Here is a 51314-nt window from a genome sequence, read left to right on the forward strand (position 1 = left end):
CGGCCCGACGCCCGCTCCCGGCACGCGGCTGCAGCTTCGTTTCGTGCTGCGCACCGCTGGCACCGACAGCGAGATCACGGTCGACGCCTGGGCGCGCAATCCGGCGCGCGACGACGGCGATGCCGAGTTTCCGGCGTTCGGCGTGGCGTTCGATCTGCTGGGGGAGAGGGAGGCCGCGCTACTGCACTGCTATATCTACGAACAGCTGCTGGCCGCGGCCAGCATGACGGTGTAGGCGGGGAGGGATTTGCTCCCCTCTCCCGCGTGGCGGGAGAGGGGCTGGGGGAGAGGGCAGCAGCGTTCGATGAACGAGGGGCGTTCGCGATGGCGCACGCCGCTTGCCCTCTCCCCGACCCCTCTCCCACGTGTGGGAGAGGGGAGAACAGCAAGGCGGTGAGCCGCCTTACATCCCCACGTAGTTCGGACCGCCGCCGCCTTCCGGCGTCACCCAGACGATGTTCTGGGTCGGGTCCTTGATATCGCAGGTCTTGCAGTGGACGCAGTTCTGCGCGTTGATCTGCAGGCGCTGCCCGCCGCGTTCCTCGTCGGCGACGAACTCGTAGACGCCCGCCGGGCAATAGCGGCTTTCCGGGCCGGCGAACTTGTCCAGGTTGATCTGCACCGGCACGCTGGCGTCCTTCAGCGTCAGGTGGGCGGGCTGGTTTTCCTCGTGGTTGGTGTTGCTGATGAACACCGAGCTGAGGCGATCGAACGTCAGCTTGCCGTCCGGCTTCGGATAGACGATCTGCTGGCATTCGGCGGCCGGCTTCAGGTAGACGTGATCCGGCTTCTCGCGGTGCAGCGTCCACGGCGGATTGCGGATGCCGAGCTTGGGCAGCAGCCACTGCTCGATGCCGGTCATCAGCGTCGCCGTGGTGCGGCCCTTCTTGAACCACTGCTTGAAGTTCTTGGCCTGCAGCAGTTCCTTATACAGCCAGCTGTTCTCGAATGCGGCCGGATAGGCGGTCAGCTCGTCGTGCTGGCGGCCTGCCTGCAGCGCCTCGAAGGCGGCCTCGGCGGCCAGCATGCCGGTCTTGATCGCGGCGTGGCTACCCTTGATGCGCGAGGCATTCAGATAGCCGGCGTCGCAGCCGACCAGCGCACCGCCCGGGAAGATGGTCTTGGGCAGCGACAGCAGGCCGCCCGCGGTGATCGCGCGCGCGCCGTAGCCGATCCGCTTGCCGCCCTCGAAGTACTGTCGGATCTGCGGATGGGTCTTGAAGCGCTGGAATTCCTCGAACGGCGACAGCCACGGGTTGGTGTAGTCGAGTCCGACGACAAAGCCGACCGCGACCTTGTTGTCCTCCATGTGATAGAGGAACGAGCCGCCATAGGTGGCCGGGTCCAGTGGCCAGCCCGCGGTGTGAACCACCAGGCCGGGCTTGTGCTTGCTCGGGTCGATCTCCCACAGCTCCTTCAGGCCGATGCCGTAGCTCTGCGGGTCCTTGCCGGCATCGAGGCGGAACCGTTCGATCAGCTGCTTGCCCAGATGGCCGCGCGAGCCTTCGGCGAAGATCGTGTACTTCGCGTGCAGCTCCATGCCGAGCTGGAAGTTGTCGGTCGGCTCGCCGTCCTTGCCGATGCCGAGGTTGCCGGTGGCCACGCCCTTGACCGAGCCGTCCTCGTTGTACAGCACCTCGGCGGCCGGGAAGCCCGGGAAGATCTCCACGCCCAGCGCCTCGGCCTGCTGGCCGAGCCAGCGCACGAAGTTCGACAGGCTGACGATGTAGTTGCCTTCGTTATGGAAGCACTCCGGCAGCAGCGCCGGCGGCGTGCCGCGCGAGCCGGTCTCGTTCAGGAACAGGAACTGGTCCTCGGTGACCGGCTGGTTCAGCGGCGCGCCCAGTTCCTTCCAGTTCGGCAGCAGTTCGTTCAGCGCGCGCGGGTCCATGATCGCGCCCGACAGGATGTGGGCGCCGGGCTCCGAGCCCTTTTCCAGCACGCAGACATTGACTTCGCTGCCATTGTCCTGCGCCAGCTGTTTCAGGCGGATGGCCGTCGCCAGGCCGGCGGGACCGCCGCCGACGATGACGACGTCGTATTCCATGGATTCGCGGGGGCCGAACTGCTCCACGAGCTGCTGCTGGTCCATTGTCTCTAACCCTCTTTTGTTGCTGCGTACTTGTGTTGGGGGAAGCGGTGATCCGGGGTGGCCTGTGCTGCCGGAACCGGGCGACGGCAAGGTCGGCAAGGATGGCATGGGGCCGGCAAGGCGGGGTCGGCGTGCTGCGCGTTGGCGCGTGGTCCGGCTGCTTGGGGTCGGCTCTTCTGCTGGATCGCGACGGATCGGCGCGCGGTTTTTTGCCCGCCCGCTTCTGCCTCGCTGTTTCCTTTTTGTGCCCGAGTTCTTAGAATCTCCGGCATTGTCCGGGACTCGACACCCACAGGCAAGCAATTTTTTGGAACGATCGTTCGTTTTTTAATATACTGCCCGCGTTCCCGTCAAACGAGGGCAGCCATCGAACGCGATCGCCGGCAAGGCCGGGACGCGTTCCACTGCAGAGGTCCATATGGGTTTGTCGATCAATCTGGAAGGCAAGGTCGCGATGGTGACCGGTGCGTCGAGCGGGCTGGGCATGCGCTTCGCGCAGGTGCTGTCGGCCGCGGGCGCCAAGGTCGTGCTGGCCTCCCGCCGCGCCGAGCGGCTCAAGGAACTGCGGGCGGCAATCGAGGCCGATGGCGGCAGCGCCCATGTGGTGCGGCTCGACGTGACCGATCCGGACAGCATTCGCGCCGCGGTGGCGCATGCCGAGACCGAGGCGGGCGCGATCGACATCGTCGTCAACAACTCGGGCGTGTCGACCACGCAGCGGCTGACCGATGTCACCGCCGAGGACTTCGACTTCGTCTTCGACACCAATACCCGTGGCGCCTTCTTTGTCGCGCAGGAGGTTGCCAAGCGGATGATCGCGCGGTCCAAGGGCGCCGAGCGCAACGGCACCCCGCTGCCGCAGTCGCGCATCATCAATATCGCCTCGGTGGCCGGCCTGAAGGTGCTGTCGCAGATCGGTGTCTACTGCATGAGCAAGGCCGCGGTGGTCCACATGACCAAGGCGATGGCGCTGGAGTGGGCCCGCTATGGCATCAACGTCAATGCGATCTGCCCCGGCTATATCGACACCGATATCAACCACCATCATTGGGACACCGATGCCGGCCAGAAGCTGATCCAGCTGCTGCCGCGCAAGCGGCTGGGCAAGCCCGAAGACCTCGACGGCCTGTTGCTGCTGCTGGCTTCGGACCAGTCGCAGTTCATCAACGGCGCCGTGATCACCGCCGACGACGGTATGGTATAAAGCCGGCCACGCGCGCCGCCGATATCGGCTTCATCAGCGAGTCGGCGCGCGATCCACGGCGATCGCCTGTGCCCGCCGCCCGCCAGAAGCGGGGCGGGCCTTCCAGCCCGGGGCTTATCCGGTCCCCTCGGGCGCCACGGCCGACGCCTGGCCACCTGCATGCCGCTGCCATTGCCTAGGGTATTGGAGGTGTCCCGCCCATCGCCAGTGTGGGCATAATTCGCTGGTGCCGATTCCGTAAGCCTTTAATTAGCCGCGCCCCGCGGCCACGCGGCAGCGGCGTCGGCCAGAAAAGAACGCATTCACAAAAGTACGCCGCCAAGGCGTCATGCAGCAGCTGCCGCGGTCCAGCAGGGCACGGCAGACCGGACCGGAGGCCGGGGAGATGGAGCAGCAAGAGCAGGCACGGCGCGACGCCGCGCCACAGCACGCGGTCGATTCGGCCTTGATCACCGAACCCGTGGACCAGGCAGCGGATGCCGAATTCCGCATCAGCCCCCGCATCGAAGACTGGATCGGCATCGTCGTGATGATGCTGCTGGTGGTCATCACCTTCGCCAACGTTGTGGTGCGCTATCTGACCGACGAATCGTTCGCCTGGACCGAGGAGTTCTCGGTGTTCCTGATGATCGTGCTGGCGCTGGTCGGCGGCAGCGCCGCGGTCGCGCGGGACCGGCACATCCGCATCGAATTCTTCTTCGAGCGCGGCAGCGCGGCGCGGCAGCATCGGCTGGCCGTGGTGTCGGCACTGGCGGTGGCGATCATGTTCGTCGCGCTGGCGGTGCTCGGCGCGCGTATCACCTGGGATGAATACACGTACGGCGAGACCTCGCCCGGCATCGGGGTGCCCAGCTGGTGGTACTCGGTCTGGCTGCCGTTGCTGTCTGCCTGCATCGCGCTGCGTGCGCTGGCGCTGGCCGGCCGCAATCTGCGCGCATTGAAGGCGCTGCACGCGCAGCGCCGACAGGACGGCGGGGAGCGCCAGCCATGACGCTGATCGCCATCGTGCTGTTTGCCGTCTTCATCGTGCTGATGCTGCTCGGCGTGCCGATCGGCGTCGCGCTGGGCCTGGGTGGCCTCGCGGCGATCGGGCTGTCCAATCTCGATACGCAGATGTTCGGCCTGCTGGCGGTGCCGCAGAACTTCTATGCGGGCCTGGCCAAGTATCCGCTGCTGGCGATTCCGATGTTCGTGCTGGTCGGCTCGATCTTCGACCGCTCCGGCGTCGCGCAGCGGCTGGTCACGCTGGCGATCGCGGTGGTCGGGCGCGGCCCTGGCATGCTGCCGCTGGTGGCGATCCTGGTGGCGATGTTCCTCGGCGGTATTTCGGGCTCGGGTCCGGCCAACGCCGCGGCGGTGGGCGGCGTGATGATCGCCGCGATGTCGCGTGCCGGCTATCCGGGCTCGTTCAGCGCCGCCGTGGTCGGCGCGGCCGCCGCCACCGACATCCTGATTCCGCCGTCGGTCGCCTTCATCGTCTACAGCGTGCTGGTGCCCGGCGCGTCGGTGCCGGCGCTGTTCGCCGCGGGCATGATTCCCGGCGTGCTGGCCGGCATCGCGCTGATCGTGCCGGCGGTCTGGCTGGCCCGCAAGCACCGGATGGGCGCGGCCGAGGCCTCGCTGCCGCGGCCGCCGTTCTGGCGCAGCCTGCGCGAGGCGGCCTGGGGCCTGTTCGCCCCGGTGCTGATCCTCGGCGGCATGCGCGCGGGCTGGTTCACGCCGACCGAGGCCGCGGTGGTGGCGGTGGTCTACGGCCTGTTCGTCGGCATGGTGGTCTACCGCTCGATCGGCCTGCGCGACCTGTACGTGATCTTCCGCGAGGCCGCCGAGACGTCGTCGGTGATCCTGCTGGTGGTGGCGCTGGCCGGCATCTTCGCCTATGCGCTGTCGACGCTGGGCGTGATCGACCCGCTCGCGCAGGCGATCGCCAATTCGGGCGTTGGCGAATACGGCGTGCTGGCGCTGATCGTGCTGCTGCTGATCACGGTCGGCATGTTCCTCGACGGCATCTCGATCTTCCTGATCTTCGTGCCGCTGCTGCTGCCGATCGCCAATGCGTTCAACTGGGACCCGGTGTGGTTCGGCGTGGTGCTGACGCTGAAGGTGGCGCTGGGCCAGTTCACGCCGCCGCTCGCGGTGAACCTGATGGTATCTTGCCGGATCGCCCGCGTGCCGATGGAGGAGACCGTGCCCTGGGTGGTGTGGATGCTGCTGGCGATGTTCGGCGCGATGCTGCTGGTGCTGGCGTTCCCACCGCTGGCGACCTGGCTGCCGGCGCGGCTTGGCTATTGAGGTCCGGGGTGCGTGTGCCCCGGCCCCGTATTTCTGCTTGATCTTCAGTCCAAATAACGATTCCCGAGAGGAGAACTGACTCATGAAACGCCGTGTCCTGATGCTGTCGATGGCCGCCACTATCGCCGCCGCCGCGCTCGCGCCCGCCGGTGCGATGGCGCAGACCTACAAGTCCGAATACAAGATGTCGCTGGTGCTTGGCCCGGCCTTCCCGTGGGGCAAGGGCGGCGAGATCTGGGCCGACCTGGTCCGCCAGCGCACCAACGGCCGCATCAATATCAAGCTGTATCCGGGCACCTCGCTGGTGGCCGGCGACCAGACCCGCGAGTTCTCGGCGATCCGTCAGGGCGTGATCGACATGGCGATCGGCTCGACCATCAACTGGTCGCCGCAGGTGCGCGAGCTGAACCTGTTCTCGCTGCCGTTCCTGATGCCCGACTACAAGGCGCTCGACGCGCTGACGCAGGGCGAGGTCGGCAAGCACCTGTTCACCACGCTCGAGAAGGCCGGCGTGGTGCCGCTGGCCTGGGGCGAGAACGGCTTCCGCGAGGTGTCGAACTCCAAGCGCGAAATCCGCAAGCCCGAGGACCTGAAGGGCCTGAAGCTGCGGGTCGTCGGCTCGCCGCTGTATATCGACACGTTCAACGCGCTGGGCGCCAACCCGACCCAGATGAGCTGGGCCGACGCGCAGCCGGCGATGGCCTCGGGCGCGGTCGACGGCCAGGAGAACCCGCAGTCGGTGTTCGCCGCCGCCAAGCTGTACACGGTCGGCCAGAAATTCGTGACGACCTGGGGCTATGTCGCCGACCCGCTGATCTTCGTCGTCAACAAGCAGATCTGGGAAAGCTGGACGCCGGCCGACCGCGAGATCGTCAGGCAGGCCGCGATCGATGCCGGCAAGCAGGAAGTCGCGCTGGCCCGCAAGGGCCTGGCCGAGCCGGGCGCGCCGGCCTGGAAGGAGATGGAGGCGCACGGCGTCAAGGTCACGCACCTGAGCCCCGCCGAGCACGATGCCTTCCGCAAGGCGACCGCCAAGGTCTACGACAAGTGGAAAAAGCAGATCGGCGCCGACCTGGTCGGCAAGGCCGAGGCGGCCATCGCCAAGCGCTGATCTGTGCGAGAACCGGGCGGCAGCCGTTCCCGCGCCTGCGCGCGCGAACGTCCGTCCGGCCTGATCCCGAACCACACGGCAATCCCGAACCACACGCGATGAAACACGTCTTCACGCTGCGCATGCCGATCCGCTGGGGCGACATGGACGCGATGGGCCATGTCAACAACACCGTCTATTTCCGCTACCTGGAGCAGGCGCGCATCTCGTGGTTCGAATCGTTGGGCTGCAACGGCCGCGACGAGAACGGCCAGGGCCCGGTGATCGTCAACGCCCATATGAATTTCCGGCGCCAGCTGCGCTATCCGGGCGACATCGAATGCCGCGTCTACGCCGGCGAACTCGGACGCAGCAGCTTCGAGACGCGGGCGGAGATCCGCCGCTGCGACGACGCGGACACGGTGTTCGCCGATGGCGGCGCCAAGGTGGTCTGGTGCGACTACGAGGCGGAGAAATCGGTGCCGCTGCCGGCGGCGATCCGGGCTTTGCTGGAGGGCTGAGGGTTTGCCGGAAGGCTGAGGGTTTGCTGGAAGGCTGAGGGTTTTCTCCCCTCTCCCACTTGTGGGAGAGGGGGGGGGGAGAGGGGTGGGGGAGAGGGCAAGAGGCGTTCGCCATGCTCCTACCGTGTCGGTATGGCGGCTGCCGTTCTCCCTCTCCCCCAACCCCTCTCCCGCGGCGCGGGAGAGGGGAGCAAACAAGCGGTACGCAACGCCTCGTCAGGTCAATGATTGACCAGCCGCTGCACCAGGTCCACCGCGGTATGCGCCCCGTATTTCTTCATCAGCCGCGCCCGGTAGATATCGACGGTGCGCGGGCTGATCGATAGCGACTTGCCGATCTGCTTGCTGGTCTTGCCCTCGACCAGCTGGGCCGCGATATCGCGCTCGCGCGCCGTCAGCTGCGCGGTCACAGGACGCTTCTGCGACAGGTCCTCGAAGCTCCAGATGCCGGCCCCCAGCGGCTGCTGCCGGTCCAGCGCGCGGCCGGTGACATGGCACCAGAACAATTCCCCGTTGGCCCGCTTCATGATCCGTTCGTCGGAATAGAGCCCGCGCGCGTTCATGATCGGCACGATGCGGGCGCCGGTGCGCTCGAACTCGTCGGCGGTCGGATACAGTACCTGGAACGACTGGCCGATCAGCGCCTCCCGCGTCGTGCCGAAGATGCGGCAGACCTCGTCGTTGCAGTCCTCGATCCTGCGCTCGCGCGACAGCACGAGGCCGACCGGCGCCAGCTGGAAGGCGGTCTGATAGTCGATGGCAGGCATTGTCCTTATGTATTTCTACGTACTGGCGTCCGCTGCGGGGCTTGCGTATCCTTTGGAGCGCTGTCGACGGCCGGCGCGCGGGTCCCGCCCGGCGCGGCCGTAGCGATTGTAACGTTACCCGCGAGCGGCGTCGCCGCCTCGTCCGGGAACATCATCGAGGAAGGAGAGACGATATGAACAAGGTCTACGCCAGCGCCGCCGAGGCGCTTGCCGGCGTGGTCCGCGATGGACAGACCATCGCGGTCGGCGGCTTCGGCCTGTGCGGCATCCCGGAAGCCCTGATCGCGGCATTGCGCGACAGCGGCGCGAAAGGGCTGACCTGCATCTCGAACAATGCCGGCGTCGACGGCTTCGGCCTGGGCCTGCTGCTGGCCACGCGGCAGATCCGCAAGATGATCTCGTCGTATGTCGGCGAGAACAAGGAATTCGAGCGCCAGTACCTGGCCGGCGAACTCGAGCTCGAATTCACGCCGCAGGGCACGCTGGCCGAGAAGCTGCGCGCCGGCGGCGCCGGCATCCCGGCCTTCTTCACGAAGACCGGCGTCGGCACCATCGTCGCCGAGGGCAAGGAGATCCGCGAATTCGACGGCGAGCAATACGTGATGGAGCGCTCCCTGACCGCCGACGTCGCGCTGGTCAAGGCGTACAAGGCCGACAAGGCCGGCAACCTGATCTATCGCCGCACCGCGCGCAACTTCAATCCGATGTGCGCGATGGCGGGCAAGGTCACCGTCGCCGAGGTCGAGCAGATCGTCGAGATCGGCGAGCTCGATCCGGACGAGGTCCACACCCCGGGCATCTTCGTGCAGCGCATCGTGCTGAACGCCCATCCCGAAAAACGCATCGAGCAGCGCACCGTGCGTGCCGCGGCCTGACGATCAAGGAGACAGATCATGGCATGGACCCGTGACGAAATGGCGGCGCGCGCCGCGCGCGAGCTGCAGGACGGCTTCTATGTGAACCTCGGCATTGGCCTGCCGACGCTGGTGGCCAACCATGTGCCGCCGGGCGTCGAGGTCTGGCTGCAGTCCGAGAACGGCCTGCTGGGCATCGGCCCGTTCCCGACCGAGGAAGAGGTCGACGCCGACATGATCAATGCCGGCAAGCAGACCGTGACCACGCTGCCGGGCTCGTCGATCTTCTCGTCGGCCGACTCGTTCGCGATGATCCGCGGCGGCCATATCAACCTGGCCATCCTGGGCGCGATGCAGGTCAGCCAGAAGGGCGACCTGGCCAACTGGATGATCCCCGGCAAGATGGTCAAGGGCATGGGCGGCGCGATGGACCTGGTGGCCGGCGTAGGCCGCGTGGTGGTGCTGATGGAACATACCGCCAAGAAGAAGGACGGCAGCGAGGACCTGAAGATCCTGGAGGCCTGCACGCTGCCGCTGACCGGCGTGGGCGTGGTCGACCAGATCATCACCGACCTGGGCGTGATGGATGTCACGCCGCAAGGTCTGAAGCTGGTCGAGACCGCACCGGGCGTCAGCCGCGAGGAGATCCAGAGCAAGACCGGCGTGCCGCTGCTGTAAGGCGGGCGCGGTCGCCTGGCGCAACGTAAAACCCCCGCCTCGATGGAGGCGGGGTTTTTTATTGACCAGGGCGCCGGTCAGCGCCGCTCACCGCCGGTCAGCGCCGCTCACCGCCGGTCAGCGCCGGTCAGCGCCGTTCAGCGCCGTTCAGCGCGCCACGGCGGAAGCGGGATAGCGCGCGAAAACCGACGCGCCGCCGTCGGCCCGCACCAGCAGCACCGAATACGGATCGACACGCGATCCCTGCTCCATGCCGGGCGAGCCGACCGGCATGCCGGGCACGGCAAGTCCGACCGCCTTCGGTTTGCCTGCCAGCAGCTTGCGGATCTCGGCGGCCGGCACATGGCCCTCGATCGCATAGCCGCCGACGACGCCGGTATGGCAGGAACCGAAGCGCTCCGGCATGCCCAGGCGCGCGCGGTGCACGCCGGTGTCCTCGACGTCGTGCACCTTGACCTCGAAGCCATGCTCGCGCAGATGCGCGACCCAGCCATCGCAGCAACCGCACAGCGGGCTCTTGTAGACCTCGATCGGGGTGCCGGTGGCCGAGGCCTTCGCCGCCGGGGTTGCGGCCCCGGCGAGCGGCAGCAGGCCGGCCGACAGCGTAGCGCCTGCAAGCAGGCCCTTCAGGACTTCTCTTCGCTTCATCGTCTTTGCTGAGCGCGCCATCACTGCGCGACCCAGCCTCCATCCATGTTCCAGATTGCGCCGCGCACCTGGCGCGCGGCGTCGCTTGCCAGGAAGACCGCCAGCGCGCCGAGCTCGTCGGGCGTGACGAACTGCCCCGAGGGCTGCTTCTCCAGCACCAGCTCGCGCTTGGCCTGCTCGACGGGAATGCCCTCGCGCTCGGCGCGGGCCTCGACCTGCTTCTGCACCAGCGGCGTCAGCACCCAGCCCGGGCAGATCGCATTCGCGGTGACGCCGGTCTGCGCGGTTTCCAGCGCGGTGACCTTGGTCAGGCCGACGATGCCGTGCTTGGCGGCGACATAGGCCGACTTCTGCGCCGAGGCGACCAGCCCGTGCGTCGACGCGACATTGATCACGCGGCCCCAGTCCTTGCGCTTCATGCCGGGCAGCGCCAGCCGCGTGGTGTGGAAGGCCGAGGTCAGGTTGATCGCGATGATCGCGTCCCAGCGCTCGATCGGGAAATCCTCGATATTGGCCACATGCTGGATGCCGGCGTTATTGACCAGGATATCGACGCCGCCGAATTCGCTGTCGGCATAGCGCATCATGTCCTCGATCTCGGCGGCCTTGCTCATGTCCGCGCCGTGATAGCCCACGCGGATGCCGCTGCCCGCCTGCTCGATCTGGCGCTTGGCGCCGTCCACATCGCCGAAACCGTTGACGATCAGATGCGCGCCCTGCGCGGCCAGCGCCTGGGCGATGCCCAGACCGATTCCGCTGGTCGAACCGGTCACCAGCGCCGTCTTGCCCTTCAGCATATGAGCCTCCGTGGAGAAATGGGGTGGCAATGCGCCGTGCCGCCGCGGCACGGCCGTCGTTGCTGTCGCATTGTAGCGCTGGCGTACAATCGGGCTTTGCCCAGCCGGCGCCGCCCCGCGGCGCCATGCGCGACGCTTACGTGTCGCGGTGTTCGACGCGCGCCATTGCCGCGCCTTATTCGCGTTCCTCGCGCAGGGAGTCAAGATGTCAGCCAGTCCGCGCCTCGGCTTCGTGCAGTGCATCAGCCCCGCTGGCCTGCACCGCATGGCGTACCACGAGTGGGGTGACCCAAGCAATCCGCGCGTGCTGATGTGCGTGCACGGCCTGACCCGCACCGGCCGCGATTTCGACGAGACCGCGCGCGCGTTCAGCGGCGAATATCGCGTGGTCTGTCCCGACGTGGTCGGCCGCGGGCGTTCCGACTGGCTCGCCGATCCGCGCCGCTACATCGTGCCGCAGTACGTCTCCGACATGGTGACGCTGATCGCGCGGCTGAACGTCGAGCAGGTGGACTGGTTCGGTACCTCGATGGGCGGGTTGATCGGCATGGGGCTGGCCGCGTTGCCGAAGAGCCCGGTGCGCAAGCTGCTGCTGAACGACGTCGGCCCGCGCATCGCCGCCTCGGCGCTCGAGCGTATCGGCTCGTATCTGGGACTGCCGGTCCGCTTCAAGACCTTCGAGGAGGGCCTCGCGTATCTGCAGACGATCAGCGCGTCGTTCGGCCGCCATACGCCGGAGCAGTGGCGCGAATTGAACGGCGCGATCCTCAAGCCGGTGCAGGGCGCGGAAGGGCTGGAATGGGGCCTGCACTACGATCCCGCGCTCGCGGTACCGTTCCGCGAGACCACGCCCGAGATGGCCGCGGCCGGCGAGGCGACGATGTGGCGCATGTTCGAGGCGATTCCAGTGCCGGTGCTGGTGGTGCGCGGCGCGCAGTCGGACCTGCTGACGCGCGAGACCGTCGCCGAGATGGTCGCGCGCGGCAAGCAGGTGCGCTCGGTCGAGGTGCCGGACGTGGGCCATGCGCCGACCTTCGTCGATCCGGCACAGATCGCGATCGCGCGAGAATTCTTCATCGGCGCGGCAGGGGCCTGAGCCCCTTGCCGCGCCAGTCAACCCAGAGCAGCGCAGGCTGCCTTCATAGAACGATGAGCACGACCGAACTGAAACGCGCCCATGTGGGCAAACGCCTTTCCGAATATGCCGTCTACAACGGCGTGGTCTACGTGGCCGGCCAGGTGCCCGAGGTCGATCCCGACGCCGATATCCGCGGTCAGACCCGCGAGGTGCTTGGCCATATCGACCGTCTGCTGGCCGAGGCCGGCAGCGACAAGACGCGCATCCTGTCGTGCCAGATCTTCCTGACCGACATCGCCGATATCGGCGCGATGAACGAGGTCTGGGACGAATGGGTGCCGCAGGGCAATACGCCGCCGCGCGCGACGGTCGAAGCGAAGCTGGCCAATCCGAAGTATCGGATCGAAGTGGTGGTCACCGCGGCGCTGAATTGAGCCGGAACGCGTATTGGTTCGAATGGCGTTGAAGGTGGGTTGAAGGTGCGTTGAGCGTGCATTGAAGGTAGGTTGAAAGGTGCAGCAGGGGAAGTGGTGACATGGTGACGTCCACCGACGCGGCCGGGCAGATCGCCGGTACGCCGGACGCGGGCCTGGTCGAGCAGGCGCTGGCGTACGCGCGCGAGCACGGCGAGGCGGTAGCGCTGCCCACCGGCGAGAGCGTGCTGTCGCATGCCGAGGGGATGCTGCGCATTCTCGACGGCCTGCGCATCGACGACGCCGCGCGCGCCGCGGCCTGCCTGTTCCCCGTGGCGGCATTCGTGCCGGAGACCGAAGCGGAGATCCCCGAGCGCTTCGGCGACGAGGTCGCCCGCCTGGTCAAGGACGTGCGTCAGCTGCTGCGCATCGGCGCGATCGCGGTCAATCGCGGCGATACCGTCGAGGCGCCGTCCTCGCGCAACGAGGCGCAGGCGCGCCACGAGCAGGTCGAGGCGCTGCGCAAGATGCTGCTGGCCTTCGCGCAGGACATCCGCGTCGTGCTGGTGCGACTGGCCTCGCGGCTGCAGACGCTGCGTTGGCTGGCGCAGACCAAGAACGCGCCGCTGCCCGGCGTCGCGCGCGAAACGCTGGACATCTACGCGCCGCTGGCCAACCGGCTCGGCATCTGGCAGATGAAGTGGGAGCTGGAAGACCTGGCCTTCCGCTTCGAGCAGCCGGACACCTACAAGCGCATCGCGCGCCTTCTTGATGAAAAGCGCATCGAGCGCGAGGGCTACATCGCGCAGGCGATCGAGCGGCTGCAGCGCGAGCTGGCCGCGGCCGGCATCCGCGCCGAGGTCAGCGGCCGGCCCAAGCACATCTACAGCATCTGGAAGAAGATGCGCGGCAAGGATCTCGACTTCGCCGATCTGTACGATGTGCGCGCCTTCCGCGTGATCGTCGACGACATCAAGGACTGCTACGCGGTGCTCGGCATCGTGCACCACGTCTGGCAGCCGATTCCGCGCGAGTTCGACGACTACATCTCGCGTCCCAAGGCCAACGGCTACAAGTCGCTGCATACGGTGGTGATCGGCGACGACGGGCGCGCCTTCGAGGTGCAGATCCGCACCCACGAGATGCACCACTTCGCCGAGTACGGCGTGGCCGCGCACTGGCGCTACAAGGAGGCCGGCGGCAAGGGCTACAGCGGTCAGTTCGCCGCCAACGAGAGCTACGACGAGAAGATCGCCTGGCTGCGGCAGCTGCTGGCGTGGAAGGACGATGCCGACCACACCGTCGCGCACGACGAGTCGCCGTGGGAGCAGCTCAAGCATGCGGCGATCGACGACCACATCTACGTGCTGACGCCGCAGGCGCGGGTGGTCGCGCTGCCGCAGGGCGCGACGCCGGTCGACTTCGCCTACTACCTGCATACCGACCTCGGCCATCGCTGCCGCGGCGCGCGCGTGGACGGCGCGATGGTGCCGCTGAACACGCCGCTGAAGAACGGCCAGACGGTCGAGATCGTCGCGGTCAAGCAGGGCGGGCCGTCGCGCGACTGGCTCAATGCGGACCTCGGCTACCTGGCCAGCTCGCGGGCGCGCGCCAAGGTGCGCGCGTGGTTCAACGCGCTCGATTCGCAGGAAACCATCGCGCAGGGCCGCGTGCTGATCGACAAGACGCTGCAGCGCGAGGGCAAGACCGCGGTCAATCTGGACGTGCTGGCGACGCGGCTGGGCTTCAAGACGCCGGATGAGCTGTATGCGGCGGTGGCCAAGGAGGAATTCAGCCTGCGCCACGTCGAGCAGGCGCTGCGCCATCCCGAGGGCGAGGGCGCGCCGCAGGTCAGCGAGGAAGAGGCGGTCACCAAGAAGAGCCGCGCCACCAGCGTGGCGCGCGGCGCCAAGAGCGGCGTGCTGGTGGTCGGCGTCGATTCGCTGATGACGCAGATGTCGCGCTGCTGCAAGCCGGCGCCGCCCGACGATATCGTCGGATTCGTCACGCGCGGACGCGGCGTGTCGATCCACCGGCGCCAGTGCCATACGTTCCAGCAGCTGGCCGCGCGCGCGCCAGAGCGGATCATCCAGACCGAGTGGGGCAAGAAGAGCGACGCGGTCTATCCGGTCACGATCCACGTCGAGGCGATCGACCGCCAGGGGCTGCTGCGCGACATCTCCGAGGTGCTGTCGCGCGAGAAGATCAACGTCACCGGGGTCAAGACGCTGAGCAGCAAGGGCGTGGCCCGGATGCAGTTCACCGCCGAGGTGGCGGAGGCCACCCAGCTGCAGCGCGCGCTCGGTCTGATCGAAGAGGTGTCCGGGGTGTTGCAGGCTCAAAGAAAGTGATGCTATACTTGCGGCTTCGCTAGGCTCGTAGCTCAGCTGGTTAGAGCACCACCTTGACATGGTGGGGGTCGTTGGTTCGAGTCCAATCGAGCCTACCAACGAATTGCAGTACCGAAGACAGCAGTACCCAGTACATTTCACCGAAGGACATCCAGACGCCATGGTTATGACATCGCGAACTACTACCGCTGACAAGCGACAGTAGGTCGAGGTGCGTCTTCGTCCCAGGTCGCCCGGTACATCGGGCCGATCGATTGGGTGAAATTATGAAAAACGCGGCCTTGGCCGCGTTTTTTTTCGCCTGTCGCCTGCCAGCACCCTGATAAGCTGCCGGTCGCCCGGTCCCATGCGGGGCGGCCAGTCGAGAACTATTCATCCGCCCCGAAGCGACGATCGCGTTGCCGGCGGATTCCCTGTAAGAGGTCAAAGATGATCGCAATCACGCTGCCGGATGGCTCCCGCCGCGAGTTCCCCGAACCCGTCACGGTCGCCCAGGTCGCGCAGAGCATCGGTGCCGGCCTGGCCAAGGCCGCGCTGGCCGGCAAGGTCGACGGCAACCTGGTCGATACCAGCTACCTGATCGATCGCGATGCCTCGCTGGCCATCGTCACGGACAAGGATCCGGAGGGCGTCGAGGTCATTCGCCACTCGACGGCCCACCTGCTGGCCTATGCGGTCAAGTCGCTGTATCCCGACGCGCAGGTCACGATCGGTCCGGTGATCGAGAACGGCTTCTACTACGACTTCGCCTACAAGCGCCCCTTCACGCCGGAGGATCTGGCAGCCATCGAGAAAAAGATGGTGGAGCTGGCGAAGAAGGACGAGAAGGTGTCGCGCGAGGTTTGGAGCCGCGACGAGGCGGTCAAGCTGTTCGAATCGATGGGCGAGAAGTACAAGGCCGAGATCATCGCGTCGATTCCGGCCGGCGAGGAAATCGGCCTGTACCGCGAGGGAGAGTTCGTCGACCTGTGCCGCGGCCCGCACGTGCCGTCCACGGGCAAGCTGAGGGTCTTCAAGCTGATGAAGGTGGCCGGCGCCTACTGGCGCGGCGATGCCAACAACGAGATGCTGCAGCGGATCTACGGCACGGCCTGGGCCCGCAAGGAAGACCAGGACGCCTACCTGCACATGCTCGAGGAAGCCGAGAAGCGGGACCACCGCAAGCTGGGCAAGCTGCTGGACCTGTTCCACCTGCAGGAAGAGGCGCCCGGCATGGTGTTCTGGCATCCGAAGGGCTGGCAGATCTGGCAGGCGGTCGAGCAATACATGCGCGGCCGGCTGACGGAGGCCGGCTACAGCGAAGTACGCACGCCGCAGGTGATGGACCGTTCGCTGTGGGAGAAGTCCGGCCACTGGCAGAACTACAAGGAAAACATGTTTGTCACGGAGTCGGAGAAGCGCGACTACGCGATCAAGCCGATGAACTGTCCCGGCCATGTGCAGATCTTCAACCACGGCCTGCGTTCGTACCGCGACCTGCCGCTGCGGCTGGCCGAATTCGGCTCCTGCCACCGCAACGAGCCGTCCGGCGCGCTGCACGGCCTGATGCGCGTGCGCGGCTTCGTGCAGGACGACGCCCACATCTTCTGCACGGAAGAGCAGATCGTCGCCGAGGCCAAGGCCTTCAACGACCTGGCGTTCTCGGTCTACGACGACTTCGGCTTCAAGGACGTCGCCGTCAAGCTGTCGCTTCGTCCCGAGCAGCGTGCCGGTTCGGACGCGGTCTGGGATCACGCCGAAGAGGGGCTGCGGATGGCGCTGCGCGCCTGCGGTGTGCAGTGGGAGGAACTGCCGGGCGAGGGCGCCTTCTACGGCCCGAAGGTCGAATACCACATCAAGGACGCGATCGGCCGTTCGTGGCAGTGCGGCACGCTGCAGCTGGATCTGGTGCTGCCGGAGCGGCTGGATGCCGAGTTCGTCTCGGAGGACAACTCGCGCAAGCGGCCGGTGATGCTGCACCGGGCGATCCTGGGCTCGTTCGAGCGCTTCCTGGGCATCCTGCTGGAGAACCACGCCGGCGCGCTGCCGGCCTGGCTGGCCCCGGAGCAGGTCGTGGTGATGAATATTGCGGATTCGCAGGCGGAATATGCGGAAAACGTCGTGCAACTGCTGCAAAAACAAGGGTTTAGGGCCAAGGCGGATTTGCGTAACGAGAAAATTACGTATAAAATCCGCGAGCACTCGCTCCAGAAGGTGCCGTACCTGATCGTGGTCGGCGACAAGGAGCGGGACGCCAATCAAGTGGCCGTGCGTGCCCGTGGCAACGTGGATCTGGGTGTGATGCCCGTCTCCGCGTTCGTGGAGCGTCTGAACAACGACGTCGCCACCAAAGCCTGATGGGAGCACGGCTTGTTTTTTTCTTCTTGAGGTAACGGAACATCGCTACGGACAAAGGTCATCGCATCAACCGCGAGATCAGCGCGCCCGAAGTGCGCCTGGTAGGGGTTGATAACGAGCAGCTGGGCATCGTCAAATTCATGGACGCACTGCGCCAGGCGGAAGACAAGGACTTGGATCTGGTGGAGATCGCGCCCAACGCGTCTCCTCCCGTGGTTCGCATCATGGACTACGGCAAGTTCAAGTACGAGGAAGCCAAGCGCGCCCACGAGGCCAAGCTGAAGCAGAAGATCATCCAGGTCAAGGAAGTCAAATTCCGCCCGGGCACGGATGATGGCGACTACAACGTCAAGCTGCGCAATCTGAAGCGATTCCTGGAAGACGGCGACAAGACCAAGATCACGTTGCGTTTCCGTGGTCGCGAGATGGCCCACCAGGAAATCGGCGCGCGCATGCTCGAGCGGCTCAAGAGCGATCTGGAGGAGTTCGGCCAGGTCGAGCAGATGCCGAAGATGGAAGGCCGCCAGATGGTCATGGTGCTGGCGCCCAAGAAGAAAAAGTAAGCGGGTTTTGCGTGGCGTGCGGGCGCCGGTTGTGCGTCCGGACGACACGCGAACACAGCGCGGGCCGCTCGCGGCGCCGTGCAAAACAAGTGGATGCGGGTCTTGCAAGCGTCGGCGTCAGCCGTCCACCTGCATGCATGTCATAGAGCTGGAGTTTTTCATGCCGAAGATGAAGACCAAGAAAAGCGCTTCCAAGCGCTTTACTGCGCGTCCGAACGGTTCGTTCAAGCGTGGCCAGGCCTTCAAGCGTCACATCCTGACGAAGAAGACCACCAAGAACAAGCGTCAACTGCGTGGCACTCAGGACGTCCATGAGACGAACCTGAAGTCCGTTCGCGCGATGATGCCCTACGCCTAACCCCTGACGAAAACGAAAGGAGAGTTTCATGCCTCGAGTCAAACGTGGGGTCACCGCACGGGCCCGCCACAAGAAAGTCATTGACGCTGCCAAGGGTTACCGCGGCCGTCGCAATAATGTCTATCGCATCGCCAAGCAGGCGGTCATGCGTGCTGGCCAGTACGCATACCGCGATCGTCGCAACAAGAAGCGCGTGTTCCGCGCCCTCTGGATTGCACGTATCAACGCGGCGACGCGTGAGCATGGCATGACCTACAGCGTGTTCATGAACGGTCTGAAGAAGGCCTCGATTGAGCTGGACCGCAAGGTGCTGTCGGACATGGCGATTCACGACAAGCCTGCCTTTGCCGCCATCGTCAACCAGGTGAAAGCCGCCGTTGCCTGATGCCGGTTCCGGTCGCGCAAGCGACCGGGCGCATGCACCGACCGCAAGGTCGAAAGCGGCCTCCGCCAAGGGGCCGCCGAAACGGGGCTCCGAATCGAGTCCCGTTTTTTTTTTGCCGGTCCCGCCGCGTGCGGGACCCAGAGCCATACACCATTCATCGCCGACCACCGCCATGTCACTGGATCCGGACCAAATCGTCGCCGACGCGCAGGCCGCCTTCGCCGCCGCCAACGACAACGCCACGCTGGAAAACGAGAAAGCGCGCTTTCTCGGCAAGACCGGCGCGCTGACCGAGCTGCTCAAGGGCCTCGGCAAACTGGACCCGGAGGCCCGCAAGGAGCAGGGCGCCCGCATCAACCAGGCCAAGCAGCAGGTCGAGGCCGCGCTGCAAGCGCGCCGCCAAGCGCTGGCCGACGCGCTGATGAACGCGCGGCTGGCGGCCGAGGCGATCGATGTCACGCTGCCCGGACGCGCCGTCGCGCGCGGCAGCCTGCATCCGGTGATGCGCACCTGGGAGCGCGTCGAGCAGATCTTCGGATCGATCGGCTTCGATGTCGCCGACGGTCCCGAGATCGAGACCGACTGGATGAATTTCACGGCATTGAACAACCCGGACAACCACCCGGCGCGTTCGATGCAGGACACGTTCTACGTCGACGGCCGCGACAGCGAAGACAAGCTGCTGCTGTTGCGCACGCATACCAGCCCGATGCAGGTCCGCTATGCGCGCATGCACGTCGAGAAGTACCGCGGCAAGGCGATGCCGCCGATCAAGGTGATCTGCCCGGGCCGCACCTATCGCGTCGACAGCGACGCGACCCATTCGCCGATGTTCAACCAGGTCGAAGGCCTGTGGATCGGCGAGAACGTCAGCTTCGCCGACCTGAAGGGCGTCTATACCGATTTCCTGCGCAAGTTCTTCGAGCGCGACGATATCCAGGTGCGCTTCCGTCCGTCGTACTTTCCGTTCACCGAGCCGTCGGCCGAGATCGACATGGCCTTCGAGGAGGGCAAGAATGCGGGCCGCTGGCTGGAGATCTCCGGCTCGGGCCAGGTGCACCCGAACGTCATGCGCAACATGGGGCTGGACCCCGAACGCTATATCGGCTTCGCGTTCGGCTCGGGGCTGGAGCGGCTGACGATGCTGCGCTATGGCATCAATGACCTGCGCCTGTTCTTCGAAGGCGACGTGCGTTTCCTGCGCCAGTTTGCGTGAAGGCCCGGGCGCGTGATTTCACCGCGCCTTGCCTGCCAGCCCGAACGGCCGTAGCGTCATCGTCGAACCCTGGCGGCGCCGTGCCGCCGCCCACAGCATACCCACCGGATCAGTAGCGCCATGCAATTCTCGGAATCCTGGCTTCGTACCTTCGTCAATCCCGACAACCTGACCACCGACGCGCTTTCGCACCGCCTGACCATGGCCGGGCTGGAAGTCGAGGAGGTCGGGCCGGTCGCGCCGCCGTTCGACAAGATCGTGGTCGCCCGCGTGCTCGCCACCGAGCGCCATCCGAACGCCGACCGCCTCAACGTCTGCCAGGTCGACGCCGGCACCGGCGAGACCCTGCAGATCGTCTGCGGCGCGCCCAACGTCAAGCCCGGCATCCTGGTGCCGTGCGCACTGGTGGGCGCCGTGCTGCCGCCGACCGAAGCCGGCGGCAAGCCGTTCGAGATCAAGGTCGGCAAGCTGCGTGGCGTCGAAAGCTACGGCATGCTGTGCTCGGCGCGCGAACTGAAGCTGTCCGAGGACCACGAAGGGCTGCTGATCCTGCCCGACGATGCGCCGGTCGGCGAGAACATCCGCCGCTACCTGGACCTCGACGACCAGGTCTTCGTGATCAAGCTGACGCCGAACAAGGCCGATTGCCTGTCGATCCACGGCGTCGCGCGCGAGGTCGCCGCACTGACCGGCGCGCCGCTGACGCTGCCGGCGATGGAACCGGTGGCGGTCACCATCGATGACCGGCTGCCGGTCAAGATTTCCGCGCCCGACCTGTGCGGCCGCTTCAGCGGCCGCGTGATCCGCGGCGTCAACGCGAGGGCCGCGACGCCGGCATGGATGGTGCAGCGGCTCGAACGCGCCGGCCAGCGCAGCATCTCGGCGCTGGTCGACATCTCGAACTACGTGATGCTCGAACTTGGCCGTCCGTCGCACGTGTTCGATCTCGACAAGATCCACGGTGGCCTTGACGTGCGTTGGGGCCGCAAGGGCGAGCAGTTGAAGCTGCTGAACGGCAATACCGTCGAGGTCGACGAGACCGTCGGCGTGATCGCCGACGACAAGGAAATCGAGAGCCTGGCCGGCATCATGGGCGGCGACAGCACCGCCGTGACGCTGGACACGACCAACATCTATCTGGAAGCCGCGTTCTGGTGGCCGCAGGCGATCCAGGGCCGCGCGCGCCGCTACAACTTCTCGACCGATGCCGCGCATCGCTTCGAGCGCGGCGTCGACTATGCGACCACGGTCGAGCATATCGAGCGCATCACCGCACTGATCCTGCAAATCTGCGGCGGCCAGGCCGGCCCGGTCGACGATCAGGCGGTCAACCTGCCGCAGCGTCCGCCGGTTCGGCTGCGCGTCGCGCGCGCCGAACGCGTGCTCGGCATCGCGCTGAACCCCGCAGACATCGCCGACGTGTTTCAGCGGCTGGGCCTGCCGTTCGGGCAGAACGAGGGCGCCGAAGGCACCGTGTTCGAGGTCACGCCGCCGAGCTATCGCTTCGATCTGGAAATCGAAGAGGATCTGATCGAGGAAGTCGCTCGCATCTACGGCTTCGAGCGGATTCCGGCCCGGCCGCCGGTCGCCGAGAGCGAGATGCGCCCGACCGGCGAGGCACGCCGCTCGTCCCATGCGGTGCGCCATGCCGTCGCCGCCCGCGACTATCACGAGGTGATCAACTTCGCCTTCGTCGAGGAGAAGTGGGAGCGCGATTTCGCCGCCAACGGCAACCCGATCCGCCTGCTGAACCCGATCGCCAGCCAGCTCGCCGTGATGCGCTCGACGCTGATCGGCGGCCTGCTCGACAAGGTTCGCTACAACCTGAACCGCAAGGCCGCACGCGTGCGCCTGTTCGAAGTTGGCCGCGTGTTCCTGCGCAACGCCGCTACCACCGATGGCGGCCTGACGGTCGCAGGCTACGATCAGCCGATGCGCGTGGCCGGCATCGCCTACGGCCCGGCCTTCGAAGAACAGTGGGGCGTGCCGACGCGGCCGGTCGATTTCTTCGACATCAAGGGCGATGTCGAAGCGCTGCTGCATCCGCGCCAGGCGCGGTTCGAACCGGTCTCGCATCCCGCGCTGCATCCGGGCCGCGCCGCCACGGTGCTGCTCGACGGCAAGCCGGTCGGCGTCATCGGCGAGCTGCATCCGCAGTGGCTGCAGGCATACGAGCTGAACAACGCGCCGGTGCTGTTCGAACTGGACCTGGACGCGGTGCGCGACATCGGCTTGCCCGGCTATGCCGAGATCTCGAAGTTCCCGGCCGCCGTGCGTGACCTGGCGCTGGTAGTCAAGCAGACGGTGCGTGTGCAGGATCTCACGGATGCGATGCGCGCCGCCCTCGACAAGCAGGGTTTCGGACGCTATCTGCAGAGCCTCGTGCTGTTCGACGAGTTCCGCCCGAAGACCGCTTCCGCGGCCATCGGCGCGGACGAGAAAAGCCTTGCCTTCCGCTTGACCTTGCAAGATACTGGGGCGACCCTCCAGGACGAGACCGTCGACAGCGCCGTGCGCTGCATGGTCGAAGCCGCCACCGCCGCCTTCGGCGCCCGGCTGCGCGGCTAGCCACAGCCCGAACCCTGAATGGGCCGCCCGGGCACCCGCATCCGGGCGGCAGACTGACGAGATGAACGACCAACACGCGACTCTGATGACCGCAGCAGCATTGGGCGAAGCTGACGACCGGCGCGCGGCTACGCAGCCGGAAGAAGCACCGGAACCGCGCGTCACCGAGGTGCCTACCCTGACCAAGGCCGAACTTGCCGAGATGCTGTTCGACCAGGTCGGTCTCAACAAGCGGGAATCGAAGGACATGGTCGAAGCGTTCTTCGACGTGATCCGCGAAGCGTTGGAGCAGGGCGACAGCGTCAAGCTGTCCGGGTTCGGCAACTTCCAGTTGCGCGACAAGCCGCAACGCCCCGGCCGCAATCCGAAGACCGGCGAAATCATCCCGATCACCGCACGCCGCGTGGTGACCTTCCACGCCAGCCAGAAGCTCAAGAGCCTGGTCGAGGAACGCGCCGGGCTGGCGTCCAGCGACTGACCAACTGACGACAGTCGACGGCCGTAGCGACGCGGTCCATTGCCGCTCCCGCGGCCAGTCTGTATGCTGCTGCTGCGCGCCGAGTCGGCGCGCCATCCCACTCCAACCACCGCCGGCCCGGCCTGAAACCCGTCCGTCCACTGCATGTCGGATAAATCGAGCGAGCGCATCACGTTGCCGCCTATTCCCGCCAAGCGCTATTTCACCATCGGTGAAGTGAGCGAACTGTGCGCCGTCAAGCCGCACGTGCTGCGCTATTGGGAACAGGAATTCACGCAACTCAAGCCCGTCAAGCGACGCGGAAATCGGCGCTACTACCAGCACCACGAAGTGCTGCTGATTCGCCGCATCCGCGAACTGCTGTACGAGCAAGGCTTCACCATCAACGGCGCGCGCAACCGGCTCGACGAAGGGCGGCATCACGCCGAACCTGCCATGCCCGAAGAGGCCGCGCCGCTGCCTCCGGCGAGCACCGGCATCGCGCCGTCCGCGTCCGTCTTGACCGTCGATGTCCCCGCGCTGCGTGCCGACCTGATCCAGGTGCAGCACGTGCTCGCGCAACTGAAGCAGATCGCCGAGAAGGGCTAAAAAATGCGCCCAACCGCCTATTCATTTCGGTGGGGCTTCTGATATACTCTTGTGCTTTCGGGGCGTAGCGCAGCCTGGTAGCGTACCTGCATGGGGTGCAGGTGGTCGGAGGTTCAAATCCTCTCGCCCCGACCAAATTGAAGCCCGCGTAATCGCAAGATTGCGCGGGCTTTTGCTTTTTCTACTGTGGCGCGCTAGAGGCAGGTTCTTGGATGGCATCCAATATCAAGTCGCCGGCAACAGCAGTCGGACAGTGACACTGGAACCTCGCGCTGCTTGATGTAGCCCTGCGTCGTCGAGCCCTCAGCGTGAGCGCCGGCGACCTGCAGTTCGTCCAGATCGTAGCCGGCCTTGCTCGCATCGGTCATGGCCTTCGCGCGAATATCCTTGATGGTGTAGTCCTTCTTAGCCAGGCCAGCGCGCTCCATAGCTTCGCGCCACGCGAACGCTGGGCTGCCGCTGGACGGTTTTCCGAGGCCGGACTAGCGCTTACGGTTTCGGCCGGTACACGGCGAAGACAAAATCAGGGCCGACTAGGCCGTTCCGCTCGAGCCATTCCTCCATCCCTTGCAGCAAGTGAATGAGCGCAAGGTCCTCGCTGGCGGACTCGTCGAAATTAGTGGCGATGCCTTTGAAGACATGGTTCAGGACAGAGCCGCCCAGCGAATGGAACTCGATACGCTCGAACCGTTGGTCGAGGACCGGGACGATGTCCTGCGAGCGGATGGCTTCCGATGGATCTTCCGCAATAACTTCGTGTACAGCTTGGCGCGACGCGGCGTTCTTTGTCGTGGTGCCATCCTTGGAAAGCCGATATCGCGCCGGCAGAAGATGCAAAAGCGTTGTGGCGTAGCGAAGCTGGTCGTCGGAATACTGCAGCCTGTTCGGGCCGACATAGTCGACGATCAGCAGAACGCCACCCGGCTTTAGGCAGGCTCGCACGGCATCGAGGCAGTGTTCCAGGTTTTCGACGTGATGGAGCGAGTGGAAGAAGATCGCGACGTCATAGGACGCCGCAGGAATCTGAAGAGCATTGAGATCCGCGACCTGGTAGCGCAGGTGGGTCGCTCCCATCTCTGCCGCCTTGGTGTTCGATACCCCCGTTAGTTTGGGATTGAGCTCGTAGCCATCAATGGCGGCGCACTCATACCCGAAATTGCCGATCAGGCTCCGCTCAAGGTGCCCGCTCCCCGAGCCAAAGCTCGCCATCCTAATATCGGGCCGGCCCGTGACGTATCTGTCCTTGAAGTACTGGAGGAAATGCAGATTCGGGTCGCCTGTCACGAGCCTGTTGTAGTAGGCATGCATGGAGGCGAGCGAGGCCGCGTTGCCTGCCGTAAAGCGGCGGATGTCCACATCCTCGGCTAGATGGTCCCATGCATTCTCAGCAGTGTTCCGCGCCTTGGCGAAAGCCCTGCGCAGCATGCTGGCAATGCCGCGAGCAGGCGAGGTGGCCTGCTGATCTAGGAAAGTCGCCATTCGTTCCAGCTCCATTCTTGTTGTTGGGGCGACGATGCGTCCCATTGGCCGGAGGATTCTATCAGGCGTCACAATATGTACCCGAGCGTCACCATGTGCGCGCCCTTGTAGCAGAGCGGAATGTTCTTGTTCGTCATGTCGCGCGGCGGCGTGTGGATGTAGGTGTATCGCAGCGTGACGTTCCGATAGGCTACCGACGCGCCGGCGACCCAAGTCCAGTCCCACTTCGGGCTGTGGCTCAGGGCTCGACCGACCCTTCGGGCCCCTAGGGACTGGTATAGGGCCCCACGGTCATGTGCGCTTTCCGGGTGCCGGTGCGTTCACCATCCGAATCGGATACCCTCCGCTGTTTGGCAATCGTGCCATTGTTACTGGACGATTAGCCAAGCAGAGGCCTTGTGACCTCCGGCGGCGCTTCCGCTCGTTAATCCGGGCCCGCGCCTCGCGGTGCATCGTCTCGAACTGCTGCAGTTCTTCGTCGGTCGGGATCTCGCCGCGCCATTTGGGGGGGCTGGCGTGCCGTTGCTGTAGTAAGGCTTCGATGTCCTCGACCAATGTCCTCGACCATGCATGGCTCGCCCGCAAACTTGGCTAGATAAGTGTGCGCCATCAACGTTGCGCCGGGCTGGTCGGCCTCGACCAGCGCTATGAAATGGTGTGCACAGGCGACGCGCTGACGCAGCCGCGCGATTTCCCACAGCAGATCGCGCACCTCAGGCAGCCGGTTCCTCTCCCAGGTGTCGCGTAGCTCTTCGGCCGTCATGGCTGGCGGGTTGGCCGGGCAGTACCACTTGGGCATGGGTCATGTCGCCGCGGCGCCTCAGAGAAGGGGGAACTGCGCAACTTCCCGAGCCAGCACGATCGGCCGACCTACCGGGAAGCGGTGGTGACGGTCGTAGGCGTGGAAGGAAAGAGCGTCCGGTATCCAGCGAAGGGCGTTCGGGTGCCGCGTCTCGATGCCCCGCACCAGGATGGCCGCCTTGGCCCTGCAGTGGATGCCGGTGGCTGTCTGTAGCCAACCGCCATCCGCACCGCATGGGTCGGCGAAGACCCTGACACCAGCCTCATGTCACTGCGGCGCCTCATCGATCGACGAGCTGAAAAGCCGCGCACCGCAAACCTTCGATTTCCGTTCCGGTATCGAAGATTCCCATCATCAACTGCTTCTTTGTTCCGGTTCGGCTTGGCACCATGACAGCTCCTCAACCCCTGAAGGGAGGAAGTATGGACGAAAGCCATTCGCAAGAGCTCGTCAAGCATGTGAGAGAGATCGTCGAACGTCTCGACGACCTGTCCTTCTACGCCGCTTCGTCGACAAGCCAACGACTGCATCTTGCCGCGATGGCGATGCAAGGATTGGTCACCAGTATGTCGGGCGAACTCGAAGTGGAGGCCACCGCGAAGCGGGCCGTTCAGTACGCGGACGCCCTGATCGCAGTGTTGGAAGACGAGTAGAAACGCAGTCGAGTCGAAGAAGAAGCCCGCGTAGTTAGCGCCACGCGGGCTTTTTTGTTGTCTGCGGGCGGTGCTTCGCCGGGCGATCGGACCATCATGGCTTGGTGCTTGGCCCGGGCTTCGTCGGTTGTCTATAGAACCGAGCCCGTTTTCAGTATGAGGAGTGGCATGCTGGAACTAAGGTATCACCGGGCGACGACGAGGTGCGTAGGCCGGTAACAGAGCCGCTGCCCCCATCGGCGGCAATGCGCCGGTCGCCGCGTCTCGTCCGAGCCCATTTCCTGATCGGTTGTTTTTGCCCGATACCTTTGGTGGTATCGGGCTTTTTTTTGCCCGTCAGCCGTACCGGGCAAGGCTCCAATGCAAAACGCCCGACGAGCTTCATCGGGCGTTTCGGGTACCGGCCTGACGGGTCAACCCATTGCGGGCATCGGGATTACGGGTGGGTCGTTCTGGCGATCAGCCGCCAGCGAATGTGTCCCTGCAGGGCCCCATGAACATGGTGGTTCGGCGGGGGCAATGGTTGTTCACGAGGCGAGATGGCGCTGGAACCGCAGCCCTCACATCGATAGATGCCCGAGTACGGTGCCTGGGCACCAGGGGCGAGGACGAGCTCGTAAGCGGGATCTTCCTCTTGCGTGAAATAGCGGGTGTCGTTGCAGAACGGCATATCTCGTCCATGGAAAGGGCCGGGCAGCCATTACGCCACCAGTCGGAGAAGCTTCTGTCGGATTCGGGTTTCCTTCTTTCACATTCCATGATCAACGCTCGTGCTTCCGAAAGGGCCGCTCCGGCAAGGCCGTCCCGCATTGGGCGCTCCGTCAGCCAGTCCGGATTGCTGTGTTCGAAGGCGACGCCAGGCCGCGCAGGTCAACAAGGGCGTTTCCCGCCTTGAGGCGATAGAGGATGCCCTTTTCGCGATGATGGCGACCGTCTTCGCTTCGCGTTGGGCCAGCGCCGTCGGTTCTCTACAGAACCGAGCCTGTTTTCAGTATGAGACACGGCACGCTGGAACTAAGGTATCAGCGGGCGAGGACGAGATGCGTAGGGCGGTAACAGAGCCGCTGCCCCCATCAGCGGTACTGCGCCGGTCGCCGTGTCTCGTCAGCGCCTATTTCCTAGTCGGTTGTATTTGCCCGATGCCTTCACCGGCATCGGGCTTTTTTATGCCCGCGCCGTTGCGAAGCGGAGCCATCTTGCTTAGAGGTGGCACAGGATGTTCACCAGCCTGCCAAACGGATCGCGGACGAAGAAGCGGCGCACGCCCCAGGGTTCCTCGGCGATGCCGTATTCGATCGAGAAGCCCGCCTGTACGGCCTTGGCATGGACCTCGTCGAGGTTGTCGACTTCGATCGACAGGTCGGGCACCGGGGTACCGGAGCCTCCTTCGGTCGCGATGCTGATCTGCGGCGTGGTGTGCTGTCCGGTCGCATAAGTCCGGATCCAGCCGTGATCCATCACGACGTCCATGCCCAGCAGGTCGCCATAGAACGCTTGGGCTTGCTCGATGTTCGGGGCTGCGATATTGGCGACGATGCGCTTGACGGTCATGGTGGTTCTCCGGCGATCAGATCTGGCGATTCTACGGTCCATCGCTCGATTCGAGCGGTCGGCGGCGGCCCGATTCGTACATCGGACGGTTACACAGTCTTTCGTTCCGATGCCGTCAAGGAATGCCCGGGCACGCCGTTGATAGCGGGGCGGCGCACATGCCGCGATCGCATGAAAAGACCGGGGAGCTCGAATGTTTCGCAACACCACCATTGGCGCCAGATTGTGGGGCCTGATTGTCGTTACCAATTTGATCCTGCTGATCGTCGGCGCCTTTGGCTGGCTTGGCATGTCCCGCAGCAACGATGCCACGCGGCAGATCTATCAGCATCAGCTGACCGCTGCAATGCACCTGTCCGAGGCGCGCGCGAACCAGTTGCTGGTGCGCGTGCTGCTCGATCAGGCCACGTTCGCCACCGATTCGGCCGATGCGCTGGCGCGCGCCGATACCGCGGCCGGATTCGCGCGCGCGTCGGAGACGGCGTGGAAGGCCTATCTGGCACTGCCGCGCGGGAGGGAGGAGGACCGTGCCGCGGAGCTGGTGTCGGCGCGCCGGGAGGCGCTGCACAAGCAAGGGGTCGAGCCGATGATTGCCGCGCTGAAGGCGGGCGATCGCGAGCGTGTGATGGCGCTGGTGCTCGACACCATTCCGAAGCTCGATATCGCGTTCACATCGGCCAATGCGGAATTGAACAAGCTGCAGACCGCCGCGGCCGAGGCCGTCTATCAGGATTCGCAGCAGCGCTATGCGAAGCTGCGCGCGTGGTCGCTGGCGCTGCTGGTGCTGGGTCTGGCATTCAGCACGGTCTTTGCCTGGCGGCTGCGCGGCTCGATCGTCGGTCCGCTCGATATTGCGATCGGGCGTTTCGAACGGATCGCCCGCGGGGACTTGAGCGCGGCCCGGACTCTCGATACGCCGCCACAGCGGGATAGTCGTGCCGGAGCCCGTGACGGCGGCTTGGCCGGAGAGGAGAGCCGCAATGAAACCAGCCGCATGCTGGCCATGTTGGCGCGCATGGAGGCAAGTCTGGCCCGCATGGTGGGCGAGGTGCGCAATGGCGCCGATGCGATTGCTGCGGCGAGCCGGCAGATCGCGATGGGCAACGCCGATCTGTCGCAACGCACCGAGGAGCAGGCGGCCTCGCTGGAACAGACTGCGTCGAGCATGGAGCAGTTGACCGGCACGGTGCGTCAGACGGCCGACAATGCGCGCGAAGCGGATGCGCTGGCCGGCGACGCCAGCGGGCTGGCGGAGCGGGGCGGGGAGGCGGTCACGCGCGTGGTCGACACCATGCAGGCGATCGACGCCAGCGCGAACAAGATCGTCGACATCATCGACGTGATCGAGAAGATCGCGTTCCAGACCAATATCCTGGCGCTGAACGCGGCGGTCGAGGCGGCGCGCGCCGGCGAGCATGGCCGTGGCTTCGCCGTGGTGGCGGGCGACGTGCGGGATCTGGCGCAGCGTTGCGCGACCGCGTCCAAGGAAATCCGGGGGTTGATCAATGAGTCGGTGCGCAACGTCCGCGCCGGCAGCGATATCGTCGCCGATGCCGGCCGCGCGATGGAAGACATCGTCGGCGCGGTGCGCCGCGTCAGCGCGATCGTCGGCGGCATCAGCGCCGCCTCGATGGAGCAGTCGCAGGGCATCGAGCAGGTGAACCAGGCGGTGACCCAGATGGACGGCATGACGCAGCAGAATGCGGCGCTCGTCGAGCAGGCGGCCGCCGCGGCGACCTCGCTGGAAGACCAGGCGCAGCGGCTGACCGGCCTGATGGGGCGCTTCCGCCTCGCGTAGATTCCGCATCAATCCCGCATCAATCCCGCTTCAATCCCGCCATCCGGCCGCTGGTACGGATAGCGGGCCGGCATGGCTGGTGTACAGTGGCGGCCTGCATTTCGTCACCACAGGAACAGGAGACATGACCGAGTTTGTTGCAACCGAAGTCGTCGGCGGTGTCGTCTATCTGACGCTGACTCGCCCTCAGGCCCTGAACGCCCTGTCTCTCGACATGGTGCGCGCCTTGACGCAAGCGCTGGACCAGTGGGCGGCCGACCCCGGCGTCGTCGCCGTGGTGGTCGCGGGCGCCGGCGGCAAGGCCTTCTGCGCGGGCGGCGACATCCGCTTCTTCCATCAGGCCGCGCTGGCCGGCGACCCGACGCTGGACCGTTTCTTCGTCGAGGAATACGCGCTCAATCACAAGATCCACCGCTATCCGAAGCCCTATATCGCGCTGATGGATGGCGTGGTGATGGGCGGCGGCATGGGCATCTCGCAAGGCGCGCGGCGGCGCCTCGTCACCGAGCGGACCAAGATGGCGATGCCGGAGACGAATATCGGCCTGTTTCCCGACGTGGGCGGCGGCTGGTTCCTGGCGCGCACACCGGGCCGCCTGGGTGAATTTCTGGGGCTGACCGGCAACGTGATTCACGCCGCCGACGCGCTGTACGCCGGCCTGGCAGATGCCTTCGTGCCGAGCAACGCGCTGGCCGAGCTGGTGGCGTCGCTACGTGCCGGTAGCTTTACCAGCGGCGATGAGGTGCTGGCCGCGATCGACGCCAGCAGCGCGGTGCATCGAGCCGCTTGCGATCCGGCGGCGAGCCTGCTGGCGCGCCAGCGCGACGCGATCGACGCGGCTTTCGGCGCGGCCACGGTGCAGGACATCGTCGCCATCGTCAGCGATGCCGGCGACGACTGGTCGGCGCAAACGGCCGCCGCCTTGCGTACGCGCTCCCCGCTGATGCTTTGTGTGACGCTGGAGCAGATCCGTCGCGCGCGGACGATGGCGCTCGAGGACGAACTTCGCATGGAGCTCGACATGATGCACGACGTGTTCCGCTACGGAGACGGCGTCGAGGGCATCCGTGCGCTGGCGATCGACAAGGACCATGCGCCGAAGTGGCGGCCGGCCCGGCTCGACGAGGTCGAGCGCAACAAGGTGCTCGCCTTCTTCGACAGTCCGTGGCGCGCCGACGAGCATCCGCTCGCTGGCTTGCGGTCGTAATCCACCACGCGCTTCGGTGTACAGGGGCTCTCTGCGCACGGCTGAAACGACATCGGGTTAGAGTGTGGTCTGGGCGCGGGCCGGCGATCGCTGCTCCCGCGGCCTTTCGGCAGTCTTTCCTTTCCCCGTCTCTTTCAGAAAAGGAAGCACGATGAGCACTCCACGCGACGTCGCGGTACTGGTGGGCAGTCTCCGCAAGGATTCCTTCAATCGCAAGCTGGCGTTGGCGCTGGCGCAGTTGGCCCCGCCCGAGCTCAAGCTCGAGATCGTCGAGATCGGCCAGCTGTCGCTGTACAACCAGGACCAAGACGAGAACCCGCCGGCGTCCTGGACCGCGTTTCGTGACCGGATTCGCCGCGCCGACGCGGTGCTGTTCGTCACCCCGGAATACAACCGTTCGGTTCCCGCGCCGCTGAAGAATGCCATCGACGTGGGTTCCCGCCCGTACGGGCAGAGTGCTTGGGATCGCAAGCCGGGGGCCGTGATCAGCGCCTCGCCGGGCGCGATCGGCGGGTTTGGCGCCAATCACCATCTGCGCCAGTCGCTGGTGTTTCTCAACGTGCCGGTGCTCCAGATGCCGGAGGCCTATATCGGTGGTGTCGACAAGCTGTTCGATGAACAGGGCAATATTGGCAACGAATCGACACGTGCCTTTCTAGGCAAATTCCTGACGACCTTTGCGGCCTGGGTGGAGCGCAACGCCGCAAGCTGACCGTGACGGCGCGGCCGCCTGGAGACCCCCCTCTCGTAGGGGGAGTCTAAAGATGGCGAAATCAGCGCCGACAATGCTGATATGGATGCAAGCGACAATTCCTCCGATTTCCCGGAAGGGGCGGCCAACGCCGAACTGGTCGGGTGCTGGGCCACTGCCTCGCCGCAGTTGCTGGCCACCGTGCTGAACAACGCCATCGATGCCGAGGATCTGTCCGGCTTCGCGGCGCTGCTGTCCGATATCGCCCGCGACCGCGGGCTCAAGGGCAATCGCGGCGCGCACCAGTCGATCTACGACATGCCGTACGCGAGTCTGCTGCCGCGCCAGCAGCACCTGCTGGCCGACGCCTTCGACCTGTTCGTCAAGCTGGGGCTGGAACTGCAGCCTCGGCAGCAGCGGCTGAACGACTGAGGCGCCGGGCGGGCAAGGTTGCGGGCTGGCTGGTAAACTCGCGGGTTTTCCTCGTTCCCGTCGATGGACGGGATAACCGACCGAAGTCATGTCCGAATCGCTTGCCGCTGGCGCGGCCCCAGCCCCAGCCGGTCCCGAGAAGGCCAATCCGAGGCGCATTTCGGTGGCGCCAATGATGGACTGGACTGACCGTCATTGCCGCACGTTTCATCGCCACCTGAGCCGCCACACCTGGTTGTACACCGAGATGGTGACGACCGGTGCGCTGCTGCATGGCGATGTCGCCCGCCATCTGGACTTCGACCCGGCCGAGCAGCCGGTCGCGCTGCAACTGGGCGGCAGCGAGCCGGCCGATCTGGCGGCCTCCGCCAAGCTGGGCGAGCGCTGGGGCTACGCCGAAATCAATCTGAACTGCGGTTGTCCGTCTGAACGTGTCCAGCGCGGTGCGTTCGGCGCCTGCCTGATGGCCGAGCCGCAACTGGTCGCGGACTGCGTGCGCGCGATGCGCGACGCGGTGTCGGTGCCGGTCACCGTCAAGCATCGCATCGGTATCGATACGATCGAGCATTACGACTTTGTTCGCGATTTCGTCGGGACGATCGCCGAAGCTGGCTGCCAGACCTTTATCGTCCATGCGCGCAACGCGATCCTGAAGGGGTTGAGCCCCAAGGAGAACCGCGAGATTCCCCCGTTGCGCTACGAGGTCGCCTACCAGCTGAAGCGGGAATTTCCCCAGCTCGAAATCCTGATCAATGGCGGCATCACGCGCTACGACGAGATCGACGCGCACCTGCGCCATGTCGACGGCGTGATGATTGGCCGCGAAGCCTATCATCAGCCGTTCCTGCTCGCGGAGGTCGATCGTCGCTACTACGGCGATACGGGGCCGTCGCCGTCGCGCCTCGATGCCGAACTGGCGATGCAGCGCTATATCGGCGACCTGGTGGAGCGGGGCGGGTATATGGGCGCGGCGACGCGGCACATGCTCGGCCTGTACCGCGGCGTGGCCGGTGGGCGAGGATGGCGGCGCGTGCTGTCGGACGCGCGCCGGATGCACGCCATCCGCACGCGGGACGGCGTCGACGCACTGTTCGAGGAGGCCCGCAGCCATCTGCATGCCGAGCGCTCGCTGCAGGCGGCCTGACCGAAGGACGGGTCGCCGCGTAGTTGTTGCGAAAGGATGGCGCCCGCCGATTGGAGGCCAGACTCTAATTTCGAATCCGGCATGGTGCCCGAAGCTCCGTACCGCCGTGTTCGAGGCACTTTCGGCGCCGGTTGGGGCGATTCCAGGCACCAGGAAAGGGATTCCCCTAGATAGCCAAGCCGATTCCGATTTTCTTAAACTGTCTGTGCCCTCGAATACAGGGCTTTCTTCAACTGATTTTGGAGCCCGCCTCGCGCGGGCTTTTTTTGTCTCGGGCCTCGGCGGTCGCGGCCCTTTCGTTTACCCGAATAGTGCTTGGCGGCGATGCCAGTTACATTGCAATTGCCTTCAGGGCATTGAGATCGCAAGAGTTTAAGAGTCCGCCGTGTGCGGACTTTTTTTTGCCTGGCGCTCCCCGCAGCGGTCCTCCTTCCCGCTCTCTGTCTGCCGCTCCGCTCGGTCCGCGGCTCGCGTTCTCCCGTTCTGCATGATGCCCCGGAGCAACGTCGCCGCTAACAGTTCTCGTTTACCTCATCCAAAGAGATGACCCCCCAACCGGGTGATGGCAAGATGTAGCCAAAAACGACAAGAAGATCTGGCCTCGGAGGGTGGAATGGAAGAAGAAGACGGCTTGTTTGGTGTCGCGTTCGAAGGCTTCCGCGTCGTCTGGGTGGTCGAGCGGTTGCAGAACGGTACCTGGACCGCGCGCTACTGCTGGCATCGCGGCACCGATGCGGCCGCCGCCGCCTCACTGCAGACCGATGTGCTGAACGGCAGGAGCCGAAGACTGCCGGGCACCTATCAGACCGAGCAGGAGACGCTCGATGCGATCCACGAGGCAATTCGGCTCGAAGCCCGCTGGTCTTGATGGCGATCCGCCCGCGCGAAAATTTTTGTGCGTAGTACTAGCCATCGCCAAACGAAGTTTGTATAATCTTGGTTTCCGTCGAGCAGTACTGACGACGGCGCTACGGTGGCTGTAGCTCAGTTGGTAGAGTCCAGGATTGTGATTCCTGTCGTCGTGGGTTCGAGTCCCATCAGCCACCCCAATGAATTCCCTTAAGAAACAGCCGCTTACGAAAGCGGCTGTTTTGCTTTCTGGACATCCATACAGTGGTTTGTTCCCGCCATATTCCCACGGTGGGAATACTCGCCCTCAGAGAGCCTTCCGTTTGACCACCTTGTTTCGGTCGTAGACGCGCGCGGTGATGGCCGGGTTTGCGTGCAGATCGGGCAGGGCGCCGCGCTCGGCCTTATGGGTGGTCGCGTAATACGCCCGCAGGTCGTGGAACGTGAAACGGTCCGTGATCACTTTCTCCTCGAGGGCGGCATTCATGATCTTGCCCCACATGGCCTTGAACCCGGCCGCGGTGTACGCGGTACCGTGCCGATTCGGGAACAGGTACAGGCAGTCCCGATTGCGGGCGGCGTGGACTGCTTCGATCCGGTCCAGCAGATCAGCCAGTTTCGGCGTGATCTCGATCTCCTCGATGATCTCGCCGCGCTTGATGCCGCGCTGCTTCGCGCGCTTGGTGCGGATGACGCCAGCGGCGCGGTCAACCTGCGGCCGGACCAGGTCGAGGAACTCCACCTTTCGATTCCCCGCGACTGCGGCGTATTCGGCAGCGAGGCCGATAACCCTTCGCTGAGGACTCTGCTTGCTGAGCCAATCCAGGAATGCGGTAAGCGCCGCCGTCGCTGGCGCCTTGGTGCGCGGCTGCTCGGTGTTGCGGCGGACTTGCCGGCAGGGGTTTGCCTCGGATTCTCCGCGCTCGATCGCCAGATTGCATAGATTGGACAGCAACGCGACCTCTCGATTCGCGCGGACGGGCGCATCAGCGCGCTCGACCCGCATGTACCTGGCGACATGGGATGCCCGAAGGTGGCCAGCATGGACCTCCGCGAACCGGGGCTCGAGCTGCAGCCAGCACTGCTCATAGTCGCGGCGCGTCGCCGCGGCCAGCTTTTTCCAGTCAGGGGTGTCCCGGTACTGGAGCCAGAGCCGGCCGAACGTGCCAGCGTCGTCCCCCTCGCCGGTGAGGTCCAGCACCCTCCGGATCGCCTCTGTGCGATCGGTGCCCAGGTTGATCGGCTTGCCACCGACAGGGTGGTACCGATAGGTGACCAGGCCATCGCGGCGCGGCCGCGCTTCCATTCTCGGCAACAAGCCCTTGCCGGCCTTGACGGTGCGGGGACGGTTCATGCCGCGACGCTCCAACGCGGTTCGGTGCGGCCTTGGTTCCCCTTCACGGGCCCGCGGTTCACCTGCTCCCAAGTGATGACGGGGTGTCCGTCGACCTTGACCGGCGCGTCGATGCCGAGCTGCTTCTTGATCCAGCGCCGCTGCGCCGCGCCCTGAACCAGCCCGCCCGTCAGTTCTTTCAGCTCATTGTTGGTCAGTACCGCCATTTCTCTCTCCCAGATGCTCCGGGTCATTCCGATGATTCGTGCTGCTGCCTCTTTCATACCCTGCGGAATTCAACTACCCACACCCAAGGGTTTGCGTCCCAGGCGCGTCTGCGTCTTGCTGCGGTCGAGAGTGGCGCGCACCATGGCGCCGGATAAGAGGATGAGGCGTTTTTTCGTCATGCTAGGATTGGCAAAACTAACGGAGGGACTATGTTCGATTTCCCGGCGTGGGCGGACGCATACATCAGGCCACTCTTCGGCGGCGATGCCGAAATGCGTTTTCCTGAAGGTGGTGAGGAAAGCGGGGTTGCGTTCTTTTCTTGGCCTCTCCCCATTGACGGAAGGGAGAAACGAAGGGGCTCCATGGTTATCGCGCTCGAAGGATACGTCCTTCATGAACTGCGATCCGGGGAGGAAGATCGCCGCGCCGAAATCGGCATGAACATGAGCCGATTCCTCATGCCCATCTTGATGCGCTACGATCCGGACAAACATCCCGGTGGCGCACCTCGTATCGAAATCACGAGCGAGGTCACGGATCGCAGGTAACTCTCCCCACGCGCCGCTTGTCGGTGCGTTCATCGTCGGACCTCCCGGCCGAGCGGGGCATCCTTCCACCACTGCGCGGGCTTGCCACCGGGCCCGTACTCGAACTCGGTGAAGACCTGGCCGAGCTGACCCTTATTGCGCAGGAAGCCCCAGGGTTTGACGTCGCGCGCGGGCACGATGAAGATGGTCCAGACCTCGGCCGGCGTGCGCATCGCCTCGGTTGCTGCGTCCGGCGTCAGCACGACACGATGGAAGGTGTCTCCGGTCAGGAAGTTGAACCAGCGGACGCGTCGGAAGCCGCTGTAGTGCCGCGTTGCCTCCCAGTACCAGCCGAGCAGCACCAACGAAATCGCCCAGCGCCAAGGATGGTCATGCAGGCCACGATCGGGATCGGAGCCGACGAAGCGGTGGAGGTAGACACGGATGCCGAAGAGGGAGCAGACGAAGTAGCGCTCCAGGTAGGGGCGGTCCTTCTCCGAGATGATCTTGCAGGGCCGGCGGGCAGAGTAGGCGAGTAGTAGTCGGCGAAGCATCAGGTGTTCTCCTTGTTGGTCTTGGTGACGGCATCGATCGCTGCGTCGAGTGCCGACTTGTCCTGGTACTCGGTACCGAGGAAGCAGACGGGCCAACCGGCGGCGCAGAAGATGCGATAGCGCTCCGCGTCCTCCCGATTCCACTCGACCGTCTGGCGCAGCCGCTTGTTGTCCGCCTCAACCATGCGAATGTGGTCTTGAAGCATGGCGACCTTCTGCACGTAGTGCTGTGGATCGAAAGCATGGAGCCGGTGGATGTAGTCGCGCAGCGGCCGGGGCAGAGCCTTGAGATTCCGCGCCGATGGCACCCAGTCCGGCGTGATGCGCAGCTTCTCGGTGACCAGGCGATTCCGCTGCTGAGCGAGTTCGCGCAGGCGTTTAACCTTCATGGTCGGCTCCTTTGATTTCCGCGCGGATGTATCTGGCGGCCTCTTGCGGCGTCATGTTGCTGTACATGTCGTCGCAAATCTCCGCCGCCCGCTCCATACCAGCCGCGCAAGCAAAGGCACACGCCGCCTTCCACGTCGTCCAAGCGGAGTACGCTGAGGCCAACGCATAACCGTCCCCAAGCCGATGGACGCGATCCTTGGGGTAATCCTCACCGAAGAAGTCAGCCTCGAACGCCTCGCGCACCTGGTCATTGGTCATCGACCTTCTCCCCCTTGCTGGCTGCGGGCTGGCACCAGGAGCACCGCGAGCACATTTCCATCTGCCCGATGATGGTGCCGACCTCGCTCGTCGGCTCTCCACACTGCGGGCATGTGCCAATTTGCTGCCCCGCATCGCTGGCTGGCGGCGTGGGCGCGGCTGGTATGCGATGTTTCGCGCAAAAACCACATGGGCACGTGGCGCGGGGAAGCCCGCTGCCGATGTGAATGCCGTCCTTGTATTGGCGTTCAATGTCATCGGCCGCCGACGGCACTCCCGCCCGCTGCCCGTCCGTGGCGCGGCGGTTCCAGGTTTCGAGAAGGTCGGCCCTTCCGGCGTCGTTGGCCGGAAACCGGAAGTCGGAATCCACCAGCAGGCAGCCATCGTCATGCTGGCCGACGGCGTAGTGCCACTCACGATTGGAGTGGACACGCATCGCACACCCGCAGAACGGGCACGGTTGCAGTTCAGCCATGTCCTTTCTCCTTGCGTGCCGCGTCGATGGCGGCGTCGAATGTGGGGCCGCGCAGTTCCATCCCTCCGAATAGCCAGTTCGGGTTGCCCATCTTGTACGACTGGACTTGGATGGCGGTGTCCCGCAGGAACCGATACCGCGCCGCGTCCTGCTCCAGCTCGCGGATGCGCTTCTCCGCCGCCTCGGCCCGCTGGCGCATATCGTCCCAGTCCTTGAGTCTGTCGGCGGCTTGGTTGCACCACGAATCACGGTCTGAGGTCAGCTCGCGGATGTGGGCGACGAGTTCCATCGCTTCGTCGATGTTCAGGCCGCCATACACGCCGATGCGGCGCTCAAGGTCGTTGAGGTCGTTCAGGTTCAGCTCAGCCATGGTTGCGCTCCCCCTCTGCCGCTTGCGAGGCGATGCGTCTCTTTGGGGCGATCCACACGCAAAGAAGAGCTACGCCTTGGAAATACGTGCGCTCGACTGCGTCCCACCAATTGCGATCGTTCAGTGCCGCATATGCGAAGTTTCCTGCCGCCACCATGATGAAAATGAAGCGTAGTCGCATCACGCCTCCTTCGACGCGGCGAGGGCGGCATCGCCTCTCTGCAAGCTCTCTGCATTCTCTTTGACGCTCTCTGCGTGCAAAGAGGCGGGGGCGGCTTGGGCGAGGATGGCGCGGACCAGCGCCGGCAGGTTCGCCGCCGCGTTGGAATTGCAGACGATCCACTGCCCGGCGTCGCCCTTGCGGGTCCATCCGTACTGTTCGGCGATCTCGAAGACGCGCTCATCCGTCAGCCCCTGCGCCCCGGTGGCGGCTTGCGGCGCGGTGTCGCCCATCTGGTTGTGCAGATCGGTGATAGCGGCTTCCAATCGGTGCGCCAGCGCGTCGCCCTTACCGGTAGTGGTGGCGACATGCTCGGCCCATTCCCCATCCTCCAGCATGCGTACCATCGCCTCGACGGCATCGCGCAGCGGGTCGTCCTGCCCCGTCCCTGCGGCGGGCGCGGCGAGTAGGGCGTAGAACGTCGAGCGCAGCTCCATAGCTTTGCGGCCCAAGCGGTTGCCGAGCGCCTTCGATTGTTTGCCGTGCGATACAAGCCCTGCAGCGGTCATTACGTCGGTCAGGAACCGGCTAACCTCCGTCCACGCATCCACCCCGCGCGCTTCCTCGGCGGGCGCGACGCTAAACGGATGACCGCAGTTCGGACAACGCGCCATAACCTCGTCAGCGCGCTCGCCTGCCGACACCACCTTCCATGCTTCACCGCCAGCCGGCGCGGCGGCCTGCTGCGCGCACGGCTGCGGGGCGGCGAAGAGGCGCGTCCCTGCGGGCAGCTCGACATACAGCTTGGCATGGTATGTCGGGGGTTCTCCGGGGACCATCGCCATGGTGAATACGTGTCCGACGGCCTGGTCGGTGGGTGCCGCACGGGACAGAACCTTGCGCTCAATGGCCCGGGCGAAGTTGATGTGCTCGTAAGCGATTCCGTCGTAATCGACACCTACCGTGTCGACCGCGGTTTCGCGGATGTCCTGCTCCGTCAGCCACACCGCCTCGGCTGTCGCCTGATGCGCGACGGCTGCGCGTGCCAGCCAGGCGCGCCGCGCTGACTCCTTGTGCGCCCATGCACTGGGCGCGACGTCGGTGGGCCACTGGCCGGTGCCCCACCAGGACTCGAAAGCTTCTTGCTCACCGACAGGCTGGGTTTGCTCAGTCATGGGTTTGATCCTTGAGGCAGTCGTCCACCACGCGCTTGATGGCCTGGTGGTGGAGGTAGGCGCCGAGCGCCATAAAAGCTGCGCACATCGCGAACGTGGCCACGATCACAATCTCAGCGCGCATCCCGACCTCCATTGGCCTTTGCGTACGGCTTCCAGCCGAGGGCCGGCAGCCCGGTGCGCTTGTCCTTCACCGCATTGCCTTTCTTGTCTACCTTGGGGGCGCGAACCATGACGCGCGGCGCATGAACGCGGGAGGTGCGTTCGGCCACCTCGATCCAGTCCTGAGCGAACTGGGGAGCATCGAAGGTCGGGCTCACTTGTGTAGGTTTGGCGCTGAGCAGGATCTGTTCGGCAGCGTCGTGAACCTGTTTGCGCCAATCCTCCATCGAGAGGCCCACCGCTGACACCTTCTTCTCAGCGCGCTTCAGCGCGAGGGTGAAGCTCATGCCGTACACACAGAATGCGGACATAGATTTCTCCGGATCTATCGTGACCGCCGTCAGGCGGGAATGACCTTGACCTTGCGGGCGCCGCGGCAGATGGCGTCGATCACCGCATCGATGCTGCAGGGGTAGACACCCGGGTAGGCGTACCGCCCGTCGATGTAGACGTGGAAGATCATGCGGACCTCCAGACAGGGGTAGTGGTCGCATCGGCGTCTAGGTAGGCGTGCAAGCCGAGGAGGGCGAGGGCGCCGACGGCGACAGCGAACCAGAAGAGAAGGGCGCGGAGGATGGTCACCGGACCGTCCCTCCGGCGCGCGCGATGGTGTCGGCCCGCTCGTCGGCGCGGGAGAGGCATTGGCCAGCCACGCCGTCCCGCGCATTGCGCTCGGTCCACACCATCAGCTGGCAGGGCGACATGAGCAGCAAGGCGTTGCGGATAATGACGTGCGCGCGCTCAAGCTCGTGCAGCAGCTCGGTGTGCGCGTCCTCGACGCTGGCCTTGCGGGCGGCGGCTTGATCGGCGGTCATGCTTGCCGTCCTGCGAAGTCGAAGGCCGTCAACACGTACTCGCGCACGTTCTTGACCTCGTAAAAGCGCGGCGGCATCAAATATTTCTCGATCCAGCCCTCGATCAGCGCCTCCAATTCGGCCTTTGCTTCAGGCGTCGAATCTGCGAAGTCCGCGGCGTAGTCGCCGCCGATCTCGTAGGCGTACTCCCCGATCATGTCGAGGACATTGTCGACGCGGAACAGGTCAGCTGCTTTGGGGCGATGCGCCTCTCCGACGTACACGACATCGCCGGCACTCAGCGTATCGCCGTAGGTGTCCAGCAGATCGTCCACGCTGTCGCAGTTGAAGGTCTCGTTGTCGCGCGACCAGCACTGCTCGACTGGTGCGCAGGCATTCGTGGCGTCAGCCATGGCTCAGCCCTCCGCGCCACCGCGAACAACACCAACAGCGATCACCACGATCGCCAGCCACACCGCACCGATGAAAAGCATGAATTGCCCCATCCCGCATCTCCGAAATTGTCGATCCGGGTTGTAGTAAAGCATGCTTTATTTAAATGCGCAAGTATGCTTTAGGTCAGTCCTCCAGTACTCGAGCCAAAACCTTGGTCATCACCACGGCGGAAAGCCGCCGGGAAGTGGTGAAGACCCCGCTAAGTTCGTACGCGAGTTCTCCAGTCGGTAGACGTTCGATAACGATCGTGTCTCTGCTTGCGCTGTCGAGTGTTGCCTTCTGTGAGTGACCCCGTCCGGCTCTGAAGGCGTGCAAGTCCACAACATCCGCCATGAAGCTCTCCGGTGCCCGCCGTGTGTCCGGCGGTATTTCCTGAGCTATCGACATAGCGGCCGCGCAATTGCCGTTGGACCCCACTTCAGAGGGGTGCAGATTTGTCTGCAAATGCCGTCGAGGCTGCGCGCCGGAAACGAAAAAGCCCGCCAAGTGGCGGGCTTCTGTGTTCGGTGGCGAGCGTTAGGACGCCTTTCGCCGGCGATGCGGGCTCTCGGCGGCCTCTATCACGCCGCGGGGGGCGGGGCGCCCCCAGTCGTCCTGGCGCTCAAGGCTCGCAGCCAGGAACGCCGCAACTACCGCGTCCAGTCCTTCCTTTTGCTTGGGGGTAAGGCGTTCGTACTCAGCGCGGCTGGCACGGAACGGCCATGCCTGCGGCACTTCCGCTTGCGCCTGGGGCGAGCCGGCTCCGGTGGCCAGCCAGTACGCATCGACTCCAAGGAAGCGCGCCGCCTTCACCGAATTCTCGGCAGTCAGCGCCTTCGTCTTTCCGAGCAACACCTGCGACACAGCCTGAACGCTGATGCTGAGGTCATCGGCCAGGTCTTGCCGATCCTTCCCGGAGAGGTCGAGAGCTTGGGCGAGTCGTTCGCCATAGGTGCTTGCCATGGCGAAAGCATACTTACATGCCACTAAAGCATGGTTGCTATCTTCGCTAAAGAATGCTTTAATTCCCGGCATGGAAAAGTCCAAGGCAACAGCCCTTCTAGGTGGAACGACGTCGGCAGCCGCCGAGGCGATCGGCATCTCGCCGCAGGCCTACTCGCAGTGGCCTGACCAGTTGCCCAAGCGCCTCGCGGACCGCGTCGTCGCGGCCATTGCTCGTCGGCACCTTCCTGCGTCGCTCATTGGTGTCGAGGAGACGCATGCCGCGACTTCTGGTGGCCGTGCCGGGGGCTGAGGTCTTCCTCGAGAACAAAGACCAGCAGTTCGAGCTGCGAGAGCAGGCGGCGCGCCAGCTGCAGACACGCGAGCGCGGCCTGTCTCTGGTCCATCGAGGAGGCCACCGGCCCGTATGGCCTTCCTTCACCTGTTGCGAGCCACTTGGCTGAAACACCGAGGACACGGGCAATCGCATCGGTATGGCGGCTTCCACGGGCATTGCGGTTCGGGTTGCAGAGGTAGTTGACGGACTGATGGCGCATGCCGACGCGCTCGGCAAGAGCGGCTTGCGATAGGGGTGGATTGACCTGGGCCATCGCCCAGCGCAGTCGATCACTGTAGGTCTGCATGCGGGGCAGTGTGTCATCGGTCGCATGCAGATGTGTCTGCAGATTCCCGGCAGAAATTTCTGCAGGGCAGGGCGGTGAAGGACATGAGGCGGCTCGTTTTTGTTGTTGAGGCGAGTCTAGAAGGCAACGGGGAAAGAGGCATGCGAAACGGATCGCAGAAAACACTGATTGGCCTGGTGCGTGAGCACGTGAACGCGTGCCGGAAGGCTTTGCAATGGAGCCGCGAGGCGGTGGCGGATGTCATTGTCGAGGCGCACGAGCGGATCGACGGCCCGGCGACGACGGGCATTCGCTTCGAGCCGAAGACGACCGACACCTTCACGCGAGCGAAGGTCAACGCGGACCGGATCTTCCGCTGGCTGGATGACGACTCGAAGGACAACAACCTTCTGCCGGCCAACTTCCTGCCTTCGGTGTTGGCCGGTCTGCCGGTGGAAGAGCGCATCGCGCTTCTGAACGACATCCTCGCGCCGCTGGGTTTGACGGTGCGTCGCCTGGACGGCGACACGCACGAGACGCAGAGCGCGACGAAACACCTCGTCGCGATCGCGAGGGAGGTTGCTGAGGCGCAGTCCGCGGTGGCGAACCTAATTGATGGCGCCACGCTGCCCGAACTGCAGCGCGCCGAGCGCGAGCTGGCGGAGGCAGAGCGCGCGATCACGCAGGCGCGGGAGGACGTCGCCGCGCAACTGAACAGCAGCCTGCGGGTGGTCGCATGAACCTGCGCCATTTGAGCGAAGGCCTCGTCTACCGCCTGCCGAGCGGCAAGCGCACCAAGTTCGCGCGCTACGTCGCCAAGACCGCCACTTACTTGTTCGTCTACGAGGACGACGGCAGCGACATCCAGGACCGCAAGGTTCCGCTGACCGAGCGCATTGCGGCCCTCGCCGTACCGGAGCTGGGCCAATGATCCACGAGCTGATGCCGCGCCAGGCGGTCCGGGAGCAGGGCGCCGAAGCGTTCCGCCGCGGCGCTACCGAGCACGACAACCCGCACTGGCCGCCGGGCACCGACGCCTATCTGGAATGGCTCTCCGGCTTCAAGACCGAGCAATACAAGGCCGCAAAGGCCGCGTAGGGGGAACGCATGCACACCGCCGTCGCGCAAACGAGCATCCGCAACTACCAGCGGATGAAGACCACAGGGGAACTGGGCCGCGTCCAGCAGGAAATCATGGACGTGATCGGCGCCTTCCCGCACGACTACTCGCTGCAGGAGATTGCCCAGGCGAGCGGCCTGGCGATCAACACGGTCAGCGGCCGGGTGAACGAGCTGCGGGCGAAGGGCCAGCTGGAGCAGGGGCCGAGCCGCCCGTGCAAGGTGACCGGCCGGACGATCCGCCCGGTGCGCCGGCCGAGCCCGCAGAGGAGCCTGTTCTGATGCAGTCCAGCAACCCCACGTCGTCAAGGTGCAGCTCGTTGCGGACTGTTGGTCGCGGGATGCGCGGACCGGCCGACCTTGAGTCTTTCCGCACAGTCCGTGTACACGGCGTTCAGCGCGTCGTGAATGAACGTTATGACGCCTATCCAACGATTCAGTTCGGTTTGCCTTTGATCGTCGGTAAGAAGGGGGCCGGCGAAATCGTCTTTTATAAGCGCCAAGGAACGCTTCAGTTGACCGAGTCTGGCGATGGCGTGAGCGAACGTAATTGCCGCGTCCTTCGAAACTTCAGTCAAGGCAGTTGCCTGAGCCGGATGGAGAACCTGCATCTGCTCGATGATGTCGGCAAGGTTGGATGCTGTCGTCGCGGTTACCGGCTGGCCAAGACGGTCGCGCACGAACGTGCGTGCCGCATCGAGCCCCGCGAGGATGTATTCGATCTCAGGAAGCAAGGAACCTACCGCTATGCGCGCGTGGACTTCGCCTTCTCTGTGTCTCCTGATTTGATCAGAGACAGCAATCGTTACGGCTGCGGCTGTCGCGCCCACGGTTCCAAGAGCGGAAAGAACTGTCCAACCGTCCGTCTGCGGGGCGAACTGCCACGTCGTAGCCAGAGCAACCCCTCCCACGAAGCCAGCGAGGATGGAACCGAGAATCGCCTTGCGCGAATGAATATCCAATGTTTCGCCCCCCACGTTCATTGCGCGGGGATCGTAGCATGAGCGCACTCGCAACCGTCATCGCCAACGGCAAGGCCGTTCGCATCAATCCGTTGCTGCATCCCGACATGCTTTGTCACGGACAGCAATGCTACCTCCGCATTCCAGGGGTCTGCCGGAATGATCCGGCCACCGTGGTGCCGGCGCACTCCAATCAACTGAGGGACGGGAAGGGCAAAGGCCTGAAGGCGAACGACCGGATGACGGTACCGGGTTGCTTCTGGTGTCACGCCGAGCTCGACCAGGGAAAGCGGCTCACCAAGGAGCAGCGACGGGAGCTCTGGGATCGTGCTTACGACCGGTGGGCCGCGTACCGCCAGAAGCAATACGGCGTGCCGGCAGCGCGCCAAGAGGAGGCAGCATGAGCACCACCATCATGTCCGTGCGCATTCAGTTTGGCGAACAGTCGGCCGGCCTCCGTCGTTGTCGATTAGCCCCGCAGTTGGGGACTGTATTGCAGGAGCTTGCGGCCGTGTTCAAACGCGGCGTGCTGAAGCTGCTCAAGCGTTCTCCCCTCGCGACACATCACAAAGGAAATGGTCAGCTTACACGCGTGGTCGGGGCTCGATCCCCGGTCCCGGACGAGTTCCATTGTGACCCGAATGAGGTCATCGCCCAAAGGGCCCGGGGTGGACTCTTCAATGGTGAGCCTGCTAACCCGCCCGGCGTAAGCGAGCGCTTCGGGATCTTCGTAGTTCGCAGTCGGCATCGTGGATCCATTTCTGTTGATGGGCGGCCATTGTCGCACGCTGGCCGGAGGTGCCTTGCATGAGCTGGGAGGCAGTCACCTGGGCCGGCAAACAGCGTACCGGCCGTTCCACATCGAAGAGCGTCCTGACGTGGATGGCGAACTGCGCGGCGATGCCGCAGCTGCGCGCCTTCACGTCGATGGCCTACCTGGTGGAGATGACCGAGCTCAATGAGAAGACCGTCACCGCGGCGATCAAGCATCTCGAGGAGCTGGGTTTGATCACCGACACTGGCGAGCGCACCGGCGCCACGCGCCAGATCCGCGTCTACCAGCTGAACGTCGATGTCGACGCCGATGCGGGTGAAGGATCGGAAGGCCACCAAAAACGGAACCCTTCCAAGAACGGAAGCCTTCCGAAAACGGAGTCGAAGCCCACCAAAAACGGAGGCAAAGCCCCCCAAAAACGGAGCGAAAGCCCCCCAAAAACGGTGGCCGTAACAGGAGGAACAAAAGAGGAACAGGAAGAAACCAAAGCGCGCGCGGGGCGCGCGAGTGGATCGGTTCAACTTCCTGACTGGCTTCCCGAGGATCTGTGGGCTCACTGGCAAGCCCACCGCAAGGCAAAGAAAGCGCCGCTGACCCCATACGCCGCCGAGCTATCGATCCGCGTGCTGGATCGCCTGCGGGGCGAGGGGCATGACCCGGTGGCCGTGATCAACGAAAGCATCCTGCGCGGGTGGACGGGGTTGTTCCCGCTCAAGGCGCCGGGCCAAGCCACGCCGGCCGGCGCTTCGTCGGTGCCACCGACCTGGTGGGAGAGCGCGGAAGGTGTCCGCCAGATGGGCGCGAGCATCGGCCTGCCGTACGACGGCAAGGAAAACGCCCGCCGGTACATGTTCCGGGTGTTCAAGGCGGCGGGCCCCGGCCCGTGGGTCGAGCGCGAACTGACCGCGGCGGCCCGGATGAACGAGTTCGAGTACGAAAGGGTTTTCGCCTACTTCATGGGCGAGAAGCCGGCCACCGCGCAGCAGATGGCGCAGCGCGCGGCGGAACAGCAGCAAGGCGCCACGGCATGACCAGCATGTGGGGAAAGTGGGGAAATGCGAACGGACGAAGAGTATCGGCACGAGTGCGAGGCAAGGCGGCTGGCGGTGATGCCGGATTGGCGGGTGACGGACGAGCTTCGAGCAGTGGAGAAGGCCAGGGGTTTGGTGGAGGCGCAGCGGCTGGCGGCAACCATCCGGGAGCTGCGTCGAAAGGGAAGAGCAAGTATCGAAACACCCGTGTATCGCTGAATGGCATGAAGTTCGACAGCCGGCGGGAGATGGAGCGGTACATCCACCTGGCGGAGATGGAGCGAGAGGGCAGGATCAGCGGCCTGCGGCGGCAGGTGGTGTACGAGCTGGCGCCCGGGGTGGTGATCCAGGGCCGGAAGCGGCCGGCGCTGCGGTACGTCGCGGACTTCGTCTACCGGGACGGCGAGGGGCGTGAGGTCACCGAGGACGTGAAAGGGAAGATCACCGAGGGATACCGGATCAAGCGGCATCTGATGGCGGTGATGGGCATCGAAATCAAGGAGATCAAGTGAGCGCAATCGAAATCAACCGATCGGAAGTGAACGAGGTCCAGTACTCCGCCACCCTGGGCCAGGTGCAGATCGAAGGGCTGATCGCGGAGGCGGTCGCGAAGGCTGCCGGCGTGGACCTGGCAAGCGCCGGTGTGCGCGTGAAGAAAGTCGAGCTGATCACCAGCGACAAGGTGATCGGATTCGAGACCAGCGCGGCTTGCGAGATCGTGGTCGACCGTCTGCCCGCCGCGCCGGAGGAGACCGCATCGTGAAGGTCAACGGTGTGGTGGTACCTGTTGAGGCCCTGGACAAGGCACGGCGCTACATGGCGCGCCGGAGCCGTTTCACGGCGACCAACGTCATGGGCGTCATCGCGGAGGCGCTTCACGACGCCGGAATGCCGGGGCAGGTGGATGTGGCGTACCGCGCTGCCGACCGGCTGCTGCAGCAAGAGCGGAAGGCGGGCCGCATCGTCTTCATCTCTGGATCCTGGCGCAACGTGGGGGAGGCCTGACCATGCGCTGGACACCAGAAGACGAGGCGAAGCTGCGCGAGCTGTATAGCCCGGCCAAGACGTTCAAGGAAATAGGCGATCAGCTGGGGCGATCGAAGGACGCGGTGCAGATGAAGGCGGCAGAACTGGGTCTGGGCCCCAAGCCGTACAGGGGGTACCGCTCCACCATCTGGCCGCTGATCGAGGAGATCTGCAAGGACGGCCGCGCCCGCACGGTGCACGAGCTGTCCGCGCTGACTGGGGCATCCCGCGTCGCGATCGACCGACTCATGAAGGACCGCCACGACGACGGTCTGGCTCACGTTGCGGACTGGTTGCCGACCGAGCGCGGCCCCAAGGCCCCTCTGTGGCTGCCGGTGCCAGGCAAGGACGCCAAGAGACCCAAGGCAACGACTCCAGCCGAACGCCAGGCGGCTCGCATGCGCCGGATGAAGGAGGAGGATCCGCTGCGCTACAAGGCGATCATCGACCGTTGCACCATCCGGCGGAAGCTGAAGAAGGGGCTCGTTCTCGCGCATCAGCATCCAATCGTCCAGGCGCTGTTTGGCATGGGTGCGCCGGCATGACGGTCGAGGTCAAGGGCGGCGCGCTGGCGAAGCTGGCCGGCATCTGGTGCCGGGAGCCAGGCTTCTGGGACTTCCTGATGCACCGGACGGGCGAGCCGGTGTACAGCGAGTCGACGGCGGCCGCGGTGGTGCGCAAGCTTTGCGACGTGACCAGCCGGGCGGAGCTGGACAGCGTGCCGAAGGCGGAGGCCCACTTCCACGTGCGAGTCAGGCTGCCATACATGCGATGGATGCAGGGAGTCAAGCGATGGGAGCGCTGATCGTGGTGCTGGCGGTGGCAGCGTGGGTCGGTGTCTGCAAGGCGATCGGTGCCGACGACATTGCGATGTACGCAGGGAGCATCGTCATCGGCTGGGCGGTGGCGAGATTGGGATAGGGCAGCAGGGCAGGTATGGGTTTGACAGGACGGGGAGATCAGGGGATGAGGAACGCAGTATTCGCCGACACGCGCCAGGCGCTGTATGTCGCGCACATGGTGATGGCGCTGCCGCCGCGGCAGGGTTCGCCGTTTCGCACGTCGCTGATCCGCATGCTGGAGGGCGCGCCGCGGCTGAGCGCCACGCAATCTGACTGGCTCGAGCAGCTGCGCGGGCAGCCAGGCGACAGCACGGTCAATTTCAGCGGCCTGACGTCCGACGAGGTGCGCGGCCAATGCGCGATGGTGGTATCGGCCGTCGACTCGAAGCTGCCGGCGCCGGAGCGGGCCGTGATCCGGGCTCGCTTCATCCCGGCCGAGTATGAGGAGATGGTGCGCGGCGACAAGTACAGCCGTCGGTTCTTCTACAGCCGGGAGCGTGTCGAGGCGATCCGCTACCTGGCCGACTGGCTGGCGCCGACGGTGACCGCGGTGAGCCGCGACGCGCTTGACTTCTTGATCGCCAAGGCATTCGCCAATCACCAGAAGCTGGTCATCAGCTATCGGCAGCTGGCTGATCAGTTCGGCGGCAACCACATGACCTATGCCCGCGCCTTCGCGACCGTGCGCGATCGCATGCGCGAGCTCGAGGCAGTCGCGGTCGATCGGCTCACGCCGTACTTCGAAGCGAGCGGCTTGATCGAGGTCATTGAAGAGGCGGCTTGACAAGCTGTTACAGCGACCCTAGAATTTTCCCAAATTGCAGAAGTGCAACCAAAGCCCGCCCGGTTCACGCCGAGCGGGCTTTTTCATTGCTGCCCTACGTTACTGCAGGGTAGATGCGTGCGACCGGAGACGGGACCGTGTAAGAGCCTCAATTTGCTTGAAGAGCGGATTGACTTCGTCTCGGGCGGCTTCCCAGGCTTTTCGATGGTAGCTGTGGTCGTCCGCCTCATGACTAACCCTTCTGGCCACTATGCTGGACCACAGCTTTTCGATAATGCTGTCATACATTCCCTTCAGATCATCAGGGAAGAAGATCGCTTGAGAGGCCATATAGGTCCGCAGTTCGAAAAACTGTTTCTCGACTTTCGATAGCCGGTGCCAGAACTCGATTCGGATATAAGTGTCCAGCTTGTTATCCGCGTTCCGGATCTCATTCCGCTGCGTTCCCGTGAGCTTGCTGCCCGCTAAATACTCTTCAAGCTGATCGGAGTTCATCCGATCCAAGTCTGGATGTTGCGATGTCGGAGAAACGAACCATTCGACCCTGGCCTTCGTCTGCTCGAGCAGCTTCCATGCTTCGGGGAGTGCCATAAATTCCCTCTCCTGGAGCTTTAGCGTGCCGCTCAGTAGTGCGTCAATTTGGATCCGAAGCCGTTGCAGCTCCTTAGCTTGATCATGCTTTAGTGCGTCAAGTCGCTCATTGAATCGGTTGTCTATCCAAGCCTTCGCTAAGTACTTGAACGCTTGGTAGGCGATTAACGTAGCACCGCCGCCGACAAGTACTACTTGCCCAATTAGCTGCGCGAGACTCTCGTACAAATTCACGACGTCCAAGATTAGGCTCCTTTGGGTTTGTGCGGGAAGTATAGCCACGTGCCGCCCGGCTAGAGCCGTTTGCATTGACGTGGAGGAAATCCATGGCCCAACGGCGGGTAAGGATGCTGGCTGCTCGCGTTGGAATGGCCAAGGCAAGTGTCCGGACAGTGCAGCCTGGCTCTTGGCGAATTGAAGGATTAACCAGCAGCCAACGAGGATATGGATACCGCTGGCAAAAGGCGAGGGCGGCTTTCCTGCGTGAGCACCCATTCTGCGTGTACTGCGTGCGAGAGATGGGCATCGGTGCTACCTCGGTGGCCGAGACCATCCTCGAGTGCGCGGCCCGGGGGCTGATCGTGCCCTACGGCAACGTGGTGGACCACATCAAGCCGCATCGTGGTGACCAGGCACTGTTCTGGGATCGCTCGAACTGGCAGACTTGCTGTGCAATGCACCACAGCCGCGACAAGCAGCGTGAGGAATCGATGGGATGACCCGCCAGCGGGTGGCTGGCGGGGGCGTGTTACTTGCCTAGGTATTTCTGGACGTCGGTCACCATCACACCCACCTTCGCGACAGCATTCTTGAGGGCTTGCGGCGTGACGCCGAACCGTGCGGACCAGTAGTGCAGTTCCCATTGCTCGTTGACATTGATTCGGCTGCGGTCAGCAGGCCCGCGCTTTTGCAGATCATCGGACATGTTGTCTCCTATGGCGCCGCCAAACGGTGGCGGCGACATTGTGACCAGTACGGCTGTCAGTTCGGTACCCCACTTTCGGGTCATTCGTTAACCCGAAAGTGAATGGGGGGCACCGTAAAAGTCGAGGCAAGCCCTGTCTTCTAGACCGCCCGTTCCCTCACGCGCAGAAAATTTCCCGCCGCACGGAATTTGTTAAAGCTTTAACATCCCGTCCGCTTTAACAAGCGGGCGCAAGCCATTGAAGAGAAAGGGGTTTCCACGCGGGCGGTGTTTAACATCCGAGCCACCGTGGACCACAAATTGACATGGCGCTGACCGGCAAAAAACAGAAGTTTGCCGAGGCGAAAGCGCGAGGTCTATCCAACAAGGACGCGGCTATCGCCGCCGGCTACAGCGCGAGCTCCGCAGCCGCTCAGGGCTCTCGCCTGGCGAAAGACGCCGACGTTGTCGCGCACCTGAATCGGAAAACCAAGGCCAAGGCGGCGAAGAGGACCGCTCCGCCGCCGAAGGTGGCGCCCGTCGAAGAGCGGCGGGCCCGTGAGCCCGAGACGCTCGACGAGGAAGCTGCGATTGCCTCCTTCGACTGGGAGCAGGCTACACGGTTCTCGGACCCGAAAGCCTTCCTCAAGGCGGTCATGAACGACATGGAGACGGAGCCCAAGCTGCGCGTCTTCGCTGCCAAAGAACTGATGCCGTACTACCACCGGAAGCTCGGCGATACCGGAAAGAAGGAAGAGCGGAAGGACGCAGCGAGTAAGGCGGCGAGCGGACGCTTTGCCGCAGCGCCCCCGCCTTTGCGCGCCGTGAAATGACGATATGGAATGGTCTACTGCATGTCCCGATTGGGCTGAGCGCCTGCAGTCGGGGCGGTCGATCATTCCGCCGCCAATCTTCCCTGATCAGGCTGAGCTGGCGCTGTCCATCTTCAAGGAACTGCGCATCGTTGACG

70 protein-coding genes, 3 tRNA genes and 1 pseudogene (1 of these 74 running past the window's edge) are annotated in these 51314 nt (G+C 64.7%); 46 read left to right on the forward strand and 28 right to left on the reverse strand.

Translation table 11 applies throughout. The annotated features are described in order from the left end of the window. A pseudogene (locus tag B551_RS26765) lies at positions 1 to 235 on the forward strand (flagellar brake protein); the annotation flags it as partial. 168 nt (positions 236 to 403) lie between these two features. Here B551_RS26765 and B551_RS21670 read toward each other — a convergent pair. Continuing rightward, positions 404 to 2092 (reverse strand): electron transfer flavoprotein-ubiquinone oxidoreductase, encoded by a 1689-nt coding sequence (locus tag B551_RS21670; RefSeq protein ID WP_023265004.1) that lies wholly within the window; start codon positions 2090 to 2092, stop codon positions 404 to 406. Positions 2093 to 2510: 418 nt separating this feature from the next. On the opposite strand from B551_RS21670, the gene B551_RS21675 reads away from it, so the two are divergent. The 5 genes from B551_RS21675 (at position 2511) to B551_RS21695 (ending at position 7199) form a co-directional block, all read left to right on the forward strand. Beyond that, positions 2511 to 3296 carry an SDR family oxidoreductase gene (locus tag B551_RS21675; protein WP_006578585.1) on the forward strand — a complete coding sequence of 262 codons (786 nt, stop codon included), beginning with the start codon at positions 2511 to 2513 and terminating at the stop codon, positions 3294 to 3296. A 385-nt stretch (positions 3297 to 3681) separates the two neighbouring features. Further along, positions 3682 to 4287, forward strand: coding sequence for a TRAP transporter small permease (locus tag B551_RS21680; protein WP_006578586.1), 606 nt, complete (start codon positions 3682 to 3684; stop codon positions 4285 to 4287). Next, a complete protein-coding gene (locus B551_RS21685; protein WP_023265006.1) occupies positions 4284 to 5588 on the forward strand; it encodes a TRAP transporter large permease in 1305 nt (434 codons plus the stop codon). Before B551_RS21680 ends, B551_RS21685 begins: the two co-directional genes overlap by 4 nt. Before the next feature lie 82 nt (positions 5589 to 5670). Next, positions 5671 to 6699, forward strand: a complete 1029-nt coding sequence (locus tag B551_RS21690) for a DctP family TRAP transporter solute-binding subunit (protein ID WP_006577549.1) — start codon at positions 5671 to 5673, stop codon at positions 6697 to 6699. 98 nt (positions 6700 to 6797) lie between these two features. Next, complete coding sequence (locus B551_RS21695; RefSeq protein ID WP_006577550.1) at positions 6798 to 7199, forward strand: thioesterase family protein; 402 nt, start codon at positions 6798 to 6800, stop codon at positions 7197 to 7199. A 221-nt stretch (positions 7200 to 7420) separates the two neighbouring features. Here B551_RS21695 and B551_RS21700 read toward each other — a convergent pair whose 3' ends face one another. Then, the gene (locus B551_RS21700; protein WP_006575476.1) at positions 7421 to 7966 is read right to left on the reverse strand and encodes a PAS and helix-turn-helix domain-containing protein; all 546 of its coding nucleotides are present in this window, start codon (positions 7964 to 7966) and stop codon (positions 7421 to 7423) included. Between the two features lie 173 nt (positions 7967 to 8139). Here B551_RS21700 and B551_RS21705 point away from each other — a divergent pair, with 173 nt between their 5' ends. After that, positions 8140 to 8841 carry a CoA transferase subunit A gene (locus tag B551_RS21705; protein WP_023265007.1) on the forward strand — a complete coding sequence of 234 codons (702 nt, stop codon included), beginning with the start codon at positions 8140 to 8142 and terminating at the stop codon, positions 8839 to 8841. Positions 8842 to 8859: 18 nt separating this feature from the next. After that, positions 8860 to 9498: a CoA transferase subunit B gene (locus B551_RS21710; RefSeq protein WP_006575475.1), complete on the forward strand. Its 639-nt coding sequence runs from the start codon at positions 8860 to 8862 to the stop codon at positions 9496 to 9498. A gap of 147 nt (positions 9499 to 9645) precedes the next feature. Here B551_RS21710 and B551_RS21715 read toward each other — a convergent pair whose 3' ends face one another. After that, entirely contained in the window at positions 9646 to 10146 is a 501-nt protein-coding gene (locus B551_RS21715) for a DUF411 domain-containing protein (RefSeq protein ID WP_023265008.1), read from the reverse strand. A gap of 20 nt (positions 10147 to 10166) precedes the next feature. Further along, positions 10167 to 10943: a 3-hydroxybutyrate dehydrogenase gene (locus B551_RS21720; protein ID WP_006575473.1), complete on the reverse strand. Its 777-nt coding sequence runs from the start codon at positions 10941 to 10943 to the stop codon at positions 10167 to 10169. Positions 10944 to 11148: 205 nt separating this feature from the next. On the opposite strand from B551_RS21720, the gene B551_RS21725 reads away from it, so the two are divergent. The 13 genes from B551_RS21725 to B551_RS21785 all read left to right on the forward strand — a co-directional run bounded on the left by B551_RS21725 (position 11149) and on the right by B551_RS21785 (position 23413). Then, a complete protein-coding gene (locus B551_RS21725) occupies positions 11149 to 12039 on the forward strand; it encodes an alpha/beta fold hydrolase (protein WP_006575472.1) in 891 nt (296 codons plus the stop codon). A gap of 53 nt (positions 12040 to 12092) precedes the next feature. Further along, positions 12093 to 12455, forward strand: coding sequence for a RidA family protein (locus B551_RS21730; RefSeq protein WP_006575471.1), 363 nt, complete (start codon positions 12093 to 12095; stop codon positions 12453 to 12455). A 101-nt stretch (positions 12456 to 12556) separates the two neighbouring features. Further along, positions 12557 to 14785, forward strand: coding sequence for a bifunctional (p)ppGpp synthetase/guanosine-3',5'-bis(diphosphate) 3'-pyrophosphohydrolase (locus B551_RS21735; protein ID WP_006575470.1), 2229 nt, complete (start codon positions 12557 to 12559; stop codon positions 14783 to 14785). Between the two features lie 21 nt (positions 14786 to 14806). Next, positions 14807 to 14883: transfer RNA gene (locus tag B551_RS21740), tRNA-Val, on the forward strand. A 331-nt stretch (positions 14884 to 15214) separates the two neighbouring features. Then, complete coding sequence (gene thrS, locus B551_RS21745) at positions 15215 to 17122, forward strand: threonine--tRNA ligase (protein ID WP_023265010.1); 1908 nt, start codon at positions 15215 to 15217, stop codon at positions 17120 to 17122. 41 nt (positions 17123 to 17163) lie between these two features. Further along, the gene (gene infC / locus B551_RS21750; RefSeq protein ID WP_082371427.1) at positions 17164 to 17685 is read left to right on the forward strand and encodes a translation initiation factor IF-3; all 522 of its coding nucleotides are present in this window, start codon (positions 17164 to 17166) and stop codon (positions 17683 to 17685) included. Between the two features lie 160 nt (positions 17686 to 17845). Continuing rightward, on the forward strand, positions 17846 to 18043 hold the full coding sequence (gene rpmI / locus B551_RS21755; RefSeq protein ID WP_006575466.1) for a 50S ribosomal protein L35: 198 nt from the start codon (positions 17846 to 17848) through the stop codon (positions 18041 to 18043). Positions 18044 to 18071: 28 nt separating this feature from the next. Beyond that, a complete protein-coding gene (gene rplT / locus B551_RS21760) occupies positions 18072 to 18428 on the forward strand; it encodes a 50S ribosomal protein L20 (protein WP_006575465.1) in 357 nt (118 codons plus the stop codon). A gap of 178 nt (positions 18429 to 18606) precedes the next feature. After that, positions 18607 to 19644, forward strand: coding sequence for a phenylalanine--tRNA ligase subunit alpha (pheS, locus tag B551_RS21765; RefSeq protein ID WP_172682488.1), 1038 nt, complete (start codon positions 18607 to 18609; stop codon positions 19642 to 19644). A gap of 120 nt (positions 19645 to 19764) precedes the next feature. Next, the gene (pheT, locus tag B551_RS21770) at positions 19765 to 22212 is read left to right on the forward strand and encodes a phenylalanine--tRNA ligase subunit beta (protein ID WP_023265012.1); all 2448 of its coding nucleotides are present in this window, start codon (positions 19765 to 19767) and stop codon (positions 22210 to 22212) included. Between the two features lie 85 nt (positions 22213 to 22297). After that, positions 22298 to 22690, forward strand: coding sequence for an integration host factor subunit alpha (locus B551_RS21775; RefSeq protein ID WP_370646864.1), 393 nt, complete (start codon positions 22298 to 22300; stop codon positions 22688 to 22690). A 144-nt stretch (positions 22691 to 22834) separates the two neighbouring features. Next, the gene (locus B551_RS21780; protein WP_006575462.1) at positions 22835 to 23278 is read left to right on the forward strand and encodes a MerR family transcriptional regulator; all 444 of its coding nucleotides are present in this window, start codon (positions 22835 to 22837) and stop codon (positions 23276 to 23278) included. Positions 23279 to 23336: 58 nt separating this feature from the next. Continuing rightward, positions 23337 to 23413: transfer RNA gene (locus B551_RS21785), tRNA-Pro, on the forward strand. A 59-nt stretch (positions 23414 to 23472) separates the two neighbouring features. On the opposite strand, the gene B551_RS21790 is transcribed toward B551_RS21785, so the two are convergent. Both B551_RS21790 and B551_RS21795 read right to left on the reverse strand, forming a co-directional pair. Continuing rightward, on the reverse strand, positions 23473 to 23706 hold the full coding sequence (locus B551_RS21790) for a tyrosine-type recombinase/integrase (RefSeq protein ID WP_006575461.1): 234 nt from the start codon (positions 23704 to 23706) through the stop codon (positions 23473 to 23475). 61 nt (positions 23707 to 23767) lie between these two features. Continuing rightward, positions 23768 to 24757, reverse strand: a complete 990-nt coding sequence (locus tag B551_RS21795; RefSeq protein WP_006575460.1) for a class I SAM-dependent methyltransferase — start codon at positions 24755 to 24757, stop codon at positions 23768 to 23770. A gap of 1224 nt (positions 24758 to 25981) precedes the next feature. Between B551_RS21795 and B551_RS21800 the strand changes: the two genes are divergently transcribed. Next, the gene (locus tag B551_RS21800; RefSeq protein ID WP_023265015.1) at positions 25982 to 26212 is read left to right on the forward strand and encodes a hypothetical protein; all 231 of its coding nucleotides are present in this window, start codon (positions 25982 to 25984) and stop codon (positions 26210 to 26212) included. A 1200-nt stretch (positions 26213 to 27412) separates the two neighbouring features. Here the strand turns inward: B551_RS21800 and B551_RS21805 are convergent. After that, positions 27413 to 27763: a glyoxalase superfamily protein gene (locus B551_RS21805; RefSeq protein ID WP_006575458.1), complete on the reverse strand. Its 351-nt coding sequence runs from the start codon at positions 27761 to 27763 to the stop codon at positions 27413 to 27415. Between the two features lie 193 nt (positions 27764 to 27956). Here B551_RS21805 and B551_RS21810 point away from each other — a divergent pair, with 193 nt between their 5' ends. The 7 genes from B551_RS21810 to B551_RS21840 all read left to right on the forward strand — a co-directional run bounded on the left by B551_RS21810 (position 27957) and on the right by B551_RS21840 (position 34084). Then, entirely contained in the window at positions 27957 to 29561 is a 1605-nt protein-coding gene (locus tag B551_RS21810; protein ID WP_023265016.1) for a methyl-accepting chemotaxis protein, read from the forward strand. Positions 29562 to 29685: 124 nt separating this feature from the next. Continuing rightward, positions 29686 to 30768, forward strand: coding sequence for an enoyl-CoA hydratase/isomerase family protein (locus B551_RS21815; RefSeq protein WP_006575457.1), 1083 nt, complete (start codon positions 29686 to 29688; stop codon positions 30766 to 30768). 151 nt (positions 30769 to 30919) lie between these two features. Next, positions 30920 to 31480, forward strand: a complete 561-nt coding sequence (locus tag B551_RS21820; RefSeq protein WP_006575456.1) for an NADPH-dependent FMN reductase — start codon at positions 30920 to 30922, stop codon at positions 31478 to 31480. An 81-nt stretch (positions 31481 to 31561) separates the two neighbouring features. Beyond that, positions 31562 to 31891, forward strand: a complete 330-nt coding sequence (locus B551_RS21825; protein WP_006575455.1) for a hypothetical protein — start codon at positions 31562 to 31564, stop codon at positions 31889 to 31891. Between the two features lie 88 nt (positions 31892 to 31979). Next, the gene (gene dusA, locus B551_RS21830; protein WP_083492705.1) at positions 31980 to 33035 is read left to right on the forward strand and encodes a tRNA dihydrouridine(20/20a) synthase DusA; all 1056 of its coding nucleotides are present in this window, start codon (positions 31980 to 31982) and stop codon (positions 33033 to 33035) included. A 613-nt stretch (positions 33036 to 33648) separates the two neighbouring features. Then, positions 33649 to 33903 carry a hypothetical protein gene (locus tag B551_RS21835; protein ID WP_006575453.1) on the forward strand — a complete coding sequence of 85 codons (255 nt, stop codon included), beginning with the start codon at positions 33649 to 33651 and terminating at the stop codon, positions 33901 to 33903. A gap of 105 nt (positions 33904 to 34008) precedes the next feature. Next, positions 34009 to 34084 (forward strand) — tRNA-His (locus B551_RS21840). A gap of 107 nt (positions 34085 to 34191) precedes the next feature. On the opposite strand, the gene B551_RS25810 is transcribed toward B551_RS21840, so the two are convergent. The 18 genes from B551_RS25810 to B551_RS26280 form a co-directional block, all read right to left on the reverse strand. After that, positions 34192 to 35238, reverse strand: a complete 1047-nt coding sequence (locus B551_RS25810; protein ID WP_006575452.1) for a tyrosine-type recombinase/integrase — start codon at positions 35236 to 35238, stop codon at positions 34192 to 34194. Further along, the gene (locus B551_RS21850) at positions 35235 to 35444 is read right to left on the reverse strand and encodes a DUF4224 domain-containing protein (RefSeq protein ID WP_006575451.1); all 210 of its coding nucleotides are present in this window, start codon (positions 35442 to 35444) and stop codon (positions 35235 to 35237) included. The genes B551_RS25810 and B551_RS21850 overlap by 4 nt, the downstream gene beginning before the upstream one ends. Positions 35445 to 35513: 69 nt before the next feature. Beyond that, entirely contained in the window at positions 35514 to 36026 is a 513-nt protein-coding gene (locus tag B551_RS26265) for a hypothetical protein (RefSeq protein WP_157072071.1), read from the reverse strand. After that, entirely contained in the window at positions 36023 to 36526 is a 504-nt protein-coding gene (locus B551_RS21860) for a hypothetical protein (RefSeq protein ID WP_006575449.1), read from the reverse strand. The genes B551_RS26265 and B551_RS21860 overlap by 4 nt, the downstream gene beginning before the upstream one ends. Then, positions 36526 to 36915, reverse strand: coding sequence for a hypothetical protein (locus B551_RS21865; RefSeq protein ID WP_006575448.1), 390 nt, complete (start codon positions 36913 to 36915; stop codon positions 36526 to 36528). Before B551_RS21865 ends, B551_RS21860 begins: the two co-directional genes overlap by 1 nt. After that, the gene (locus B551_RS26270; RefSeq protein ID WP_006575447.1) at positions 36905 to 37174 is read right to left on the reverse strand and encodes a hypothetical protein; all 270 of its coding nucleotides are present in this window, start codon (positions 37172 to 37174) and stop codon (positions 36905 to 36907) included. The genes B551_RS21865 and B551_RS26270 overlap by 11 nt, the downstream gene beginning before the upstream one ends. Further along, the gene (locus tag B551_RS21875) at positions 37164 to 37649 is read right to left on the reverse strand and encodes a Lar family restriction alleviation protein (RefSeq protein ID WP_006575446.1); all 486 of its coding nucleotides are present in this window, start codon (positions 37647 to 37649) and stop codon (positions 37164 to 37166) included. Before B551_RS21875 ends, B551_RS26270 begins: the two co-directional genes overlap by 11 nt. Further along, positions 37642 to 38019 (reverse strand): hypothetical protein, encoded by a 378-nt coding sequence (locus tag B551_RS21880; protein ID WP_006575445.1) that lies wholly within the window; start codon positions 38017 to 38019, stop codon positions 37642 to 37644. Before B551_RS21880 ends, B551_RS21875 begins: the two co-directional genes overlap by 8 nt. Then, the gene (locus tag B551_RS26275) at positions 38012 to 38200 is read right to left on the reverse strand and encodes a hypothetical protein (RefSeq protein WP_157072072.1); all 189 of its coding nucleotides are present in this window, start codon (positions 38198 to 38200) and stop codon (positions 38012 to 38014) included. The genes B551_RS21880 and B551_RS26275 overlap by 8 nt, the downstream gene beginning before the upstream one ends. After that, positions 38200 to 39354: a hypothetical protein gene (locus B551_RS21885; RefSeq protein ID WP_006575444.1), complete on the reverse strand. Its 1155-nt coding sequence runs from the start codon at positions 39352 to 39354 to the stop codon at positions 38200 to 38202. The genes B551_RS26275 and B551_RS21885 overlap by 1 nt, the downstream gene beginning before the upstream one ends. Next, entirely contained in the window at positions 39347 to 39478 is a 132-nt protein-coding gene (locus B551_RS27275) for a hypothetical protein (RefSeq protein WP_256364485.1), read from the reverse strand. The genes B551_RS21885 and B551_RS27275 overlap by 8 nt, the downstream gene beginning before the upstream one ends. Next, on the reverse strand, positions 39468 to 39827 hold the full coding sequence (locus B551_RS21890) for a hypothetical protein (protein ID WP_006575443.1): 360 nt from the start codon (positions 39825 to 39827) through the stop codon (positions 39468 to 39470). The genes B551_RS27275 and B551_RS21890 overlap by 11 nt, the downstream gene beginning before the upstream one ends. Positions 39828 to 39856: 29 nt before the next feature. After that, positions 39857 to 39979, reverse strand: coding sequence for a hypothetical protein (locus tag B551_RS27280; RefSeq protein WP_023265019.1), 123 nt, complete (start codon positions 39977 to 39979; stop codon positions 39857 to 39859). 115 nt (positions 39980 to 40094) lie between these two features. After that, positions 40095 to 40331, reverse strand: coding sequence for a hypothetical protein (locus tag B551_RS21895; RefSeq protein ID WP_006575442.1), 237 nt, complete (start codon positions 40329 to 40331; stop codon positions 40095 to 40097). Next, on the reverse strand, positions 40328 to 40723 hold the full coding sequence (locus B551_RS21900; RefSeq protein WP_006575441.1) for a hypothetical protein: 396 nt from the start codon (positions 40721 to 40723) through the stop codon (positions 40328 to 40330). The genes B551_RS21895 and B551_RS21900 overlap by 4 nt, the downstream gene beginning before the upstream one ends. A 3-nt stretch (positions 40724 to 40726) precedes the next feature. Further along, on the reverse strand, positions 40727 to 40858 hold the full coding sequence (locus B551_RS27285) for a hypothetical protein (RefSeq protein WP_256364486.1): 132 nt from the start codon (positions 40856 to 40858) through the stop codon (positions 40727 to 40729). A 424-nt stretch (positions 40859 to 41282) separates the two neighbouring features. Next, entirely contained in the window at positions 41283 to 41846 is a 564-nt protein-coding gene (locus B551_RS25265; RefSeq protein WP_083492707.1) for a helix-turn-helix transcriptional regulator, read from the reverse strand. A 98-nt stretch (positions 41847 to 41944) separates the two neighbouring features. Then, positions 41945 to 42331 (reverse strand): hypothetical protein, encoded by a 387-nt coding sequence (locus B551_RS26280; protein WP_157072073.1) that lies wholly within the window; start codon positions 42329 to 42331, stop codon positions 41945 to 41947. A 140-nt stretch (positions 42332 to 42471) separates the two neighbouring features. Between B551_RS26280 and B551_RS21910 the strand changes: the two genes are divergently transcribed. The 4 genes from B551_RS21910 to B551_RS21920 are packed head-to-tail and all read left to right on the forward strand — an operon-like array spanning position 42472 to position 43711. Continuing rightward, positions 42472 to 43050, forward strand: a complete 579-nt coding sequence (locus B551_RS21910; protein ID WP_023265023.1) for a toxin YdaT family protein — start codon at positions 42472 to 42474, stop codon at positions 43048 to 43050. Further along, positions 43047 to 43241, forward strand: a complete 195-nt coding sequence (locus tag B551_RS21915) for a hypothetical protein (RefSeq protein ID WP_006575437.1) — start codon at positions 43047 to 43049, stop codon at positions 43239 to 43241. The genes B551_RS21910 and B551_RS21915 overlap by 4 nt, the downstream gene beginning before the upstream one ends. Continuing rightward, a complete protein-coding gene (locus B551_RS26285) occupies positions 43238 to 43408 on the forward strand; it encodes a hypothetical protein (protein ID WP_023265024.1) in 171 nt (56 codons plus the stop codon). Before B551_RS21915 ends, B551_RS26285 begins: the two co-directional genes overlap by 4 nt. Before the next feature lie 9 nt (positions 43409 to 43417). Continuing rightward, positions 43418 to 43711, forward strand: coding sequence for a helix-turn-helix domain-containing protein (locus B551_RS21920; protein ID WP_006575436.1), 294 nt, complete (start codon positions 43418 to 43420; stop codon positions 43709 to 43711). Positions 43712 to 43734: 23 nt separating this feature from the next. On the opposite strand, the gene B551_RS21925 is transcribed toward B551_RS21920, so the two are convergent. After that, a complete protein-coding gene (locus tag B551_RS21925) occupies positions 43735 to 44412 on the reverse strand; it encodes a hypothetical protein (protein WP_006575435.1) in 678 nt (225 codons plus the stop codon). 17 nt (positions 44413 to 44429) lie between these two features. Between B551_RS21925 and B551_RS21930 the strand changes: the two genes are divergently transcribed. From B551_RS21930 to B551_RS21970, 10 genes are read left to right on the forward strand one after another with little or no spacing between them, the layout of a single operon-like run. Beyond that, positions 44430 to 44795: a nuclease domain-containing protein gene (locus B551_RS21930; RefSeq protein ID WP_006575434.1), complete on the forward strand. Its 366-nt coding sequence runs from the start codon at positions 44430 to 44432 to the stop codon at positions 44793 to 44795. Then, entirely contained in the window at positions 44792 to 45202 is a 411-nt protein-coding gene (locus B551_RS26290; RefSeq protein ID WP_157072074.1) for a hypothetical protein, read from the forward strand. Before B551_RS21930 ends, B551_RS26290 begins: the two co-directional genes overlap by 4 nt. Next, on the forward strand, positions 45199 to 46197 hold the full coding sequence (locus B551_RS21940; RefSeq protein WP_043442094.1) for a hypothetical protein: 999 nt from the start codon (positions 45199 to 45201) through the stop codon (positions 46195 to 46197). The genes B551_RS26290 and B551_RS21940 overlap by 4 nt, the downstream gene beginning before the upstream one ends. 5 nt (positions 46198 to 46202) lie before the next feature. Further along, the gene (locus tag B551_RS27290; protein WP_216599709.1) at positions 46203 to 46709 is read left to right on the forward strand and encodes a DUF1064 domain-containing protein; all 507 of its coding nucleotides are present in this window, start codon (positions 46203 to 46205) and stop codon (positions 46707 to 46709) included. Further along, positions 46706 to 46960, forward strand: a complete 255-nt coding sequence (locus B551_RS21950) for a hypothetical protein (RefSeq protein WP_006575430.1) — start codon at positions 46706 to 46708, stop codon at positions 46958 to 46960. The genes B551_RS27290 and B551_RS21950 overlap by 4 nt, the downstream gene beginning before the upstream one ends. Beyond that, positions 46957 to 47202: a hypothetical protein gene (locus B551_RS21955; RefSeq protein WP_043442097.1), complete on the forward strand. Its 246-nt coding sequence runs from the start codon at positions 46957 to 46959 to the stop codon at positions 47200 to 47202. The genes B551_RS21950 and B551_RS21955 overlap by 4 nt, the downstream gene beginning before the upstream one ends. Before the next feature lie 2 nt (positions 47203 to 47204). Next, complete coding sequence (locus B551_RS21960; RefSeq protein ID WP_006575429.1) at positions 47205 to 47768, forward strand: hypothetical protein; 564 nt, start codon at positions 47205 to 47207, stop codon at positions 47766 to 47768. Next, positions 47765 to 48028, forward strand: coding sequence for a hypothetical protein (locus tag B551_RS21965; RefSeq protein ID WP_006575428.1), 264 nt, complete (start codon positions 47765 to 47767; stop codon positions 48026 to 48028). The genes B551_RS21960 and B551_RS21965 overlap by 4 nt, the downstream gene beginning before the upstream one ends. Further along, on the forward strand, positions 48016 to 48144 hold the full coding sequence (locus B551_RS27295) for a hypothetical protein (protein WP_023265027.1): 129 nt from the start codon (positions 48016 to 48018) through the stop codon (positions 48142 to 48144). Before B551_RS21965 ends, B551_RS27295 begins: the two co-directional genes overlap by 13 nt. A gap of 45 nt (positions 48145 to 48189) precedes the next feature. Then, on the forward strand, positions 48190 to 48849 hold the full coding sequence (locus B551_RS21970) for a hypothetical protein (RefSeq protein WP_006575427.1): 660 nt from the start codon (positions 48190 to 48192) through the stop codon (positions 48847 to 48849). Between the two features lie 99 nt (positions 48850 to 48948). On the opposite strand, the gene B551_RS21975 is transcribed toward B551_RS21970, so the two are convergent. Continuing rightward, positions 48949 to 49683 (reverse strand): hypothetical protein, encoded by a 735-nt coding sequence (locus tag B551_RS21975; RefSeq protein ID WP_006575426.1) that lies wholly within the window; start codon positions 49681 to 49683, stop codon positions 48949 to 48951. Between the two features lie 257 nt (positions 49684 to 49940). Here B551_RS21975 and B551_RS27190 point away from each other — a divergent pair, with 257 nt between their 5' ends. Beyond that, positions 49941 to 50159 carry an HNH endonuclease signature motif containing protein gene (locus B551_RS27190; protein ID WP_253281401.1) on the forward strand — a complete coding sequence of 73 codons (219 nt, stop codon included), beginning with the start codon at positions 49941 to 49943 and terminating at the stop codon, positions 50157 to 50159. A 29-nt stretch (positions 50160 to 50188) separates the two neighbouring features. On the opposite strand, the gene B551_RS25820 is transcribed toward B551_RS27190, so the two are convergent. Next, positions 50189 to 50365 carry a DUF3606 domain-containing protein gene (locus B551_RS25820; RefSeq protein WP_006575424.1) on the reverse strand — a complete coding sequence of 59 codons (177 nt, stop codon included), beginning with the start codon at positions 50363 to 50365 and terminating at the stop codon, positions 50189 to 50191. 305 nt (positions 50366 to 50670) lie between these two features. Between B551_RS25820 and B551_RS21985 the strand changes: the two genes are divergently transcribed. Together B551_RS21985 and B551_RS27375 are read left to right on the forward strand one after the other, a co-directional pair. Next, positions 50671 to 51177 carry a terminase small subunit gene (locus B551_RS21985; RefSeq protein WP_006575423.1) on the forward strand — a complete coding sequence of 169 codons (507 nt, stop codon included), beginning with the start codon at positions 50671 to 50673 and terminating at the stop codon, positions 51175 to 51177. Positions 51178 to 51181: 4 nt separating this feature from the next. Next, on the forward strand, positions 51182 to 51314 hold the start of the coding sequence (locus tag B551_RS27375) for a terminase large subunit domain-containing protein (RefSeq protein WP_371259336.1). The gene runs 524 nt beyond the window's last position; only the first 133 of its 657 coding nucleotides appear in the window; it begins with the start codon at positions 51182 to 51184; the stop codon falls past the right edge of the window.

The organism is Cupriavidus sp. HPC(L) (assembly GCF_000307735.3).
In the GTDB taxonomy this organism is placed as follows: Bacteria; Pseudomonadota; Gammaproteobacteria; order Burkholderiales; family Burkholderiaceae; genus Cupriavidus.

Excerpts from the sequence above, each read along its gene's own strand:
- B551_RS21670 (WP_023265004.1), bottom strand. The coding sequence starts at position 2,092 with ATGGACCAGCAGCAGCTCGTGGAGCAGTTCGGCCCCCGCGAATCCATG.
- B551_RS21735 (WP_006575470.1), top strand. The coding sequence starts at position 12,557 with ATGGTGACGTCCACCGACGCGGCCGGGCAGATCGCCGGTACGCCGGAC.
- rplT (WP_006575465.1), top strand. The coding sequence starts at position 18,072 with ATGCCTCGAGTCAAACGTGGGGTCACCGCACGGGCCCGCCACAAGAAA.
- B551_RS21730 (WP_006575471.1), top strand. The coding sequence starts at position 12,093 with ATGAGCACGACCGAACTGAAACGCGCCCATGTGGGCAAACGCCTTTCC.
- B551_RS27295 (WP_023265027.1), top strand. The coding sequence starts at position 48,016 with ATGGGAGCGCTGATCGTGGTGCTGGCGGTGGCAGCGTGGGTCGGTGTC.
- B551_RS27280 (WP_023265019.1), bottom strand. The coding sequence starts at position 39,979 with ATGATCTTCCACGTCTACATCGACGGGCGGTACGCCTACCCGGGTGTC.
- B551_RS21800 (WP_023265015.1), top strand. The coding sequence starts at position 25,982 with ATGGACGAAAGCCATTCGCAAGAGCTCGTCAAGCATGTGAGAGAGATC.
- B551_RS21715 (WP_023265008.1), bottom strand. The coding sequence starts at position 10,146 with ATGAAGCGAAGAGAAGTCCTGAAGGGCCTGCTTGCAGGCGCTACGCTG.
- B551_RS21675 (WP_006578585.1), top strand. The coding sequence starts at position 2,511 with ATGGGTTTGTCGATCAATCTGGAAGGCAAGGTCGCGATGGTGACCGGT.
- B551_RS21805 (WP_006575458.1), bottom strand. The coding sequence starts at position 27,763 with ATGACCGTCAAGCGCATCGTCGCCAATATCGCAGCCCCGAACATCGAG.
- B551_RS21825 (WP_006575455.1), top strand. The coding sequence starts at position 31,562 with ATGGATGCAAGCGACAATTCCTCCGATTTCCCGGAAGGGGCGGCCAAC.
- B551_RS21700 (WP_006575476.1), bottom strand. The coding sequence starts at position 7,966 with ATGCCTGCCATCGACTATCAGACCGCCTTCCAGCTGGCGCCGGTCGGC.
- B551_RS21865 (WP_006575448.1), bottom strand. The coding sequence starts at position 36,915 with ATGAAGGTTAAACGCCTGCGCGAACTCGCTCAGCAGCGGAATCGCCTG.
- B551_RS21705 (WP_023265007.1), top strand. The coding sequence starts at position 8,140 with ATGAACAAGGTCTACGCCAGCGCCGCCGAGGCGCTTGCCGGCGTGGTC.
- B551_RS26290 (WP_157072074.1), top strand. The coding sequence starts at position 44,792 with ATGAGCACCACCATCATGTCCGTGCGCATTCAGTTTGGCGAACAGTCG.
- B551_RS27290 (WP_216599709.1), top strand. The coding sequence starts at position 46,203 with ATGTGGGGAAAGTGGGGAAATGCGAACGGACGAAGAGTATCGGCACGA.
- B551_RS21850 (WP_006575451.1), bottom strand. The coding sequence starts at position 35,444 with ATGGCGGTACTGACCAACAATGAGCTGAAAGAACTGACGGGCGGGCTG.
- B551_RS26270 (WP_006575447.1), bottom strand. The coding sequence starts at position 37,174 with ATGACCAATGACCAGGTGCGCGAGGCGTTCGAGGCTGACTTCTTCGGT.
- B551_RS26265 (WP_157072071.1), bottom strand. The coding sequence starts at position 36,026 with ATGAACGCACCGACAAGCGGCGCGTGGGGAGAGTTACCTGCGATCCGT.
- pheT (WP_023265012.1), top strand. The coding sequence starts at position 19,765 with ATGCAATTCTCGGAATCCTGGCTTCGTACCTTCGTCAATCCCGACAAC.
- B551_RS21720 (WP_006575473.1), bottom strand. The coding sequence starts at position 10,943 with ATGCTGAAGGGCAAGACGGCGCTGGTGACCGGTTCGACCAGCGGAATC.
- B551_RS21680 (WP_006578586.1), top strand. The coding sequence starts at position 3,682 with ATGGAGCAGCAAGAGCAGGCACGGCGCGACGCCGCGCCACAGCACGCG.
- B551_RS21775 (WP_370646864.1), top strand. The coding sequence starts at position 22,298 with ATGACCGCAGCAGCATTGGGCGAAGCTGACGACCGGCGCGCGGCTACG.
- B551_RS21790 (WP_006575461.1), bottom strand. The coding sequence starts at position 23,706 with ATGGAGCGCGCTGGCCTGGCTAAGAAGGACTACACCATCAAGGATATT.
- B551_RS21960 (WP_006575429.1), top strand. The coding sequence starts at position 47,205 with ATGCGCTGGACACCAGAAGACGAGGCGAAGCTGCGCGAGCTGTATAGC.
- B551_RS21880 (WP_006575445.1), bottom strand. The coding sequence starts at position 38,019 with ATGGCTGAGCTGAACCTGAACGACCTCAACGACCTTGAGCGCCGCATC.
- B551_RS21815 (WP_006575457.1), top strand. The coding sequence starts at position 29,686 with ATGACCGAGTTTGTTGCAACCGAAGTCGTCGGCGGTGTCGTCTATCTG.
- B551_RS21885 (WP_006575444.1), bottom strand. The coding sequence starts at position 39,354 with ATGACTGAGCAAACCCAGCCTGTCGGTGAGCAAGAAGCTTTCGAGTCC.
- B551_RS21810 (WP_023265016.1), top strand. The coding sequence starts at position 27,957 with ATGTTTCGCAACACCACCATTGGCGCCAGATTGTGGGGCCTGATTGTC.
- B551_RS21985 (WP_006575423.1), top strand. The coding sequence starts at position 50,671 with ATGGCGCTGACCGGCAAAAAACAGAAGTTTGCCGAGGCGAAAGCGCGA.
- B551_RS21710 (WP_006575475.1), top strand. The coding sequence starts at position 8,860 with ATGGCATGGACCCGTGACGAAATGGCGGCGCGCGCCGCGCGCGAGCTG.
- thrS (WP_023265010.1), top strand. The coding sequence starts at position 15,215 with ATGATCGCAATCACGCTGCCGGATGGCTCCCGCCGCGAGTTCCCCGAA.
- B551_RS21900 (WP_006575441.1), bottom strand. The coding sequence starts at position 40,723 with ATGGCTGACGCCACGAATGCCTGCGCACCAGTCGAGCAGTGCTGGTCG.
- rpmI (WP_006575466.1), top strand. The coding sequence starts at position 17,846 with ATGCCGAAGATGAAGACCAAGAAAAGCGCTTCCAAGCGCTTTACTGCG.
- B551_RS21910 (WP_023265023.1), top strand. The coding sequence starts at position 42,472 with ATGCGAAACGGATCGCAGAAAACACTGATTGGCCTGGTGCGTGAGCAC.
- B551_RS25820 (WP_006575424.1), bottom strand. The coding sequence starts at position 50,365 with ATGTCCGATGATCTGCAAAAGCGCGGGCCTGCTGACCGCAGCCGAATC.
- B551_RS27275 (WP_256364485.1), bottom strand. The coding sequence starts at position 39,478 with ATGCGCGCTGAGATTGTGATCGTGGCCACGTTCGCGATGTGCGCAGCT.
- B551_RS21965 (WP_006575428.1), top strand. The coding sequence starts at position 47,765 with ATGACGGTCGAGGTCAAGGGCGGCGCGCTGGCGAAGCTGGCCGGCATC.
- B551_RS26280 (WP_157072073.1), bottom strand. The coding sequence starts at position 42,331 with ATGCAGACCTACAGTGATCGACTGCGCTGGGCGATGGCCCAGGTCAAT.
- B551_RS21895 (WP_006575442.1), bottom strand. The coding sequence starts at position 40,331 with ATGACCGCCGATCAAGCCGCCGCCCGCAAGGCCAGCGTCGAGGACGCG.
- B551_RS21780 (WP_006575462.1), top strand. The coding sequence starts at position 22,835 with ATGTCGGATAAATCGAGCGAGCGCATCACGTTGCCGCCTATTCCCGCC.
- B551_RS21930 (WP_006575434.1), top strand. The coding sequence starts at position 44,430 with ATGAGCGCACTCGCAACCGTCATCGCCAACGGCAAGGCCGTTCGCATC.
- B551_RS21795 (WP_006575460.1), bottom strand. The coding sequence starts at position 24,757 with ATGGCGACTTTCCTAGATCAGCAGGCCACCTCGCCTGCTCGCGGCATT.
- B551_RS21890 (WP_006575443.1), bottom strand. The coding sequence starts at position 39,827 with ATGTCCGCATTCTGTGTGTACGGCATGAGCTTCACCCTCGCGCTGAAG.
- B551_RS21695 (WP_006577550.1), top strand. The coding sequence starts at position 6,798 with ATGAAACACGTCTTCACGCTGCGCATGCCGATCCGCTGGGGCGACATG.
- B551_RS25265 (WP_083492707.1), bottom strand. The coding sequence starts at position 41,846 with ATGCCGATCGCCTCGGCGGCTGCCGACGTCGTTCCACCTAGAAGGGCT.
- B551_RS21925 (WP_006575435.1), bottom strand. The coding sequence starts at position 44,412 with ATGAACGTGGGGGGCGAAACATTGGATATTCATTCGCGCAAGGCGATT.
- B551_RS21920 (WP_006575436.1), top strand. The coding sequence starts at position 43,418 with ATGCACACCGCCGTCGCGCAAACGAGCATCCGCAACTACCAGCGGATG.
- B551_RS21820 (WP_006575456.1), top strand. The coding sequence starts at position 30,920 with ATGAGCACTCCACGCGACGTCGCGGTACTGGTGGGCAGTCTCCGCAAG.
- B551_RS25810 (WP_006575452.1), bottom strand. The coding sequence starts at position 35,238 with ATGAACCGTCCCCGCACCGTCAAGGCCGGCAAGGGCTTGTTGCCGAGA.
- B551_RS26275 (WP_157072072.1), bottom strand. The coding sequence starts at position 38,200 with ATGCGACTACGCTTCATTTTCATCATGGTGGCGGCAGGAAACTTCGCA.
- B551_RS21835 (WP_006575453.1), top strand. The coding sequence starts at position 33,649 with ATGGAAGAAGAAGACGGCTTGTTTGGTGTCGCGTTCGAAGGCTTCCGC.
- B551_RS27285 (WP_256364486.1), bottom strand. The coding sequence starts at position 40,858 with ATGCTTTACTACAACCCGGATCGACAATTTCGGAGATGCGGGATGGGG.
- B551_RS21875 (WP_006575446.1), bottom strand. The coding sequence starts at position 37,649 with ATGGCTGAACTGCAACCGTGCCCGTTCTGCGGGTGTGCGATGCGTGTC.
- B551_RS21685 (WP_023265006.1), top strand. The coding sequence starts at position 4,284 with ATGACGCTGATCGCCATCGTGCTGTTTGCCGTCTTCATCGTGCTGATG.
- B551_RS26285 (WP_023265024.1), top strand. The coding sequence starts at position 43,238 with ATGATCCACGAGCTGATGCCGCGCCAGGCGGTCCGGGAGCAGGGCGCC.
- B551_RS21725 (WP_006575472.1), top strand. The coding sequence starts at position 11,149 with ATGTCAGCCAGTCCGCGCCTCGGCTTCGTGCAGTGCATCAGCCCCGCT.
- B551_RS21940 (WP_043442094.1), top strand. The coding sequence starts at position 45,199 with ATGAGCTGGGAGGCAGTCACCTGGGCCGGCAAACAGCGTACCGGCCGT.
- B551_RS21970 (WP_006575427.1), top strand. The coding sequence starts at position 48,190 with ATGAGGAACGCAGTATTCGCCGACACGCGCCAGGCGCTGTATGTCGCG.
- B551_RS21860 (WP_006575449.1), bottom strand. The coding sequence starts at position 36,526 with ATGCTTCGCCGACTACTACTCGCCTACTCTGCCCGCCGGCCCTGCAAG.
- B551_RS21915 (WP_006575437.1), top strand. The coding sequence starts at position 43,047 with ATGAACCTGCGCCATTTGAGCGAAGGCCTCGTCTACCGCCTGCCGAGC.
- B551_RS21690 (WP_006577549.1), top strand. The coding sequence starts at position 5,671 with ATGAAACGCCGTGTCCTGATGCTGTCGATGGCCGCCACTATCGCCGCC.
- dusA (WP_083492705.1), top strand. The coding sequence starts at position 31,980 with ATGTCCGAATCGCTTGCCGCTGGCGCGGCCCCAGCCCCAGCCGGTCCC.